General features: G+C 40.0%; 52 protein-coding genes and 1 pseudogene (1 of these 53 cut by a window edge). 41 read left to right on the plus strand and 12 right to left on the minus strand.

The window, feature by feature from the left end:
- Window positions 1–92: 92 nt before the first annotated feature.
- Both ACZ9AO_RS01120 and ACZ9AO_RS01125 read left to right on the plus strand, forming a co-directional pair.
- Window positions 93–677, plus strand: a complete 585-nt coding sequence (locus ACZ9AO_RS01120) for a hypothetical protein (protein WP_476108243.1) — start codon at window positions 93–95, stop codon at window positions 675–677.
- A gap of 24 nt (window positions 678–701) precedes the next feature.
- Complete coding sequence (locus ACZ9AO_RS01125; protein WP_476108244.1) at window positions 702–1,058, plus strand: hypothetical protein; 357 nt, start codon at window positions 702–704, stop codon at window positions 1,056–1,058.
- Here ACZ9AO_RS01125 and ACZ9AO_RS01130 read toward each other — a convergent pair.
- The 3 genes and pseudogenes from ACZ9AO_RS01130 to ACZ9AO_RS01140 all read right to left on the minus strand — a co-directional run bounded on the left by ACZ9AO_RS01130 (window position 1,055) and on the right by ACZ9AO_RS01140 (window position 2,070).
- Window positions 1,055–1,204 (minus strand): Spo0E family sporulation regulatory protein-aspartic acid phosphatase, encoded by a 150-nt coding sequence (locus ACZ9AO_RS01130; protein ID WP_476108245.1) that lies wholly within the window; start codon window positions 1,202–1,204, stop codon window positions 1,055–1,057. The genes ACZ9AO_RS01125 and ACZ9AO_RS01130 overlap by 4 nt on opposite strands.
- 58 nt (window positions 1,205–1,262) lie before the next feature.
- Window positions 1,263–1,424: pseudogene (locus ACZ9AO_RS01135) on the minus strand (transposase); the annotation flags it as partial.
- A gap of 478 nt (window positions 1,425–1,902) precedes the next feature.
- Entirely contained in the window at window positions 1,903–2,070 is a 168-nt protein-coding gene (locus ACZ9AO_RS01140; RefSeq protein ID WP_082352106.1) for an aspartyl-phosphate phosphatase Spo0E family protein, read from the minus strand.
- Between the two features lie 541 nt (window positions 2,071–2,611).
- Here ACZ9AO_RS01140 and ACZ9AO_RS01145 point away from each other — a divergent pair.
- The 12 genes from ACZ9AO_RS01145 to ACZ9AO_RS01200 all read left to right on the plus strand — a co-directional run bounded on the left by ACZ9AO_RS01145 (window position 2,612) and on the right by ACZ9AO_RS01200 (window position 16,344).
- Window positions 2,612–4,354 (plus strand): alkaline phosphatase D family protein, encoded by a 1,743-nt coding sequence (locus ACZ9AO_RS01145; protein WP_476108246.1) that lies wholly within the window; start codon window positions 2,612–2,614, stop codon window positions 4,352–4,354.
- A 70-nt stretch (window positions 4,355–4,424) separates the two neighbouring features.
- A complete protein-coding gene (locus tag ACZ9AO_RS01150; RefSeq protein ID WP_034312740.1) occupies window positions 4,425–4,637 on the plus strand; it encodes a twin-arginine translocase TatA/TatE family subunit in 213 nt (70 codons plus the stop codon).
- A gap of 149 nt (window positions 4,638–4,786) precedes the next feature.
- On the plus strand, window positions 4,787–5,488 hold the full coding sequence (tatC, locus tag ACZ9AO_RS01155; RefSeq protein WP_476108469.1) for a twin-arginine translocase subunit TatC: 702 nt from the start codon (window positions 4,787–4,789) through the stop codon (window positions 5,486–5,488).
- A gap of 545 nt (window positions 5,489–6,033) precedes the next feature.
- Window positions 6,034–6,666 (plus strand): YitT family protein, encoded by a 633-nt coding sequence (locus ACZ9AO_RS01160; RefSeq protein ID WP_476108249.1) that lies wholly within the window; start codon window positions 6,034–6,036, stop codon window positions 6,664–6,666.
- 367 nt (window positions 6,667–7,033) lie between these two features.
- Window positions 7,034–8,440 carry an amino acid permease gene (locus ACZ9AO_RS01165; RefSeq protein WP_476108250.1) on the plus strand — a complete coding sequence of 469 codons (1,407 nt, stop codon included), beginning with the start codon at window positions 7,034–7,036 and terminating at the stop codon, window positions 8,438–8,440.
- 166 nt (window positions 8,441–8,606) lie between these two features.
- Complete coding sequence (locus ACZ9AO_RS01170) at window positions 8,607–9,062, plus strand: hypothetical protein (RefSeq protein ID WP_476108251.1); 456 nt, start codon at window positions 8,607–8,609, stop codon at window positions 9,060–9,062.
- A 70-nt stretch (window positions 9,063–9,132) separates the two neighbouring features.
- On the plus strand, window positions 9,133–9,963 hold the full coding sequence (gene phnX / locus ACZ9AO_RS01175) for a phosphonoacetaldehyde hydrolase (protein ID WP_476108252.1): 831 nt from the start codon (window positions 9,133–9,135) through the stop codon (window positions 9,961–9,963).
- 174 nt (window positions 9,964–10,137) lie between these two features.
- On the plus strand, window positions 10,138–11,901 hold the full coding sequence (xsc, locus tag ACZ9AO_RS01180; RefSeq protein WP_476108253.1) for a sulfoacetaldehyde acetyltransferase: 1,764 nt from the start codon (window positions 10,138–10,140) through the stop codon (window positions 11,899–11,901).
- 144 nt (window positions 11,902–12,045) lie between these two features.
- Window positions 12,046–13,398, plus strand: coding sequence for an aminotransferase (locus tag ACZ9AO_RS01185; RefSeq protein ID WP_476108470.1), 1,353 nt, complete (start codon window positions 12,046–12,048; stop codon window positions 13,396–13,398).
- A gap of 152 nt (window positions 13,399–13,550) precedes the next feature.
- Window positions 13,551–14,306: a PIG-L family deacetylase gene (locus ACZ9AO_RS01190; RefSeq protein WP_476108254.1), complete on the plus strand. Its 756-nt coding sequence runs from the start codon at window positions 13,551–13,553 to the stop codon at window positions 14,304–14,306.
- A 26-nt stretch (window positions 14,307–14,332) separates the two neighbouring features.
- Window positions 14,333–15,385 (plus strand): YeiH family protein, encoded by a 1,053-nt coding sequence (locus ACZ9AO_RS01195; protein WP_251539137.1) that lies wholly within the window; start codon window positions 14,333–14,335, stop codon window positions 15,383–15,385.
- Window positions 15,386–15,636: 251 nt separating this feature from the next.
- Window positions 15,637–16,344 (plus strand): GntR family transcriptional regulator, encoded by a 708-nt coding sequence (locus ACZ9AO_RS01200; RefSeq protein ID WP_034312712.1) that lies wholly within the window; start codon window positions 15,637–15,639, stop codon window positions 16,342–16,344.
- A gap of 197 nt (window positions 16,345–16,541) precedes the next feature.
- Here the strand turns inward: ACZ9AO_RS01200 and ACZ9AO_RS01205 are convergent, their stop codons facing one another.
- Window positions 16,542–17,030 carry a divergent PAP2 family protein gene (locus tag ACZ9AO_RS01205; protein WP_476108471.1) on the minus strand — a complete coding sequence of 163 codons (489 nt, stop codon included), beginning with the start codon at window positions 17,028–17,030 and terminating at the stop codon, window positions 16,542–16,544.
- A gap of 304 nt (window positions 17,031–17,334) precedes the next feature.
- On the opposite strand from ACZ9AO_RS01205, the gene ACZ9AO_RS01210 reads away from it, so the two are divergent.
- Window positions 17,335–17,688: a hypothetical protein gene (locus tag ACZ9AO_RS01210; RefSeq protein ID WP_251539609.1), complete on the plus strand. Its 354-nt coding sequence runs from the start codon at window positions 17,335–17,337 to the stop codon at window positions 17,686–17,688.
- A 29-nt stretch (window positions 17,689–17,717) separates the two neighbouring features.
- Complete coding sequence (locus tag ACZ9AO_RS01215) at window positions 17,718–18,986, plus strand: erythromycin esterase family protein (RefSeq protein WP_476108255.1); 1,269 nt, start codon at window positions 17,718–17,720, stop codon at window positions 18,984–18,986.
- A 367-nt stretch (window positions 18,987–19,353) separates the two neighbouring features.
- Here ACZ9AO_RS01215 and ACZ9AO_RS01220 read toward each other — a convergent pair whose 3' ends face one another.
- On the minus strand, window positions 19,354–19,794 hold the full coding sequence (locus ACZ9AO_RS01220; RefSeq protein ID WP_476108256.1) for a GNAT family N-acetyltransferase: 441 nt from the start codon (window positions 19,792–19,794) through the stop codon (window positions 19,354–19,356).
- A 122-nt stretch (window positions 19,795–19,916) separates the two neighbouring features.
- Between ACZ9AO_RS01220 and ACZ9AO_RS01225 the strand changes: the two genes are divergently transcribed.
- Window positions 19,917–20,369, plus strand: a complete 453-nt coding sequence (locus tag ACZ9AO_RS01225) for a MarR family winged helix-turn-helix transcriptional regulator (protein WP_048682413.1) — start codon at window positions 19,917–19,919, stop codon at window positions 20,367–20,369.
- Window positions 20,370–20,421: 52 nt separating this feature from the next.
- Here ACZ9AO_RS01225 and ACZ9AO_RS01230 read toward each other — a convergent pair whose 3' ends face one another.
- The 3 genes from ACZ9AO_RS01230 to ACZ9AO_RS01240 are packed head-to-tail and all read right to left on the minus strand — an operon-like array spanning window position 20,422 to window position 24,478.
- A complete protein-coding gene (locus ACZ9AO_RS01230) occupies window positions 20,422–22,281 on the minus strand; it encodes an ABC transporter ATP-binding protein (protein ID WP_476108257.1) in 1,860 nt (619 codons plus the stop codon).
- The gene (locus tag ACZ9AO_RS01235) at window positions 22,278–24,002 is read right to left on the minus strand and encodes an ABC transporter ATP-binding protein (protein WP_476108258.1); all 1,725 of its coding nucleotides are present in this window, start codon (window positions 24,000–24,002) and stop codon (window positions 22,278–22,280) included. Before ACZ9AO_RS01235 ends, ACZ9AO_RS01230 begins: the two co-directional genes overlap by 4 nt.
- A complete protein-coding gene (locus ACZ9AO_RS01240; protein ID WP_252297810.1) occupies window positions 23,999–24,478 on the minus strand; it encodes a MarR family winged helix-turn-helix transcriptional regulator in 480 nt (159 codons plus the stop codon). Before ACZ9AO_RS01240 ends, ACZ9AO_RS01235 begins: the two co-directional genes overlap by 4 nt.
- 542 nt (window positions 24,479–25,020) lie before the next feature.
- Between ACZ9AO_RS01240 and ACZ9AO_RS01245 the strand changes: the two genes are divergently transcribed.
- The 5 genes from ACZ9AO_RS01245 to ACZ9AO_RS01265 all read left to right on the plus strand — a co-directional run bounded on the left by ACZ9AO_RS01245 (window position 25,021) and on the right by ACZ9AO_RS01265 (window position 30,456).
- A complete protein-coding gene (locus tag ACZ9AO_RS01245; protein WP_476108259.1) occupies window positions 25,021–26,016 on the plus strand; it encodes a thiamine pyrophosphate-dependent dehydrogenase E1 component subunit alpha in 996 nt (331 codons plus the stop codon).
- Between the two features lie 12 nt (window positions 26,017–26,028).
- Entirely contained in the window at window positions 26,029–27,012 is a 984-nt protein-coding gene (locus tag ACZ9AO_RS01250; RefSeq protein ID WP_048682397.1) for an alpha-ketoacid dehydrogenase subunit beta, read from the plus strand.
- A 426-nt stretch (window positions 27,013–27,438) separates the two neighbouring features.
- Window positions 27,439–28,362 carry a DMT family transporter gene (locus ACZ9AO_RS01255; RefSeq protein ID WP_251539148.1) on the plus strand — a complete coding sequence of 308 codons (924 nt, stop codon included), beginning with the start codon at window positions 27,439–27,441 and terminating at the stop codon, window positions 28,360–28,362.
- Window positions 28,363–28,779: 417 nt separating this feature from the next.
- Window positions 28,780–29,757 carry a ring-cleaving dioxygenase gene (locus ACZ9AO_RS01260; protein ID WP_251539150.1) on the plus strand — a complete coding sequence of 326 codons (978 nt, stop codon included), beginning with the start codon at window positions 28,780–28,782 and terminating at the stop codon, window positions 29,755–29,757.
- Between the two features lie 99 nt (window positions 29,758–29,856).
- Window positions 29,857–30,456 (plus strand): nitroreductase family protein, encoded by a 600-nt coding sequence (locus tag ACZ9AO_RS01265; RefSeq protein WP_057275982.1) that lies wholly within the window; start codon window positions 29,857–29,859, stop codon window positions 30,454–30,456.
- Window positions 30,457–30,594: 138 nt separating this feature from the next.
- On the opposite strand, the gene ACZ9AO_RS01270 is transcribed toward ACZ9AO_RS01265, so the two are convergent.
- Window positions 30,595–31,938 (minus strand): aminotransferase-like domain-containing protein, encoded by a 1,344-nt coding sequence (locus tag ACZ9AO_RS01270; protein ID WP_476108260.1) that lies wholly within the window; start codon window positions 31,936–31,938, stop codon window positions 30,595–30,597.
- Between the two features lie 115 nt (window positions 31,939–32,053).
- On the opposite strand from ACZ9AO_RS01270, the gene ACZ9AO_RS01275 reads away from it, so the two are divergent.
- Window positions 32,054–33,010, plus strand: coding sequence for a DMT family transporter (locus ACZ9AO_RS01275; RefSeq protein WP_476108261.1), 957 nt, complete (start codon window positions 32,054–32,056; stop codon window positions 33,008–33,010).
- On the plus strand, window positions 33,010–33,894 hold the full coding sequence (locus tag ACZ9AO_RS01280; RefSeq protein WP_476108262.1) for a DMT family transporter: 885 nt from the start codon (window positions 33,010–33,012) through the stop codon (window positions 33,892–33,894). Before ACZ9AO_RS01275 ends, ACZ9AO_RS01280 begins: the two co-directional genes overlap by 1 nt.
- Window positions 33,895–34,124: 230 nt before the next feature.
- Here the strand turns inward: ACZ9AO_RS01280 and ACZ9AO_RS01285 are convergent, their stop codons facing one another.
- The 3 genes from ACZ9AO_RS01285 to ACZ9AO_RS01295 form a co-directional block, all read right to left on the minus strand.
- The gene (locus ACZ9AO_RS01285; RefSeq protein WP_476108263.1) at window positions 34,125–34,694 is read right to left on the minus strand and encodes an MFS transporter; all 570 of its coding nucleotides are present in this window, start codon (window positions 34,692–34,694) and stop codon (window positions 34,125–34,127) included.
- Window positions 34,691–36,133 carry an FAD-binding protein gene (locus ACZ9AO_RS01290; RefSeq protein WP_476108264.1) on the minus strand — a complete coding sequence of 481 codons (1,443 nt, stop codon included), beginning with the start codon at window positions 36,131–36,133 and terminating at the stop codon, window positions 34,691–34,693. Before ACZ9AO_RS01290 ends, ACZ9AO_RS01285 begins: the two co-directional genes overlap by 4 nt.
- A gap of 153 nt (window positions 36,134–36,286) precedes the next feature.
- Window positions 36,287–36,892, minus strand: a complete 606-nt coding sequence (locus tag ACZ9AO_RS01295) for a TetR/AcrR family transcriptional regulator (RefSeq protein WP_476108265.1) — start codon at window positions 36,890–36,892, stop codon at window positions 36,287–36,289.
- Window positions 36,893–37,332: 440 nt separating this feature from the next.
- Between ACZ9AO_RS01295 and ACZ9AO_RS01300 the strand changes: the two genes are divergently transcribed.
- The 17 genes from ACZ9AO_RS01300 to ACZ9AO_RS01380 all read left to right on the plus strand — a co-directional run.
- Window positions 37,333–38,652, plus strand: a complete 1,320-nt coding sequence (locus ACZ9AO_RS01300) for an MFS transporter (RefSeq protein WP_476108266.1) — start codon at window positions 37,333–37,335, stop codon at window positions 38,650–38,652.
- Between the two features lie 294 nt (window positions 38,653–38,946).
- Window positions 38,947–40,416: a helix-turn-helix transcriptional regulator gene (locus ACZ9AO_RS01305; protein WP_251539156.1), complete on the plus strand. Its 1,470-nt coding sequence runs from the start codon at window positions 38,947–38,949 to the stop codon at window positions 40,414–40,416.
- A 196-nt stretch (window positions 40,417–40,612) separates the two neighbouring features.
- On the plus strand, window positions 40,613–42,289 hold the full coding sequence (gene hutU, locus ACZ9AO_RS01310) for a urocanate hydratase (protein ID WP_048677985.1): 1,677 nt from the start codon (window positions 40,613–40,615) through the stop codon (window positions 42,287–42,289).
- Window positions 42,286–43,584, plus strand: coding sequence for an imidazolonepropionase (gene hutI / locus ACZ9AO_RS01315; protein WP_251539157.1), 1,299 nt, complete (start codon window positions 42,286–42,288; stop codon window positions 43,582–43,584). Before hutU ends, hutI begins: the two co-directional genes overlap by 4 nt.
- A gap of 225 nt (window positions 43,585–43,809) precedes the next feature.
- A complete protein-coding gene (locus ACZ9AO_RS01320; protein WP_174878728.1) occupies window positions 43,810–43,962 on the plus strand; it encodes a hypothetical protein in 153 nt (50 codons plus the stop codon).
- Between the two features lie 214 nt (window positions 43,963–44,176).
- Window positions 44,177–45,562 (plus strand): MFS transporter, encoded by a 1,386-nt coding sequence (locus tag ACZ9AO_RS01325; protein WP_251539159.1) that lies wholly within the window; start codon window positions 44,177–44,179, stop codon window positions 45,560–45,562.
- Between the two features lie 82 nt (window positions 45,563–45,644).
- On the plus strand, window positions 45,645–47,204 hold the full coding sequence (gene hutH, locus ACZ9AO_RS01330; RefSeq protein ID WP_476108267.1) for a histidine ammonia-lyase: 1,560 nt from the start codon (window positions 45,645–45,647) through the stop codon (window positions 47,202–47,204).
- Between the two features lie 94 nt (window positions 47,205–47,298).
- Window positions 47,299–48,423: an N-methyl-L-tryptophan oxidase gene (gene solA / locus ACZ9AO_RS01335; RefSeq protein WP_251539163.1), complete on the plus strand. Its 1,125-nt coding sequence runs from the start codon at window positions 47,299–47,301 to the stop codon at window positions 48,421–48,423.
- 260 nt (window positions 48,424–48,683) lie between these two features.
- Complete coding sequence (gene pxpA, locus ACZ9AO_RS01340; RefSeq protein WP_063593195.1) at window positions 48,684–49,442, plus strand: 5-oxoprolinase subunit PxpA; 759 nt, start codon at window positions 48,684–48,686, stop codon at window positions 49,440–49,442.
- A 121-nt stretch (window positions 49,443–49,563) separates the two neighbouring features.
- On the plus strand, window positions 49,564–50,703 hold the full coding sequence (locus ACZ9AO_RS01345; RefSeq protein WP_476108472.1) for an NRAMP family divalent metal transporter: 1,140 nt from the start codon (window positions 49,564–49,566) through the stop codon (window positions 50,701–50,703).
- A 90-nt stretch (window positions 50,704–50,793) separates the two neighbouring features.
- Window positions 50,794–51,585: a putative hydro-lyase gene (locus ACZ9AO_RS01350; protein WP_251539165.1), complete on the plus strand. Its 792-nt coding sequence runs from the start codon at window positions 50,794–50,796 to the stop codon at window positions 51,583–51,585.
- Between the two features lie 22 nt (window positions 51,586–51,607).
- Complete coding sequence (gene pxpB, locus ACZ9AO_RS01355) at window positions 51,608–52,366, plus strand: 5-oxoprolinase subunit PxpB (protein ID WP_251539167.1); 759 nt, start codon at window positions 51,608–51,610, stop codon at window positions 52,364–52,366.
- Window positions 52,363–53,358, plus strand: coding sequence for a 5-oxoprolinase subunit C family protein (locus tag ACZ9AO_RS01360; protein WP_476108268.1), 996 nt, complete (start codon window positions 52,363–52,365; stop codon window positions 53,356–53,358). Before pxpB ends, ACZ9AO_RS01360 begins: the two co-directional genes overlap by 4 nt.
- A gap of 426 nt (window positions 53,359–53,784) precedes the next feature.
- Window positions 53,785–54,867, plus strand: coding sequence for a hypothetical protein (locus ACZ9AO_RS01365; protein ID WP_251539169.1), 1,083 nt, complete (start codon window positions 53,785–53,787; stop codon window positions 54,865–54,867).
- Window positions 54,854–57,022, plus strand: coding sequence for a molybdopterin oxidoreductase family protein (locus ACZ9AO_RS01370; RefSeq protein ID WP_476108269.1), 2,169 nt, complete (start codon window positions 54,854–54,856; stop codon window positions 57,020–57,022). Before ACZ9AO_RS01365 ends, ACZ9AO_RS01370 begins: the two co-directional genes overlap by 14 nt.
- Window positions 57,023–57,583 carry a 4Fe-4S dicluster domain-containing protein gene (locus ACZ9AO_RS01375; RefSeq protein ID WP_249593813.1) on the plus strand — a complete coding sequence of 187 codons (561 nt, stop codon included), beginning with the start codon at window positions 57,023–57,025 and terminating at the stop codon, window positions 57,581–57,583.
- 11 nt (window positions 57,584–57,594) lie between these two features.
- Window positions 57,595–57,671 carry the beginning of a Rieske (2Fe-2S) protein gene (locus tag ACZ9AO_RS01380; protein WP_251539171.1) on the plus strand. 451 nt of this gene lie beyond the right edge of the window, so 77 of the gene's 528 nt are visible here — the first part of the coding sequence; it begins with the start codon at window positions 57,595–57,597; its stop codon lies off the right edge, out of view.

Genomic DNA, 57,671 nt, shown 5'->3' on the forward strand with positions numbered 1-57,671 from the left:
ACTCCATAAACAGCATCTTCTATGAGAGAATTTATTTCTTAAATGTAGGAAAAATGTTAAGAAAAAATCTACTAGAAGGGGAATAGAATATTATGAAAAATATATTTGCCTTTTCATTATCGTTGATTATTTTATTTAGTTTTATAGCTCCTTCCTTTGCAAGTATAGAAGTTAGCAACGAGACATCGACACAACAAGAAGTAAACGAACATGCCTATTCTTTTAATGAACTAGAAATAATAAGTAATACAATTTTAACGGAGCAAGAGATTGAAAATCTATATAATGAAGTTATGAGTATTAATACACTTAACTCTGGTGGTATAACTGCATATGGACCTATTTCAGGTGGATCAACAAAAACTGAAATAGCTCCTATTTATAGAACCTACAAAAATACCGGTGTAAATGAAGCCAAAAATCTAATTTTTGCATATATGATGAAAAAGATTCCTAAAAAACTGACAGACAGTGTATTCGCTAATTGGCTTTTTGTAAAGTTAAATAGCTGGTCCAAAATTAGTCCAACTTACGTTGGTTCTTGGGTATCAAGTTCATATAGCACTGCAGAAAAGAAAAGAAATTATCATGCGACAGTGGTTTATTATGGCAAAAGTAATTACACATCACCTAAATCAGTTCAATATTTCCAATGCAATTACTGGTTTGGGAAATAATAAATCGAGGAAATGGGGAATAAGATGAATTTGAAAATATTATTGAGAATAGGTATCTTTTTATTATTTTCTTTTCTTATGATTTTTGATTATTTCCCTCATCTCGTTCTCAAAGACATTCCTAAAACTGCACTGACAATTGGAATGGTCTCATTAGCGGTTGTCTATATTGTCATTAATCGAAAGACTGAAAAAGATTGTGAAAATGCATTAATTGGAGAAGCAGTATTTATTTTTTTTATGTTAGTGCTAATAGGTGTATTAACGGTAATGGGCGGAAAATCTACTGTAGGAATCTCTTTGAATAATCCAATGTTGTGGTTTGTTTTATTATTGACAATCGTTGATATGACCGTAAGATATAGGAAAATGAATGCTTAGAAAACGCTAGACTTATGAAATTGGGGAATTTCCCGACGAAAAAACAGCCAGTTTTCCAACAGTTTTTCTAGTTCCTGGCTTATATGTATAGTTTTTGGTGAAGTGATCCAATGTTTCAATGCCGTATTTATTAATTCTTTCCTCATTGTCTCTATTTTTTATGTGGCAGTCCAATATTATTCAATGAAAATCCCCTCAAAACCTTACTGGATCAATACTTGGGCGTCTTTTCTCTGAGTACATATCTTTCACTAAATCATAAATGAAAGAGAATTCAATGGCAGTCTCCATTTTACGAACTCAATGGTTCGCTGGCACCAGTGGGTCTAAAGTAATCATTCCAGTTGATCTCGCTGAATGAATCATGTTTAGAAAGCAAACTCATCATCTCAAGTTTTAATAAATCTATTTTAAAACAAAAAAGACTGTAGGCAAAAGGAGTATTATACAAATTTTTAAACATAGTTGATTGGAGCGGGTGTGCGAGACTCCTGCGGGAAAAACGAGTCCAAGGGAAGCCCCACAGGCGCAAGTGCGCCGAGGGCGGACCGCCCACGGAAAGCGAGTGCCCTACGTTCCAATCAACGTCCAAATTTGTACAAGCAAAAAAAAAATTGTAGACAAATTCTCGAGTTTGTCTACAGTCTGAGGCATCCATTCATTTTGGATGCTTTTTAATTAGGAAGAGTGATGATGTTAACAATTATCTAATGATTTAGCGGATATTGCATCAAAATTAGACCACGAGTCCAAGAAAAATATAAGAGGTAAGAGAAGCATGAACTACACAGTGATGATTCCATGAAGTATTAGTAGAAAAATCAATCAGGCTTCATTCCGCTTTTTAGACATATTCTAAATCATTTGGTTCTTTTTCATTTGTAAGTAAATTCAACAGTTCATCTAGTTCCTGGCTTTTATGTAATGTTTTTGGGGCAGTAAATCCATAAATCAATCCGGTGGTTATTAGTTCTTTCCTCAATATCTCAATTTTTTCAAATAATGCTTCCATACTCTCCAATGCAGAATCCTCAAGTGCTTTCTTTTTTTTGTTATGAAACTATTATTACATAAATTAGGATGGTTTTAAACCAAAAGTAAGTATTCACTTATAAAAGTATTGCTGAAGCATTATTAGTCCGATTTTAGAAAACTATGATGATTTCTAAAGCTTTCTTTGAATCAAGGTTTCCTTACTGCGGTGGATCCAACCAAGTGATGGCGATCTTCCTTTTATTCCATTATTTCTCTGGCTTCTTTAGGATTTTATAGTTTTAAAGGTTTATTGTAAAAATAGCCCATGGAAGTTATTTGTAACGATTAAATAAATGATTCATTAAGAGAACTAGGCTGAAAGACTGTCGTTATATGTAAAAGTTTGTAGGGCTATGTAAATGTATAAGTGAATCAAAACTCTTTTTGTATTCAGTGGGTGCCATTAGTCATGCCTAAAAATTCCTAATTGGAAATTTATTGATTTACACATCTTCATACACCTTTAAAAATGGCCTTCTATACTTGAACCAGATTCAAATAATAGGAGGGAAAGATTAATGAATAATGAAAGAGCAATGGATGATTTAATTAAGAATTGGAGCGAATTAGGTAAGAATATGGACCGCCGAAATTTTATCCAGGGAGCGAGTAAGCTTGCCGGACTTTCATTAGGTCTTGCTCTTGCCCAATCAATGGGCGGTATTGAAGTGAATGCTGCCCCGAAATTCAGTGATTATCCATTTACTCTCGGTGTTGCTTCAGGAGATCCGCTCTCGGACAGTGTCGTTTTATGGACAAGGTTGGCACCGGATCCGTTGAATGGAGGGGGAATGCCAAAAGAAGCCATTTCGGTTAAATGGGAAGTGGCAAAGGATGAGAATTTCAGAAAGGTTGTCCAGCAAGGCAAGGAAATAGCCAGGCCGGAACTTGGCCATTCCGTACATGTGGAAGTAAGCGGGTTAAAACCTGATAAAGTCTATTTTTACCGTTTTAAAAGCGGCGGGGAAGTAAGTCAGACTGGGAAAACGAAAACACTTCCGCCAATAGGTTCAAGTGTTTCGAGCTTGTCATTCGCGTTTGTTTCATGCCAGCAATTTGAGCATGGTTATTATACGGCGTATAAACATTTGGCAAAGGAAGATCTGGATATTGTCTTCCACCTTGGCGATTATATATATGAATATGGACCAAATGAATATGTTTCTTCTACAGGTAATGTCCGTGTACATAGTGGACCAGAGATCATTACACTTGAAGATTATCGGAATAGATACGCACAATATCGCTCTGATACCCATTTAAAAGCGGCACACGCAGCTTTCCCATGGGTCGTGACTTGGGATGATCATGAAGTTGAAAACAATTATGCAAATGTCATCCCGGAAAAAGGACAATCGGTAGAAGCTTTCATCAAGAGAAGGGCCGCCGCTTATCAGGCTTACTATGAGCATATGCCCCTTCGTAAATCATCTTTGCCTAAGGGAGCGGATATGAGGTTATACCGAAATTTCACATATGGCGACCTGGCCTCTTTCTATGTATTGGATTCACGTCAATACCGGGATGATCAGGCAAACGGTGATGGAAGTTCACCGCAAACGCCTGAGTCACTTGATCCGAAACGGACATTACTAGGTCCAGAGCAGGAACAGTGGCTAACTGACAATCTATCAAATTCAAAAACGAATTGGAATGTTCTGCCTCAGCAGATTTTCTTTGCACAACGGAATTATGGTACACCAACCGCTCCCAAATTCAGCATGGATTCCTGGGATGGTTACCCGGCTGCACGCGATCGCTTAATTGATGTAATCAAAAGCAACAACCTGGAAAATCTGGTCGTGTTGACCGGTGATGTACATGCAAGCTGGGCCGCCAATTTAAAGGCGGATTTCGATGATCCAAATTCAAAGATTTTCGGTGTGGAGTTTGTCGGCACTTCGATCACATCTGGTGGAAATGGTGCGGATAAGCGTGCGGACACGGATAAAATACTAAGTCAGAATCCGCATATAAAGTTCTTTAATGATTACAGGGGATATGTACGGTGCAAAGTAACACCAGAACAATGGAAGGCGGATTACCGTGTAGTCCCATTCGTGACAGAACCAGGTGCGGATATATCGACAAGAGCATCCTTTGTTTTTGATAAGGATCAAACAGGGCTGCGAAAGGTTGCTTCAGCAGCGGTTATGGAAGGTGTACAAAAAACGAACGAAGTTGAGGAAGATCGGACACGTGCCCATAATCGCGCACATGAAAAACAAAGAATGAAAAGTCAGGGGAAAGTGACTAATTGATAGGGAATCCTTATGATGCTTGACAGGAATATAGCGAAGAAAAATGAGAAGATCAAAGGAGTGAGTAAGAATGCTTTCAAATATAGGAATACCCGGTTTGGTGATTGTCCTTGTGATTGCACTGATTATTTTTGGACCGTCCAAACTGCCGGAAATAGGCCGTGCATTTGGCCGGACATTGTCCGAATTCAAAAGTGCAACCAAAGGATTGGTGAATGATACAGAAAAAGAAGAAGAAAACGAGAATAAAGCTGCATTAAGAGCTGTTAAAAAAGAGGGATGAAGTAAATGAGATAGAGCGGGCGGAAAGACTCGCCTGCTTCTTTTCATGAGAAGGGTTAGAGGCGGAGGCGCTATTTGCAAAATGGCAAATAATATGTCTAAAAAGGGGGAGTGAAAGTGGAGAGTAAGGATTTACACGTTATTGAGCATATGGAGGAACTCCGAAGCAGAATCATTAAAACACTGATAGGCTTTGTGGCTTTTTTCATAATAAGCTTCATATTCGTACAGGATATTTATAATTTACTTATTAAAGATTTGGAAGGAAAGCTTGCCGTGCTCGGCCCAAGTGAGATCCTATGGGTATATATGATTATCGCTGGGGTTTGCGCAATTGCTGCAACGATTCCGTTAGCGGCCTATCAGTTATGGCGCTTTGTGGCTCCAGCTTTGAAACCGGAAGAGAGAAGAGTTACATTTCGCTTCATACCCGGACTGTTCATTCTATTCATCACAGGTATCTCATTTGGATATTTTGTGTTGTTTCCAATAGTGCTGGGTTTCCTAACTTCCCTATCGGCCGGGCAGTTCGAGATGATGTTCACTGCGGAAAAGTATTTTCGTTTCATGATTAATTTGATCTTACCTTTCGGAATTTTATTCGAGATGCCGCTTGTGGTCATGTTCCTGACCAGATTAGGCATCATCAATCCAGCAGTGTTGAAAAAGTCTCGCAAGATTTCTTATTTCGTCCTGGTCATCATCTCGATCCTGATTACGCCTCCAGATATAATTTCGGACATTTTGGTTATCGTCCCTTTGCTTGTGCTTTATGAAGTGAGTGTACAGCTGTCCAATATGGTTTATCGCAAAAGGCTTATGAAAGATGAGTCAGCATTATCCGTGACATGAAAAGGATATTCACAGCCTATTGAAAGTAACATTTCTTGGGAAATAATTAATGGAACAATAAAAAGCTGAGGGGGCCCCCTCAGCTTTTTATTGTGGGATAATACTTTTTGGGAATGATTAGGGGGTATGGTTTGCATTTGCCTTCTAACCAATGTGATTATGTAAGGGGACGTAGTTTTACTATCTATGTAAAAGCCTTCTACTTGTCTAACCCTGAGGAATTTTAATCATTTAAATTAAAGGTTTTGGGGTTTCAAGGTAATCACAAGTTACATGTACAGAAACTCTGCAATGTCTAAATGATTATGTAGTAGACATGAACATCTTCAAGTTTTAAGGGGGATGTTTTATTTTTTTATTTTGAAGGAGAGAGGATTCTGGTTAGCGAATAATTGTAATCACTTGAACAGAAAAATGGATTCTTCGTATTAGCATTCCAAAATATCGAAAGGTGAAAGGTTCGAATCTTATTATCGTTCAAGTATAAATATATATTTAGGGGGGAAAGAGCATCATAAAAATATCGAACAGGATGGTGAGAATGTATGAAGGATTTATTGAAAATTATCGCAGGAAACATTTCCATGACCTTTGCCTATGCTTATTTAATCGTTCCCAATGAAATCATCAATGGAGGGGTAACTAGCTCGGCATTATTATTGAATGCGTTATTGGGTTATAACATTGCCATGCTCGCCAATTTGGTTACAGGATTACTGTTAATCTTTTGTTTAGTTTTTCTAGGGAAAGAGTACTTCTTTAAGTCGATCGTAAGTTCCCTTAGCTATATGGTTTTTTTTAATTTTTTTTATTCATTGAACATTCAGTTTGATATGAATATCGTTTTAGTGATTTTCATTTCGTCGATTTTGATAGCGATAGGATATTATTTATGTATAACTGCAAATGCCTCCACTGTTGGCTTTGACGTGATTGCCTTAATTTTACATCACAAAAATGAAAAAATAGATATTGCTGCGACAATAAGGATTATTAATCTTATCGTACTGATATTGGGCCTTCTGGTTTATGGTTATGCATCGATTGTTAAGGGAATTGCTTTTACATTGCTTTTTTCATATCTTTTAAAGAAAATGCTGGATAGGAAGCAGAATGCAGTAAAGTCAGCAACGGAAAGTGTATTGGATGAAACACCAAAGGTAAATGAAATAAAATAACTAAAATTGCAGACTTAATGGACACCGTTTTTTATTTGAAAATTTTTAATTTGTTATCTAAATATTCTGATTTTTAAATTGACTTTAAAAAAATCAGAGTGTATTATACACATAGAAAGTGGTACTAACATCATGACGTAGTGATGTTAGATTCGCTTCGCATTTCAAAATAGCCTTAAGGAAGGAGGACTAGTGATATAGAATCTTAAGTTCATAGCGTCATACCCTGTGTTGTTTGAAAATGCATGTTTCCAGTTCCCACTATCTTTGTGAAAGTGTAAAGGACAGGCAGCTGAAAAGCCTGCTTTACATTCAAGTAGCGATTATCTTAGTTGATTCCCCAAATTATTGAAAGTTGGTGGAGGGTATGAAACATCAACAGGAAGAACTGAAACCAGGTCTGAAACAAAGACATTTAACGATGATATCTTTGAGTGGTGTCATAGGCGCTGGTTTATTCGTAGGAAGCGGTATCATTATTGGTCAAACAGGCCCCGGGGCGATATTATCATATGTTTTGGCAGGCTTGATCGTTGTGTTAGTCATGAGGATGCTTGGGGAAATGGCCACAGTGAATCCCAATACTGGATCTTTTGCGGTTTATGCAAGAGAGGGGATAGGTGAATGGGCCGGTTTTACAACAGGTTGGTTATATTGGTTCTTTTGGGTTATCGTAATTGCTTTGGAAGCAACGGCTGGAGCAGCAATCATTCACAGCTGGCTTTCTTCCGTTCCCGTCTGGGTCATAAGTCTATCATTGATCATCCTATTGAAAATGACGAATATTTTTTCCGTAAAATCGTTTGGTGAGTTCGAATACTGGTTTTCAATCATTAAAATAATCAGTATAATACTATTCTTATGCCTGGGGGTGGCCGTGATATTAGGGTTTATCCCAACGATAAAACCACCTGGCACTTCCAATCTTTTAAACTTTGGCGGGTTTATTCCAAATGGTCTAAGTTCTGTGCTTGTTGGTGTCGCAATCGTTTTTCATGCATTTGTTGGAGTGGAGATTCCAGCGATTGCCGCGGGTGAAACCAGTGATCCAGTTAAATCAGTTAGAAGTGCATTGAATAGTGTGGTTTGGCGAATCCTGATTTTCTATATTGGGTCCATCGCCATTCTAGTGACGCTATTACCATGGAATTCGGCTTCTTTGCTGAAAAGTCCATTTGTTGCCGTACTTGAAATGCTGGGAATCCCTTCTGCTGCCCTGATCATGAATATAGTGATTCTCATTGCATTGCTATCTTGTTTGAATTCGGGATTATATACGAGTTCACGCATGTTATTTTCACTTGCACAAAAGGGTGACGCCCCAAAGCTATTTTCTAAAGTGAGCAAGAACGGTGTCCCTATATTTGCTGTAGTCGGCTCTACTATATTCGCCTTTATCAGCACCATTTTCAGTTATGTTTCACCTGATAAAATCTTTTTCTTTTTAGTGAATTCCTCGGGCGGGGTCGGAATTCTTGTTTATCTGGCCATTGCGGTTTCCCATCTCCGATTAAGGAAGAGAATGGAGAAAGAGAATCCCGGAATATTCAAGATCAAGATGTGGTTATTCCCGTATTTGACTTATGCAACCATCATTTCCATGATTTCAGTGTTAATATTAATGGCTTTTATCGATTCGCAGCGTCCACAGTTCATCTTTACCATGCTATTTAGCTTGATCGTTATTTGTTCATTCTTTTTCATTCGGCGAAAAAAAGCGAAGTATTTGGAGAATGAATTTGCTTCTGGTTCCCCTAATTCTGAAAAGTTATAGCTTTGGCTCTACACCATTGGTTTAATTTAAGGTACTTCTATGGAATTCCTCAGAAAAAATTCTTCAATTCACTAATCAGCTAGAATATGATCCCCATAGAAAAAGAGAATTGTGCCTATAAGTGCTTGGTGCCAACTGTCTTTTAAATCATGAAGGAGGGGTTATGTTGAATGGTTTCCGTCTAATAACCGGTGGAGTTGTCCTTGGAGCCATATTGCTGTCAGGCTGCGGCAATTCAGCTGAACCTGACGATGCTCAACAAGAAAAAAGTCCAGTCATGAATGAAAATCCGGATTCAAATACGGGTGAAACCCAAAATGCGGAGGTCATTAAAAAAGGTGTCGGCGATGTGATTCAATCCATAAAAGGATTGGAATCAGAATTAAGTGCGGAAGCGGATCCAGAGAGAATTCAAAAAATGGGAAAAGAAATGAGTTCTGTTTGGGATTCGATAGAAAAGCAAGTGGAAGATGAATACCCGGATTGGTATGAAAGGATTGAGAAAAACCTTTACCCATTAATTGGGGAGTCAGGGAATCCGGAAAAGGACCTTGAAAAGATTAAACGACTCTCTGAAGCTACAAAGAAAGATTTACAGTTATTTTTGGAAGAAGTTAGTTGAATTCTCTTTATACCCTGGCTTAGCAAGTTTTGTGATTTTAGAGGAGGTAAGATGAGGAGGGGAGCATAGATTGGAAAGGGCAAAAGAATGCAAAGAGGTTCAAGCGGTGATATTCGATTGGGCAGGAACGACGGTGGATTATGGTTGTTTTGCACCAGTCCAAGCATTTGTCGAGATATTCAGGATAAGGGGGATTGATATTACCATTAAGGAAGCAAGGGAACCTATGGGTTTATTGAAAATGGATCATATTATGGAACTCCTGAAAATGAAACGAATCTCTAATTTGTGGAGTGCTAAATTCGGGAAAGAACCGGACGAAAGAGATCTAAATTCATTATATAAGGACTTTGAGGCTTTGCTTTTTAAAGTTATAAAGGATAACGCCAAGCCAATACCCGGCGTAATTGAATTAGTCAGCCGTTTAAGGGAGCAAGGAATAAAAATCGGTTCGACAACGGGGTATACTCGTGAAATGATTCATATTGTTAAAGAAGAGGCGGAAAAATGGGGCTATCAACCCGATTCCATCGTTGCGTCAACTGAAGTGCCCACAGGTAGGCCTGCTCCTTGGATGTGCTTTAAGACGGCGATGAATCTTCAAGTGTATCCACTCAGCAAAATTGTTAAAGTGGGTGATACGATCAGTGATATCAAAGAAGGCATTTCTGCGGGAATGTGGACTGTTGGCGTATTGAAAGGCGGCAGTGAAATCGGACTTTCAGAAGCAGAAATCAGTGAAATGGACCCTTATGATCTTCAAAAACGGATGAAAAATGCAGAAAACCGTTTTTTGAATGCAGGTGCCGATTTCGTAATTGATGAAATAGGTGATTTATTGGAGATCATCGATAGAATCAACTACAGATTGACTGAAAAAAAGGATATATTTATTGGTTAATAAAGAGTCAAATACATGTGTTAGTGCCTATGATGGACAGGGATTTTAAATTAATTCAAAATATTCTAATTATTTATTGACTGTTACGTCTAATGGTAGTATTATACATCTTATAACTGGTACGGACGTTGCAACGTCATTATCAGAAATAAATATAATTAAGGAGAATGTGCTATGGTCGAAACAAAAATGTTAAGAGGTACGAAAGTTAAAATGACACCAAGTGAAGCCATCGTTGAGACATTAGTGGCTGAGGGAGTTAAACATATTTCGGGAATTTTGGGATCTGCATTCATGGATATGCTTGATTTATTGCCAACTGCAGGCATTCGTTTCATTGGTGTCCGCCATGAACAAAGTGCAGCACATATGGAAGATGCCTATTGTCGTGTCTCTGGTGTTGCAGGAGTTGTCATCGGGCAAAACGGACCTGGAATGACGAATATGGTCACCTCTGTCGCAGCGGCCAATCAAGCTCATACTCCAATGGTGGTCATATCACCTTCAGCCGGTACACCAACAGTTGGATGGGATGGTTTTCAGGAATGCGATCAGGTTTCCATCTTCAAGGCAATCACGAAAGAGACGGTTAGAGTGACACACCCAGGCCGGGTCGCTGATTGCCTTAGGACAGCATTTCGGATTGCCTATGCCGAGAGGGGACCGGTTTTATTCGATATCCCTCGTGATTACTTCTATGGTGAAGTGGAAGATCAAATACTTCAACCACATCAATATCGCGTGGATGAAAGGGGCTGCGGGTCTTCTGAATCCTTGGATAGAGCGGCAGAAATTTTAGCCGAGGCACAGTATCCGGTGATCATTTCCGGTAGGGGAACGGTTGATTCAGATGGCATTGAGGAAATTAAGAATATGGCAGAATATTTAACGGCTCCGGTAGCTGTCTCATATATGCATAATGATGCTTTTCCTGCTGATCATCCATTGTCAGTCGGCCCAATCGGTTACATGGGTTCAAAGGCTGCCATGAATACACTTAAGAAAGCGGACGTCATATTGGCGGTAGGCACAAGATTATCGGTATTTGGAACGCTACCATGCTATGACATTGATTATTTCCCTAAAGATGCGCAAATCATCCAAATTGATATTAACCCAAGGCAAATAGCTAGGACGCACCCTGTGGAAGTGGGGATCATCGGAGATGCCCGCGAAGCGAGTCGTGAAATCTTGAAACGGTTGAAGGCTAATAAACCAAACCTAAAACAAGAAAAAGAGCGGATAGTAGAAGTTACGAATGAAAAACAAAAATGGGAAGAAGAATTGGTGAATCTTGCGATGATCGATGGAACCCCGATCAATCCGCGTCGGGCCCTATTGGAATTGACAAAAGTGTTGCCAGAAAATGCCATCGTTACTACAGATATCGGTAATGTATCTTCAACTGCAAACGCTTACTTGAAATTCAATCAGGGACGCAGGCATATCGCTGCGCTTACATTCGGGAATACTGGATTTGCTTACCCATCCGCACTAGGTGCCAAATTAGCTGAGCCGAATACGCCTGTTATAGCCATTGTTGGAGATGGCGCGTGGGGCATGAGCTTACATGAAGTGAGTACGGCTGTTGAAGAAAACATACCGGTCATAGCATGTGTCTTCAATAATAATGCTTGGTGCGCAGAGAAAAAGAATCAGGTCGATTTTTATAATAACCGTTTTGTAGGGGCCGATATCCAAAATCCTGATTTTGCAGAAGTTGCCCGATCAATGGGTGCTGTAGGTATTAGGGTGGAAAAAGCAGACGAGTTAGGCGCTGTCATTGAAAAAGCAATAAAATCAAACAGACCGACTGTCATTGATATACAAGTGGATGGAACACAATTGGCTCCGCCATTTAGAAAAGATGCATTAAAAATGCCTACTAGATTATTAGAAAAATATTCTCATTTAGATCATAAAAACTGGGATAAATAAGAAAAGGTGATAGGACAGCTGCGATGACTTGATGAACGATTTGGGTCATCGCACCATCACCAATTCGCTTTAAAAGGTCTGTAACAGCATGGGAACTTAACTTAGTTGCATTCAATGAAAAATAAGGGGGTTTCAAAAGTGAAGATGGAAACTGAAACGAAAGACCTTGTTCAAATGGATAAAGACCATTTATGGCATGCGATGCATCGCTATAATGAGAAGGATGCTCCCATGATGGCTACAGAAGGATCCGGCTCATGGTTCACAGATAATAAAGGGGATAAATATTTAGATGGTGTCTCAGGATTATGGTGCTTGAACCTTGGTCACGGACGAAAAGAGATTGCCCAGGCAGCCTATGAACAAATGATTAACTTATCTTACTTCCCTTTAACATTAAGTCATAGGCCGGCAATCGAATTATCTGCAAAAATAAGTGAACATTTAAAGGGCCCTTATACAACTTTTTTTACGAACAGCGGCTCTGAGGCGAATGAGACAGCTTTTAAAATAGCCAGGCAATATCATTCCCAAAATGGAAATCAGGGTAAATACAAGTTCATCTCAAGGTATAGAGCTTATCATGGCAATACTTTTGGCGCTCTCAGTGCAACTGCACAGGCTAATCGGAGAGTGAAATATGATCCGGCGGTTCCAGGTTTCCTGCATGTTCCACCCCCGTACAGTTATCGAAGCCCGTTTGGGGAAAACGTTGAAAACTCCGATTTGCTTGCAGCTGAATATATCGATCAGGTCATTAACTTTGAAGGAGCTGAAACGGTAGCGGGTGTTATCCTTGAACCATTCATCTCTGGTGGCGGGGTCCTTATTCCTTCAAAAGAATACTTAACAAGGGTTTCGGAAATCTGTAAGAAGCATGATGTTCTATTAATTGTGGATGAAGTGGTTTCAGGTTTTGGAAGAACCGGAAAAATGTTTGGGTTCATGCACTCAGATGGGGTTCAACCGGATATTGTTACGATGGCAAAGGGTTTGACCAGCGGTTATCTTCCACTTGGAGCAACGGCAGTGAATTCCAGGATTTATGAGAAGTTCAAAGACAACGGAAATTTAAATCATTTCAGGCATGTGTCAACATATGGAGGCCACCCTGCATCTTGCGCAGTTGCGCTAAAGAACATTGAAATCTTGGAAAATGAAAACATCGTTCAACGAGTATCTGAACTTAGTGAATCGACACTTAGCGCGCTCTTTGAATTGACAGCCCTGGATAAAGTAGGGGAAGTTCGGGGAGTTGGGTTTTTATATGGCATTGAATTAGTGGAAGATAAAAAGACAAAAACGCCTGTTTCCGAAGAGCTCATGGGTAAAATAATCGGGGCTTGCAAGGCAAAGGGTCTTATCATCGGACGTAATGGTGATACGGTTCCTGGATATGGTAATGTACTCATCATTGCACCGCCTTTATCTTCGACCGTTGAAGATTTACGCTTTGTCATAGAAACGGTTAAATCCGTTTTATGTGAATTATGCTAATCAAAAAGAGGATAAGGTATAGGGTGCTATCTATATAGAAGAAAAAAATGAAGATGGGCATGATATGTCTAGCTGATTTGACATCCATGTCCATTTTTTCATAATGAGTCTAACAGTGTGGTAAAACTGGGGAATCCAAAACAGGAGGAAATATGCAATCACAACAAAGGTTATTGGTGGTTCTGGCACATCCCGATGATGAGTCATTCCTGTGTGGGGGAACCATTGCTAAAATGTCTGAGCGAGGTGTTCAGATAACTTTACTATGTGCGACAAAAGGCGAAATGGGCAGACGAATGGGAAATCCCATTGTAACAACAAGGGAGGCATTGCCAGAACTAAGGGTGGAGGAGTTAAAAAGAGCTTGTGAAGAATTGGGGATCAGTGACCTGCGATTTTTAAACGTAAGGGATAAAACGATTGAATTTGAAAGCTTCGATTTATTGGCGGAGAGAATCGTAAAGGTGATTCGTGAAGTTCAACCGGATGCACTAATTACATTCCATGAGAAATACGGGGGGCATCCAGACCATTGTGCGATTGGCCGTGCTGCCGCATTTGCTTTCTTAAACTCCGGTGATCCCGATTTTTATCCAGATCCATTATTTCCAGCTATTAAGGTTCATAGTTTGTACTTTGTCCTTTGGCATGCTTTTTATGATGAATGGTTAAAGGAAAACGGGCCGGGCAGTGTCACAGAAGTCAATATAGCAGGGACTTTAAAGAAAAAAATCCGTGCCTTAAGGTCACATCGTTCCCAGACTTTAGCGGTTCCTGAATTGTGGACAAATCAAAATCCAGGCTTGCCTTTTTTAAAGGAATACGAGTATTTTATCAAAGGGAATTCACTTCCTAATCTAGAAGAAACCGATTTTTTCAAACGATTGAAAGGATGGGATGATATTTAGTTTATCTGGAAAGGGGGAAGGAATGTATGGAATTAGAAAAATATGAGCCATTGGAAGAAACACCTCTGGTGCAGCAAAACCCACTTCAAAATAAGGTGCTTTTGTGGCTGAGCGGTATCGCTTTCACTTTTTTCATTGCCCTCTTAGGCTTGGGGCTGTCGAAGATTTCAGGATTCGATCGAATCGGTCCACTTGCATGCTCGATCATCATTGCCGTGATTTATCGTCAAATTGCGGGATATCCAGAAAAGTTCCGGACGGGAATCGAATTTTCCGCAAAAAAACTTTTGCGTTTTGCCATTATTTTATACGGATTGAAATTAAATATCGATGTGATTTTCAATCAGGGACTGCCATTATTGGTACGTGACATAGGGACAGTAACATTCGCCATAGTCGTGATGGTCCTGATTGCAAAGTGGATTAAGGCAGATTCTTCCATTTCCCTTCTTCTTGCTGTAGGAACCGGGATATGCGGTGCAGCAGCCATCGCGGCAATATCTCCAATCGTGAAAGCGAAGGAAGAGGATACAGCCATAGGCGTCGGGATAATCGCTTTAATGGGAACCCTTTTCTCCATTGTTTATACACTTTTACGTCCGATCCTTCCGCTATCTGCTTTGGATTATGGAATCTGGTCTGGGATCAGTCTTCATGAAATCGCCCATGTTGCTTTGGCAGGAGCACCGGCTGGTGAAGATGCGCTAGCGATTGCACTCCTCGCCAAATTGGGCCGTGTCTTTTTACTCATCCCTTTATGTTTCATTTTTATGTATTGGATGAAAAAGCGAACATCCGGGAAAATGGGCCATGATGCCAAAATTGATTTTCCATGGTTCCTCGTTGGTTTTATAATCATGAGCCTAATAGGAAGTTATGTGTTTGGAAGTTACATTACGGTTTCACCTCTCGTAATGGATGGCATTTCCAAAGCTACTACATTTATATTGACTATGGCCATGATCGGTCTTGGACTGAATGTTAGCCTGCAGGCACTGCGAACAAAAGCCATGCGTCCTCTTTTGGCCATGACCATTACCTCTTTGCTGCTTTCCATAATTTCGTACTTTATCATTTAATATATAAGCTTTCATATATGCCTGAAAATGTGATGAAGGTTGCATATAGGATAAGCCCTGAATACAAAGAGCTATTCAGGTTTTTTTTATTCACTCGAAGAAAAACGGTATATGAACGCTGGGAACTCAACATAATCCTAATTTAAGGGAAAAATTGAACGCTGGCATGTTTGAATATTATAACTATTTGGTTTACAATATAAGAACTGATACGAACATTACGATGTCTTTTTCTGTTTGGAGGAAATTTTATGGAGCTAGACTTTAAAAATCCAATCCCTTTACATGCTCAATTGAAAACCATATTGGAAAATCAAATTTTGGAAGGTTATTATAAAGACAAAATCCCGAGTGAAAGGGAACTGATGGATATGTATTCTGTCAGCAGGAGCACTGTACGGGAAGCCGTTTCCATCCTGGTTCGTGAGGGAATATTGGAAAAGAGGCATGGGAAGGGAACGTTCGTCTCCCTTAAACCTGTGCAAGAATGGCTTAAGATGATAAGTTTTACGGAAACCACTAAAAGCATGGGGATTAAACTGCTAGATCATGGCCGTGTAATGACACCTGAAAATATAGCTGATGCAAATGGGTTTGAGGATGAATCTTACCATATTAAAAGGCTGCGGTTACAGGGGGATGTCCCAATAGCCATTGAATTGCATTATTATTCTTTGGACCTAGGAAAAAAATTGACGAAATTCGATTTAAGTACAACCGTATTGTATGATGCACTCGAAGGTGAATTAAACATTGACTTTTGTGAAGCGGAACAAATCATAACCTGCGGCTTTCCAACAAAAGAAGATGCAGAACATTTGGGTATAGCCGAAACGATGTGCTTACTGATTACAGAACGAATGATTTTTGATTCTGATGGTAACTTAGTAGAATATTATAAAGGGTTATTCCGATCGGATATGTATTCATTCGCAATGAAAATGTCCCGGAAGAATTGAATTACGCATAAAATGACCTAAGCCTTTCTAAGAAGCAGAGAGGCTTAGGTCATTTTCAAATCTACCGGATCCAATAATACGATTTTTGGAGAGTATGCCGATGTTAATGATATAGGCATGTTTTAAAATAACCTATTGTTATATTCAAATTATGTACTTACCTCAAGAGCTAAAGGATTAAGGCTTGCCCACCGTTTTCAGCCGTTCGGTTTTGAGGGCTTGCCATCCTCGAATTTAGCCGAAATAAGACCAAGGGCAACTCCCAGCAACGCACCTGCTCCCACTTCCACAGGCTGATGTCCGAGTAGTTCATTCAGTTCCTTTTCACGCTCAACATACTCAAAGCTCGGAAACTCTCCGGAAAATTTGGCCATATTATCTTCAAGATCATTCACGAGCTTAGCGATTTCGCCTGTATGGCGGCGAATCCCCTGAGCATCGTACATCACAATCACGCCAAAAACTGTCGCAAGCGATGTTTCCGTATGCAGCCATCCTTTATTCGCTGCCACATACGATGCCAGGGCGGCCACTCCCGCAGAGTGCGAACTAGGCATGCCACCTGTTGTGAAAGCCTGTTTTGAGTCCCACTTTCCCGTCAGCTTATAATGCGTTAAAATTTTCAGCCCTTGCGCAATGCCAATCGCCGACAACGCCGTTAAAATTCCCCGATTCATCTTTTCCATGAGCAACTCCTCCACTCCAGACCAGTCCAACCCAACCCAATCCGGGAATTTATCTTCCCTCTTTTGATACCCCAAAAATATTTTTTATATGCACAGTTCCATGATGAATGAATCATGATATCACTTTTTGCTGTGTTCGAGTTCAGTTGAATCATCATATCCGAGGTGGATTCAGGCTTGTTTTTTACGGAAAAGGTCACTATTTCATATTAATATTTATAGGATGGGAACCTTAAGGAAAATATATAACGGAAGATAGTTAACATGGTTTTAAGGTGGCAATGGAATGAACAAGATCAAGGATATGAATCCGAAAGAGACAAAAAAGATCATGACGGTAACCGAGAGAATGTCTTTCACAAAAAACTTCAGGTCCGCTACTGCAGAAGAATGGTTCGTTTTCATACCTGGCTTCAATGATCCAGGTACAGGGGGAGCTGCTGGAAAGGCTATAGTTCACTACAATCTATATGGAAACAAAGATATGTTCATTAACACCACGGTCATACTGGATGACCCTGTTCTATTTGAGGAAGAAAATTTTCAGCTGGTTTACTCTATTTGTGATGAACTTATAAATCGTCTAGTGGGATACGCTGATACTTTACTGTCCGTACACGCAGGTTCCAATTCTTATAATGCCGAGTACAAACGATAATGTTCGTAAGATAACAAGGAGGATAAACGGTGAAACATAATCTTGTTCAGTCAATAGTCGAACAATCAGTCATGCTTACAAGTGAAGCAGATTGGGATAAGCTCATTCAACAAGTTCATAATGCAAAATTTGTTTTGCTGGGTGAGGCATCACATGGGACATCCGAGTTTTACACGGCCCGAGTTGAAATAACAAAAAAGCTGATTCAAGAAAAAAGGTTCACCTTTGTAGCCGTTGAAGGCGATTGGCCCGCTTGCCAGGCAATAAATAGGTATGTTAAAGGCTATGACCTAGTGACTAAATCCGCAAAGGATGTGCTAAAAAGTTTTGACCGCTGGCCGATCTGGATGTGGGCAAACGAGGAAATGATGGACCTGATTGAATGGATGAAAGAATACAATGAGTCTGGACAAAATCAAATGAAAGTTGGATTTTATGGAATAGATATCTACAGTCTTTGGGAATCCATGGATGAAGTTATCCGTTACTTAAAACAAATTGATTCAACTGACCTTGAAGCTGCCAGACAGGCGTTCACTTGTTTTGAGCCATTCAATCGGAATAATGAGGAGTACGCAGTTTCTGCAGGAATTTTTTCGGAAGACTGTATAGAGGAAGTAGCCAAATTACTGACGACTATTCAACGAAAAAAAGAAAAATACCCCCATCACGAAGAATTGAATTTGAATCTTCAAGTAAATGCATTGGTAGCATACAATGCCGAAAATTATTACAGGACCATGGTCGTCCATGATGATAGATCATGGAATATTCGGGATATGCATATGGTTGATGCACTTAATGAAATTATGGATTTTTACGGCTCTGAAGGCAAGGCTATTGTATGGGAACATAATACCCATGTTGGTGACGCCAGCGCTACTGATATGAAGGATTCCGGGATGATTAATGTCGGCCAGGTCATTCGAGAGCAAAATCCGACTGAAGATGTATTTATCACAGGTTTCGGAACCTATAGAGGAACTGTTATAGCAACAGAGGAGTGGGGCATGGATTTTGAAATAAAAACAGTACCCCCGGCAATGAAGGGAAGTTGGGAGGAGGCGATGCACCTTTCGGGGGCTTATGATAAGTTGCTCATTTTCACCGATGAAAATCGTCAGCTATTCCAAGGCAGGATTGGACACCGGGCGATTGGTGTTGTATACAGACCAGAATATGAACAATATGGTAACTATGTACCTTCTGTAATGTCAGATAGATACGATGCTTTTATTTATATTGATGAAACCCAGGCCCTTCACCCGCTCGTTCAAGAAAAAGCACCCGTTCTGTAATAAAAAGACGAAGCCGTTTATGTTATAAACGGCTTCGTCTTTATGTTCGTGTATATCTCTCATAAAATGCAAAATATACTGACCAAAGACTGTGATGGTCGCGTGGATTTTGGGGTTACATGTAAATCTGAAACTTGTAAACCAAACTTTCCTTTTATTTAGAAGAGTTGGAAAGGGTGGGATAAGGGACACTTTTTATGTGTGTCCCTTATCCGGGGTATAATTCACAATACAAAGTTAATAGATTAATCATTCTATTCTTTGCCCTTTTAAAAGAGAATTGTCTGTTGGATGGTTAAAGAACAACCTAGTGTTAATAGTATGATCCCCATCAAAGGTTGCTTTTTGTTCTACTCACATTTAACACTTATTCGTTAACCAATTCCTTTATCATTAATAGATGTGGACCGCCATCTTCCATAAAGACATCGGATGAAGTCCGATAGCCGAGTTTTTTATAAAAGCCCTCTGCCTGTGTTTGCCCATGTAATTTAACCTGAGTAATACCTTGTTCCTTTGCAATTTCTTCCAACGTTTTAAGTATTATTTTCCCGAGACCAAATTTGCGGTAAGGCTCCAAGATACAAATTCTCTCCAATTTACCTAACCCATCAACAACTCTTAATCTTCCAGTTCCGACTGGCTTTTCATTATAATAGACTAATATGTGTTCAGATAAAGCATTAAGTGTATCGTATTCATCAAATTCAGTTTCTAATAGGAAACCTTGTTCCTCGACAAATACTTCTTTTCTGATATGAAAGGCAATTTTTAAATCATTTTCAGTAGTTATTCTTTTTGAATCCAATGTTCTTCATCCCTTTTCTAGATTTATTTAAAAAGACAAGTCATAATAAATGTATATCCTATTTTAGTATAAATGAAATTATTTTTGTTGTAAATACAACAAAAAGGTCAGGGGCTTTTTGTATGAAGGAAATACTCCGTGAAATTGGAATGATAGCAAGGGCATTGGACTCTATAAGTAATATCGAATTTAAAGAATTTGACCTAACAAAAGGGCAGTATTTGTATCTTGTTCGAATATGTGAAAACCCAGGTATCATTCAGGAAAAGTTAGCAGAAATGATAAAGGTAGACCGAACGACAGCAGCTCGTGCCATTAAAAAACTTGAAATACAAGGGTTAATCGAGAAGAAAAATGATGAGGAAAACAAAAAAATTAAAAAGCTATATGCAACCGATAAAGGTGAAAAGGTCTATCCTTATTTGAAAAAAGAAGGGGAGTATACTGACAAGGTAGCGTTATCTGGATTTTCTTTGGAAGAAACGGAAACGATGCTTCATCTTCTTCAAAGGGTTAGAAAAAATATTGAGGTAGATTGGGAATTTGTGAAAAAGGGAAATAAAAGGGGGTATTGATACATTATAAAAAAGAGGCTCGACTCCGTTTCGGAATTGAGCCTCTTTCTTATTATCCAGCTACATTTTCAGTGAACTGACTATTGTATAGCTCTGCATAGAAACCATTCTCCTTTAAAAGGTCTGAATGCGTTCCTTTCTCTATCACTTTTCCTTGATCCATAACAAGAATCAAATCTGCATCCTTAATCGTTGAGAGACGATGGGCAATGACAAAGCTGGTTCTTCCTTCCATCAGTCGGTTCATGGCCTTTTGGATAAAGACTTCTGTCCGAGTGTCCACACTAGATGTCGCTTCATCCAATATCATGATTGGCGGATCTGCTAGAACAGCCCGGGCGATTGTCAAAAGCTGCTTTTGGCCTTGTGAAATGTTCGAAGCTTCTTCGTTTAAGATTGTTTCATAACCATCTGGCAGTGTCCGAATGAAATGGTCGGCATGTGCCGTGCGAGCAGCTGCAAAAATTTCTTCATCAGTTGCTCCATTTTTGCCATAAGCGATATTTTCTTTAATCGTACCATTAAAGAGCCAGGTATCTTGAAGTACCATACCAAAATTCTTTCGAAGATCATTACGTGACATATTCCGTGTATCAAGACCATCAATCGTAATCTTTCCGCCATTGAGTTCATAAAATCTCATCAAGAGATTTATCATGGTCGTTTTTCCAGCACCAGTCGGTCCAACGATTGCAACCGTCTGTCCAGGCAGGACATCAATGTTCATATCTTCAATTAACATTTCTTCCCCATATCCAAAGTCCACATGTTCAAAAGAGACAGCACCATTTGCCCTTTTTATATTAACTGTGGTTTGTTCTTTCATTTCCTCTTCTTCATCAAGTAGTTCAAAAACACGCTCAGCGGCTGCAACCGTCGACTGAATAATGTTAGCGATGTTAGCCGTTTGTGTGATTGGCTGGGTGAACTGCTTTGAATATGTGATGAATGCTTGAATGTCACCAATTGAAATCGAACGCTGCGTTACCAATATTCCGCCGACAACGCTGATGATGACATAGCTCAAATTTCCGATAAAGAACATTACGGGCATGATGATACCCGATATAAATTGGGCTTTGCTTCCCGCTTTATACAATTCTTCATTAACTTCAGTAAACTGGGCACTCGCCTTTTTTTCATATCCAAATGCTTTAACGACTTGATGGCCGGTATATATCTCTTCAATGTGGCCATTTAATTGTCCGAGTTTACGCTGTTGATCGGCAAAATGTTTTTGGGATCTTTTTAAAATAGGCCGGATTGCAAATATTGACAAAGGTAAGCTGATTATCGAGATTAAAGTCAATAACGGGCTTATCGAAAGCATCATGATGATAATCCCCACAATCGTTACGATTGATGTTATGAATTGCGTTAAGCTTTGCTGAAGTGTGCTCCCGATTGTATCAATATCATTTGTCATTCGGCTAAGTGTTTCACCGTTTGGACGTCCTTCAAAGTATTTGAGTGGAAGTTTCTCGAGCTTTTTGTTCACATCTTCCCGAAGGTCATATACCGTGTCTTGTGCAACACTTGACATAATGTATTGTTGTACATAGTTGAAAAGGCTGCTTAAAGCATAAAGTCCGGCAAGGAGTAGAAGGATCTGGCCAATTTTATCAAAGTTAATTGCTGCTCCTGGTATTCCCTGGAACTTTCCATATGCTCCTTCGAATAATTCTGTAATTGCATTTCCCATGATCTTCGGTCCTACAATCATAAAAATCGTACTCATGATTGCAGCGAAGAACACGGAAATCAATTTGTTGCGCCTCGGTTTTAAATAGGTCAATAGGCGTTTTAGTGTTCCTTTAAAATCTTTTGCTTTTTGACCCATCATCATCATGTTACCGCCACCAGGACCATGCCCGACCTGACCGCCGCCTTGAGGTTTCTTTTGATTACTCATGCAATTTCCTCCTCTGTAAGCTGTGATAAGGCAATTTCACGGTAAATGTCGTTTGTACTAAGCAACTCTTGGTGTGTTCCCATGCCTACAATGTGGCCTTCGTCTAACACAATGATTCGGTCAGCGTCCACGACAGTACTGACACGCTGGGCAACGAGTAGGACCGTCGAATTTTTCGTTTCATCTTTCAGGGCTGCGCGAAGGTTGGCATCCGTCTTGTAGTCCAGTGCAGAAAAACTATCATCGAATATATAAATATCCGGTTTTCGAATGAGTGCCCTTGCAATCGAAAGCCGTTGTTTTTGCCCTCCTGATAGGTTTGAACCGCCTTGATCGATTTCTGCCTCATAGCCGCCTTTCATGTTGCTGATAAAATCCTCCGCTTGCGCGATCCGAGCGGCATGCTCAACTTCATCTTGTGTGGCTGTTTGTTTTCCAAAGCGAATGTTTTCAGAGATAGTTCCTGTAAAGAGGGAGGCCTTTTGTGGTACAAAGCCAATTTTTGAACGAACTTCATCTTGTGATGACTTACGAATATCAACACCATTGACGCGAATCGTTCCGCTTGAAATATCATAGAAGCGAGGGATCAAATTGACAAGCGTCGTTTTCCCGGAACCAGTTCCACCGATTATTGCGGTGATTTCACCAGGACTTGCAGAAAAACTAATATCCGATAATGCAGGTTCTTCTGCTCCTGGGTAACTGAACGTAACATGTTCAAATTCAAGGGTACCGTGTACACGATCTGCCTTTTCTGTCCCCTCATCCAGGAATGAAGGTTTCATTTCAAGGACTTCGTTTATCCTTGTTGCCGACACGGCAGCGCGTGGAACCATAACGAACATCATGGAAGCCATAACGAGAGCGAACATAATTTGCATAACGTATTGGATAAATGCCATTAAGTCCCCGATTTGCATACCGCCGTTATCAATACGGACTCCACCAAACCAAATGATACCAACAACCGTCAAGTTCATGACAAGCATCATAACAGGCATCATGAAGGCCATGATTTTATTGACTTTGATTGAGATATCCGTTAATTCTTTATTCGCTTTCTTTAGACGTTCTTTCTCTTGTGTTTCACGATTGAAGGCACGAATGACGCGAATACCAGTTAAATTTTCCCGTAATACAAGGTTCAACCGGTCTAATCGTTTTTGCACCGTTTGAAAGAGCGGCACACCTTTATATAGAATAAGCAAGATTGACCCAATCAAAAAAGGCATTGTGACAACAATGACAAGTGATAATTTTGCATCCATGGATACGGCCATGATTACTCCGCCGATTAACATGATAGGTGCACTGATAACCATACGAAGCATCATGATAACCACTTGCTGGACTTGTGTTATATCATTGGTCGTTCGTGTAATCAATGAAGCCGTACCGACTTCATCAAATTCTTGTAACGAAAACTTTTCAACGTGATTAAAGACCTTCAGGCGGAGATCGCGTCCCATTCCCATTGCCGCTTTGGACGAATAGTAACTTGCGATTATGGATGCACAAGCGCCAAGTGCGGAAACCAACAGCATAAAACCACCGATTTTCCAAATATAAGAAGTGTCTCCTCGAACTACGCCTTTGTCAATAATATCAGCCATTAGTGTAGGCAAAAAGAGGTCCGACATGGACTGAATAAAGACCAGACCGATAACTGCTAAAATAATCCACTTATATACGGATAAATTTTTCAGTATTTTTATCATTTTGTACACTCTCCCTGTTCGGTTGCTTGTGCTTCTAAAATGTTTGTAATTTGCAGATGCGTTTTTAGCAACTCTTCAAACTGTTCTTCGGAAAGCATTTCAATGGCCGTTTGAAAGACTTGGTGAATGCTTCCTTCGTGAAAATGAATCGTTTTTAATAAATTTTTCCCCTTATCGGTGATTGACAATTGAATCTCACGCCGGTTGCCCTCCACATGCTCACGATGGAGCATGCCTCCGCGGACTAGACCATCGACCGCTTGGCTCAAGGTGCTTTTTGGAAGAAATGTTTTCTCCCCGACATTTTTTTGGGAGGTCTCTTTGTAAAGGGTAATGGTCATCAAAATGGAATATTGAGGAACTGTTAATCCATTTTCTGCGGCTGTCTTTTGAACGAACCGCATGATATTTTTCTGTACGTTCCAAAATGAACGCAATAGTTGTACGGAACGCATTAATTGTTTTTCATTCTCCACTCAACATCACCATTCTTTCTGTATTGAACTGTTCCATTTCGAACATTTAATTTTATGAATCATTTTAATTTACAGCTATTCTTCCGCTTAGTCAACAAATTAAATAACTTCAACCCACCGGCTTTTATCTAGTCTTGGTGCGTATATGGAAATGAGTTAAAGTCAGGTCAGGCCAAAACTGTTAAACCCATTGTATTTTTGTTAAAGAAAGGTTTTCTCGTGAAAACAACGATACAAAGTGAAATTAACTTGAAAATGTGAGATGAAAAGTGGTAGGATAATATTGCATTGAGTTAGTACCAGGTAATAATAGTAGATGATAACGCATTTGAGGGTGTTAAATGGCAAGCATGCATACATAAAAGAGCTTTCCCTTCCTTAGATACATAACAGGATTTAAGTTTGCGAGATAAACAAACAGCTAATAAGAAAGGTTAGTAATTTGTGATATATAGACGCATTTTTATATTGGGTGACAGCGTGAGGAGAACATTCCGGTTTTAACAGAAAACCGTTTTAATTATTAGGAGGGATGATGACATATGGTTGAAAACCGCCATCTACAGGCAGGTCTTAGTGATGAGCAGGTGCTTGAGATGTATAGAATTATGTTGTTGGCAAGAAGAGTGGATGAACGGATGTGGCTGTTGAACAGATCTGGAAAAATTCCATTTGTCGTTTCTTGTCAAGGGCAAGAGGCAGCTCAAGTGGGTGCAGCATTTGCGTTGAATCGTGAAAATGATTATGTCCTTCCTTATTATAGGGATCTAGGAGTGGTGCTCGCGTTTGGGATGACCGCCAGGGATTTAATGTTATCCAGTTTTGCCAAGGCAGAAGATCCAAATTCAGGCGGGCGTCAAATGCCTGGGCATTTTGGGCAAAAAAAGAATCGAATCGTGACGGGATCTTCGCCAGTTACGACTCAAGTGCCACATGCAGTGGGGATTGCACTCGCTGCAAAAATGGAAGGAAAAGATATTGTTTCATTCGTTACATTCGGTGAGGGTTCATCAAACCAAGGTGATTTTCATGAAGGAGCGAATTTCGCAGGTGTACATAAACTTCCGGTCATCTTGATGTGCGAGAATAATCAGTATGCCATTTCCGTCCCTATTGAAAAGCAATTGGCTTGCGGGAAAGTGTCCGACCGGGCCATTGGTTACGGCATGCCAGGGGTGACGGTTGATGGAAATGATCCGATCGAAGTATACCGGGTGGTGAAAGAAGCTGCTGAGAGAGGAAGGCGTGGTGAGGGCCCAAGCTTAATCGAAACGATTTCATACAGGCTTACACCACATTCAAGCGATGATGATGATAGTCAATACAGGTCGCCTGATGAAGTATCGGAGGCAAAAAAAATAGATTCAATCATTACTTTTGGTGCCTATTTAAAAGCAGTGGGAATCATGGATGATCAAATGGAGAAACAATTGAACGAGGAAATAATGGAAGTTGTGAACGAAGCGACGGATTATGCGGAAAATGCTCCATTTGCAAATGAAGACACGCTCTCAAAATACGTTTACGCAGAAAGGTAAGGAGGAAAGAAGATGGCAGTGATATCTTATATAGATGCCGTGATAATGGCGATGCGGGAAGAAATGGAACGTGATTCCCGTGTATTTGTATTAGGTGAGGACGTAGGGGTAAAGGGCGGCGTGTTTAAAGCGACTTCAGGTTTATACGAACAATTCGGTGAACAGCGTGTCATTGATACACCGCTTGCTGAATCCGCAATCGCAGGAGTCGGCATCGGCGCGGCCATGTATGGAATGAGGCCGATTGCGGAAATGCAATTCGCTGATTTTATCATGCCAGCAATCAACCAAATCATTTCGGAAGCTGCAAAAATCCGTTATCGCTCCAATAATGACTGGCATTGTCCTATCGTCATCAGAGCTCCATACGGCGGTGGTGTACATGGGGCGTTATACCATTCACAATCCGTTGAAGCCATTTTTGCCAATCAACCGGGACTTAAAATTGTCATGCCCTCTACACCCTATGACGTGAAAGGGTTATTGAAAGCCGCCATTCGCGATGATGATCCGGTCCTTTTCTTTGAACATAAAAGAGCCTATCGCCTAATTAAAGAAGAAGTGCCGAATGATGATTATGTTTTACCGATTGGTAAAGCGGATGTAAAACGTGAAGGCGAGGACGTTACAGTGATTACTTATGGCCTTTGTGTTCATTTTGCGCTTCAGGCAGCTGAAAGGCTGGCCAGTGATGGCATATCCGTTCATATACTTGATTTACGAACCGTTTATCCATTAGATCAAGAAGCCATAATGGAAGCTGCATCTAAAACAGGAAAAGTCCTATTGATTACTGAAGATAATAAGGAAGGCAGCATCATTAGTGAAGTATCGGCGATCATTGCAGAAAACTGCCTCTTCGATCTTGATGCCCCAATCATGAGACTCGCGGGCCCGGATGTTCCTGCAATGCCATATTCACCATCATTAGAGAAATCATTCATGGTGAATCCTGAAAAAGTGGAAAAGGCACTGCGGGACCTGGCTGCCTATTAAATGGTCTGCATGGAGGAACGAACCTGTCGCATCCGTTAAAATTCCTGTTCATATTGGGATTGGTTTTAGAAATGAACGTAAGTCTAGCAACTATAAAAAGGTTGCCAGACTTTTTTTTTCGCTAAATAAATCATCTTTAGTGAATAATATTCCGTTGGATTACTCTGGATAGAGCATATAAAACTTAGTGATTTGTAAATATATATTATATTTAGAATGCGTGGTATCATATGGTAGGATGATGAATAATGGACAATTATCCAATAATAACCTATTAGATATGGTGTTTGAAAGTACATATTATGGATTTGTAATTGTCAAAGTCACGCAAAAATTCAATATATTAGCAATAGATATGGTGAATTTTTAGATGTTGAATGCAGGACAGTGATTGGCGAACATTGAAAGTGGCAAGGGGGGGAGATCATGCTTCGATTATACGGGGCTTTAATCGGCCTTAGTTTGATATGGGGTTTATCGTTTGTTTTTATGAAGTGGCTGCTACCGCCTGCGGGCATTTGGGGGATTGTATTTCTCCGCTGTTTGGCGGGTGCTGTTGTTCTGCTTCCCATCTTATGGTGGAAGCGCAGGGAAATCAATTGGAAATTGCCATGGAAAGCACTGGTCGTTGTCGGGATCTTCAATTGCGGATTAGCATGGGGATTAATACCTTTAAGTGAAACGGAGATTAACAGCAGCACGGCATCGATTCTAAATGCAACCACTCCGATCTGGACGGGGATCATCGGATTTATCATTTTTTCATACGTTCTAACCCCCCGACAATGGATGGGCATTCTAATTGGTTTCTTCGGAATTCTAGTATTGATGGATTTTCAAATCGGTCAGCTTTTCGGAAGGGAATTCATCGGGATTGGGACAATGCTGCTAGCGTCCATCTGTTATGGTTTTGCCGGTCATTTTACGAAAAGATTTCTTTCCAGTACCAGCATATTGATCATTACGACGTTTACGCTGCTCACGGGTGCCGTTATCGGTTTGATCGGGATGCTACTAACAGAGCCGTTTAAGCCAGTGATGCTGATGGAACCGCTGACGATTTTCGCCATAGTCGGACTTGGTTGCTTTGGCTCTGGGGTTGGCCAGCTGACCTATTTCTACATCAATAAAAATGGCAGCCCTGAGTTAGCCGCATCTGTTACATACCTTATTCCTGCTACCGCTATGGTTTGGGGGTATATCCTGCTTGGAGAAGCGATTAATCCTAATGTAATCATTGGCCTCCTGATTATTTTCGCAGGAGTTTATCTTTCCTCTAAGAGGTCAAAAGAAAATGATGGCACAAACTCTTCATCTGGAAAACAAGCTGATTTGCATCATGTAAAATAAGTAATTAAAACGAAATAGCCCTCACGTAAAGAGTTTGCTTTATGTTGGGGGCTTTCGTATGGGAACACATTAATAGTTTTATTTCATTATTGCCAAAGAATTGATTGTCTTTACCGCTATTTATAGCTATGACATTAACCCAATACAGAATGGTCTTTACTTTAAGGAAAAATGAAAGTTTTTTTGTCTGTAATTATTTTTATTTTGAGATATATTAATTTGAGACAATGTTATTGACAGTGAAGGGTATTCATGATAAATTATCTTTAAATAAAGATATATTAATTCGAGATAATGAGAAACACCTTATCAAACCCCTTTAATGAATAGCCACTCTTTTTTGAAGGAAAAATATAGGGGATTAAGGAAAACGCTGAATATCCAAAAATTGAATCGTTTTAATGGGAGGAATAATGTATGAATGGTTTAAAAGGTATACACCACGTAACGGCCATAACAAGTAGTGCTGAAAAAAATTATGAATTTTTCACAAATATATTAGGCATGCGTTTAGTCAAGAAAACTGTTAACCAAGATGATATCCAAACCTATCATCTGTTTTTTGCCGACGATGTTGGCGGTGCGGGTACTGACATGACATTCTTCGATTTTCCTGGTATTCCTAAAGGAGAGCATGGGACTAATGAGATTTCCAAAACATCCTTCCGTGTACCGACTGATGCGGCATTGGAGTATTGGGTTAAACGCTTTGACCGATTAGAGGTAAAGAATACAGGAATCCAAGAACAGTTTGGCAAAAAGATCATTTCATTTGTGGATTTTGATGATCAGCAATATCAATTGATCTCAGATGAAAATAATGAAGGGGTTGCAGCTGGAATCCCTTGGCAAAAAGGGCCGATTCCTCTGGAATACGCTATTACAGGATTAGGACCAATTTTCATTCGGATCGCCAATTTCGATTACTTTAAAGAAATGATGGAAAAAGTCCTATTATTCAAAGAAATAGACAAGGAAGGATCATTTCACCTATTTGAGGTAGGGGAAGGCGGGAATGGTGCACAAGTGATCGTCGAGCATAATTCGATCCTTCCTCAGGCACGGCAGGGTTTTGGGACTGTTCACCATACAGCCTTCCGTGTTGAAGACCGTTCCGTTCTGGAAGAATGGATCAAACGAATGGAAAGCTTCCACTTTCATACGTCCGGTTATGTCGATCGTCACTTCTTTGAGTCGCTTTACGTAAGAGTGGCGCCGCAAATTTTATTCGAGTTTGCCACGGATGGTCCTGGATTCATGGGGGATGAGCCGTATGAAACGCTTGGGGAAAAGTTATCTTTACCACCGTTCTTGGAACCGAAAAGGGATCAAATCGAAAAGTTGGTCCGTCCCATTGATACAGTAAGAAGCACCAAGGAATACATTAAAGAATAATTGCGAATGATATATTGGTTTATGCCCATACTAAAATAGGTAGAAATAAAAAATGGAATAATCATTTGAAATAGAAAAAATGTTCTGGAGGAATGAATCATGACAAAAGATTTTTACACAGCCATTAAAGAGAGACGTTCATATTATGGAATCAATAAAGAAGTCCAAGTATCGGATGAGAAAATTAAAGAAATAGTTGAATTTGCAGTAAAACACACGCCATCGGCTTTTAATTCCCAATCCTCCCGCCTTGTTGTTTTAACAGGATCGGCACATGATAAATTATGGGATATTACGACGCAGGCTTTAAGGAAAGCGGTTGGTGAGGGAGATTTCTCTGGCACTCAACAAAAAATGGATTCCTTCAAAGCGGGATATGGGTCAATATTATTCTTTGAAGATGAATCTGTAGTGAAATCACTTCAAGAACAATTTGCAACGTATGCCGATAACTTCCCAATCTGGTCACAACAAACATCAGGCATGCATCAATTAGTTGTTTGGACGGCACTTGAAGCAGAAGGATTGGGAGCAACTTTACAGCATTATAATCCTCTAATTGATGATGAAGTGAAAAAAGAATGGAATGTTCCAAGCAATTGGAAATTGATTGCGCAAATGCCATTTGGAAATCCAACAGCTCAACCGGGTGATAAAGAATTCAAACCACTTGAGGATCGTATCAAATTTTATAAATAAAACTTTGTTGAGAGTCAATTCTAATTGGCTCTTTTTTGTTTGTGCTCATTTTTCCATATTTTATCAGTTTTACAATAAGAAAAAATATTTTCACTATTTTTTGTTGTGTGGAAAGTGACTATACCTTATGTAATAGTTTTATAAGTAATAATTCTCCTTTTTATTCAATTCATTGAAAATAAGAGCTATTCCTTGCTCAAGTTTTTTTATATTTGTATTGGACACGTTTAGTTTTAATATTTTTTCCTGGTGAAAGCCATCTATATAATTTTGACCCATCGTCTCTACCAGTACTTGTTGATTCTGTAAGTTATTGATGAGGTGAGTACTATTTAAACGATGAGGCAGTACGATATGAGCGTTCATACATATGGATGCTGGGCGATAAAAGCCTGGAGCAGAGTACTTTTCTAGAGCATCATATAGCAAGTTTGCACGCAATGAATAGGAAAGACGCACTTTGTTTCTATGGTGTTTAAACATACCGCTTTTTATGTAGATTTCCAAGGCTGCTTGTGAAATCATTGAACTATCAATATCAGCTGTTCTTTTATATAGTTGGAAGCTGCCCGTTAATGGTTTAGGCAATACGGCAACACCTATGCGTAATCCTGGAAACATTATTTTAGAGAAGCTTTTTAAATAAATGACCATGTTATGGGTGTCCTCGGAAAAAATAGGGTCTACCTTCATATTTTCTTCGAAATCTGCTAAATAATCATCTTCTACAATATAGACACCATACTTTACCGCAAGTTTTAGTATCTCCACTCTTTCCATTTTAGAGTAAGAAGTCCCTAACGGATTATGAAAACGTGGCATCGTATAAAAGAATTTAATTTCCTGATCACTAAAAATCCGTTCTAACTCCCCTAAATCAATACCTTCTGCTGTTCGTTCGATTCCTAGCACGGAAATCTTGTACGCTTTCAATTGCTCCACAAATAGATGATAACTAGGCTGCTCAACAAGTATATGAGTACGTTCATTTGGAAAGGGGATTAACGTTAATAAGGAAAGTGCTTGCTGCACGCCAGAAGTAATGAAAACCTGTTCTTCTTTTGCGAAAACCTGATACTGCTCTAATTGTTTTTGTATCACTTTAATTAAAGAGGGCAGTCCTTTTGGAGTACCATAGATAAACAATTCTTGCTGATAGGTATCGATGGCTTTGTTAATGCAATGTTGAAAGTCATGATACGGAAATTGATGCCAAGCGGGAGCGGAGGTAACAAAGTCGATGTCCGTTGTGGGTTCGCGTTTACCATCAAATTCTTTTTGTACGACATAATATCCGCTTTTAGGAACCGCGTAGATTAAATGCCTCTTTTCCAATTCTTGCAGGGCTTTCAAGACTGTACTTTTACTACATTGATGTTGATCGCTTAATTGACGAATAGATGGGAGTTTAAAGCCCGCTTTGAGCCGTCCATTCTGGATGAGAGATTCAAATTCATTAAACAAAGCTACGTATTTTAGCATGAATACCTCCTAAAACTGTACCGTTACAGATGCTTCATATTTGTATTGTATCGTAGTGGAACATTTAATACGATACTAACAACCGGCCGGGTGTTGAAAAGGAGGATTACTCAATATGCAAGAAAATAAAAAAGCCTATCTTGCGGCGATACTATATGCCATTATTATTGGATTTTCATTTTTCTTTACAAAAATATCATTAATGGAAGCTAGTCCGCTAGATACATTGGCACATCGATTTACGATAGCTTTGTTGATCGCCATAATTATTAAGCTATTTAGGAGGACATCAGTGAAAATGAGTGCAAAGGATTCTGTGAAAATTCTTCCGTTGGTGTTCCTTTATCCAATTTTATTCTTTACATTTCAAATGTTTGGTCTCATTTATACCTCATCTTCAGAAGCGGGTATTATCCAAGCGACCATACCAATTTTTACATTATTATCAGCTTCTTTATTTTTGAAAGAATACGCAGGTAGAGGCCAGAAATTTTTTCTTGGTTTATCTGTGCTGGGAGTTATCTTTATCTTTGTCATGAATGACTTGCAACATGCGGCTCACAGTTTGAAAGGAACGATCCTGATCTTATTATCCTCGATTGCTGCCGCTTTCTATAATGTGGTAGCGAGGAAGGTAACAAAGCAATATTCACTATTTACGTTAACGTATGTGATGACATTCTATGGTTTTGTGACTTTTAATAGTATGGCCGTCATCAACCATATAATTAACCAATCTATCAGCAGCTTTTTATTACCCTTCACAAGTGGTGCATTCCTCATTTCAATCGTATATCTTGGGGTATTATCGTCACTGCTTACTGCTTTTTTATCAAACTATTCATTATCTATATTACCAGCATCTAAAATGAGCGTTTTTAGTAATTTAGCGACATTGATTACGATTATGGCAGGCGTGATTTTCTTACATGAATCGATTCATTATTATCATGTAATAGGTGCAATGATTATTCTTGCTGGGGTAATCGGCACGAATTATTTTGGTGGAATTCAATCCAAGCATAATGGTAAGACTTTTGCCGACCCATTGTTGAAAAGGGAGGGAAAGTAATGAATAAATATTTGTTGTTACTCTTGATTAGTGGTATATGGGGATCTCAATTCTTCTTTATTGCATTAGTCATAGAAAATGTTGGTGTTATTACATTGTCTGCCATCAAAGCATGCATCGGCGGTATCTGTTTACTCTTCTTTGGTTTGTTTTTATCAAAAGAAGAGCGAAAAGTACCCAGGAGTTATTATAAATGGTATATAATCATTGCTTTTTTCGAGGTTGTACTGCCATTCGTCTTTATTGCACAAGGCCAGAAATCGGTGCCTAGCAGTATCGCAGCAGTGCTGATTGGAATGGTTCCCATCTTTACCATCCTTTTTTTACTAGCATTTTTCAAAAGAAAAAGCACAAGGCCGGAGATTACAAGTATCCTATTCGGATTTGCAGGTATTGTCTTCCTTTCCTGGCCGACACAAGGAATCCAAGACCTTTCTAACAGTATTCAGGGTAACATCCTCATGATATTGGCTGCTATGAGTTTTGGATTATCATTGATTTTCATGGAGAAATTAAACGTGGGATCTTCCGTCATTCATATGAGAAATGTATTACTGATTGCCAGTGCATTGCTCATACCCATGTCCCTTTTGTTAGAGCAATCTTTCAAATTGGATATAGCACGATCTCAATCTATCTACTTAGCGATTTTAGGCATTTTCCATGCAGGTTTTGTTTATGCATTATTTAACAGGCTGATTCGGCAAGAAGGCGCATTATTTACTTCATATAGTAATTATATAGTGCCTGTCATCGGAATGATTTTAGGCTTTTTCTTTTTACATGAAGCGTTGTCTATTCATCAATTGATTGGAATGGGTATAATAATGCTGTCATTAGTTTTTTTAGACCAAAAAATAATTATCAAATTGAATAGAAAGTAGTATTTTATTATATGTGCTAATGTCCGTTATCTTTAATTGTACTAATATTCGTATATATAACGAAACCAAATTGGAAAATGGGCAGCAGGTTTAATATTTTTTGTAAGATCATTTATAGTTTTTTGATCAGCAAATGAATATATGGTAAAAGAAGCATCTGCTGAGGTTAATGCAGATGCTTTTCTTTTAAAAGGGGTAACTGATTTATTGGCGCTACCAGTAATAAATGCTTATATTTTTAGTTTTTCTGCATTAGATAGTGATGTATTTTTCTCCATCTTCATTATAATAAATCCACTCCAGGCAAACATAAGGGAGGCTATGTAAAAGATGCTGCCGATCGTTAAAAAGTCGACTAAATATCCGGTTGCAATCACCGCAGCTGCAGCACCGACAGAGGTCCAAACATGGTAGTTCCCGATTTCCGCACCCGCGGTTTTCTTCGTTACATATCTTGCCAGTACCGTTTTTTCAGTGTTTCTTTGTACTGCCCCAAGTACTCCCATAATGATTTGCAGGAGATAGACAAGCCAAATTTCATATGCGAGAGGAAAGGCAAGCAGGATAAGTGCCATCCCCCATGAATAGATAAGGAGAAATGCTTTGTCACCTGTTTTGTCAGTGAATTTTCCGATTAAAGGATAGCTAAGCGCTGCAGTCAATGAGAATATTCCATATGCCCACCCGAATTGCGAATAACTGGTGCCCACATTTTTGATTAGCAAAATATAAAAGGGGAAAATCATGCTGGCAGCCATTCCAACAGTGCCTTGGTAAAAAACAAAACGTTTATAATTCATGGATGATACTCCTCATAGAAAAGATTCATGAAGCGATTATCAGGATCATATTTCTTCTTTAATCGAAAGAATTCCTCAGTACGCGGATACGCTTCAAATAATTGTGTCTTGGTTGGATACCCATAATAGGGCAGATAGTAGCTGCCGTTATGGTCAAGCGTCACATCGATCATGTTACGGATGACCCTTCCTGTATTATCCTTGCTTTCGTCATCTGTCCCTTGATTGATGAGCATCACTAAAGCGAACATATCATCCTTGGCATAGGACATGAGTGATTCATCATTATGTTCCACATAACGAATTGTGATATTTAATAAATTAAAATCTTTCTCATCAGATAAGGTTCTTCTTAAGTCATCGATATAATCAGCAAATTGTTCAATCGGAACGAAGTATTCTTGCAGCACTTCAGTTTTGGTGGGGTTGCTGTAATCCATGAATGCTGAATCCGACCGCATCACATTATTCCTCGAAACCAAGTTGCCATCAATATTGGCCGTGTAGGCTTTTTGAGTTTCCCAAAACCTGTTTTTACCCCAGTCATTATAACGTGAGAGGCCAAGAAAGAATTTAGGAACGGCAATGATCGTTTCCCGTTTGAGAGTATCGTAGTCAGATAGCCTTGTTTGGTCATTTGCCCTATAATAATCCGTTACATACATTTCATCCAAATAGGAGTCAGGAGCAACAGATATTCTTGCAAGATGCATTTTAACATCATCGTTTTGAAGAACTTCTCTTTTAAAGTACGACGTATATTCATCATAATGAAGTGATTTAGTTTTAATGTTATAAAGTTCGTCATCGGTAAGGTGGAGTGTTACATCGAGTATGACTCCAAACAATCCATACCCGCCAATAACCGTATGGAAGAGCTCCGAATTTTCTTCGCGGCTCACTGATAGGATTTGTCCTTTTGCGTCAAGCAATCTAAAAGATTCCACGGTTTCTATCAAGGCATGATGACGGATATCCCGGCCATGGACATTAACGCTCAAAGAACCGCCAATGGTAAAAATGTTTTGAGATTGACTGACCTGCAGTGCAAGTCCATATGGGTTGATGTATTCCTGAAGAGCAGCCCAGGTTGCTCCGCTTTGGACCGTGATGAGTTTTTCTTTTACATCCAAATCAAGTATTTTATCATAGTTCTTCATATCGAGCAGGATCCCGTTTGGATATAATGTCTGCCCTCCTTGGCTATGCTGCATTCCGGCAATGGAAATGGGATCATCGTTTTTTTCGGCATCCAAAACGACTTTTTTGATTTCTTCTTCACTACCTTCTGCCTTTATCACTTTCATTTTAACTGACATCAGACGGCTTATATCTTTGGCAATAGGGTGGTCAAGCTTGAAATTAAAAGCCTGCAGCGATAATCCAAATAATAGTGCATATAGGGTGATAAATAAAAATCGTTTCATGATATCTGGCATTCTACTCCTCGTTTACTTTGTTTCCACTTAATTGAAATAAAGAAAATGTATGAACCTTATATATTAATGGAGTTTCCCTGACTATTCAGTAAGGTTGGGGTTAATATTGAATTAAATGTCAGATTTTTAGAAATGAATCTTTTGATTTATGTATTAGTTCTTGGTTTTCAGCCCATTAATGATTGTTTTGGTTAGCGGTATGGATAGTGATTCCAAGCTTTGTTCTGAGTTGTTTAATCCCCAATGATAGATGATTCCCATCAGGCTTTGGATGATAAGTTGTGAAATTTCGTTAACTGATTGGTCAGTGCCAATGTCGTTTTGTTTTTTCGCCTCTTCAATTAATGAACGAATGATTTTGAAGAGTGAGCGGTTTGAATTTAAAAAGTAAGTATGTTCTTTCGAATCTAAAGCGGAACTGTAAATCACTTTCATTAAATCTTTGCCCATTTCTACTTCCAGAAAACGCATCAATTTGCGAATGAAAATAAACAATTTCTCGGTAGCGTCCATATCGACTGGGAACGAACGGAAGACTTCGCGATAGTAATCATCGACTTCTATGAATCTCACTAAAAAAATGTCCGATTTCGCTGAAAAGTGTTGGTAAAATGACCCTTTTGATGTGCCGCTTTTTTTCACGATTTCGTCAACGGTAACTTTATCGTAACCTTTTTCGCTAAATAGCTTTAGAGATATTTGTAAAATTTTTTCACGAGTCTTTTCTCCCCTAAGTTGTTTCTTTCTGGGTTCAATCATAAAAAACCTCCAAATGATAATTGACAGAATATTCCTATATAGTTTAATATCAGACTACAGTCTAGTTAAATGATTGCTGGTCTATTTAATCTAACGTAGATCATGAATAATCACAACGCTATCTTAAATGGTTTTCGTGCATATAGAAAGCGCTTACAAGGATTAGGGTCAAGTATGGGGAAGGTTAATTCAGTTTAAATAGGAGGTTTTTCAAGGATTTCTATACAATCGGTTACTGTCTTGCAGAAAGGCTTATTCCTCTTTAGCCCTGAGTATATGGATTGTATTTATAATATTGTTGGATTCAGTATATGTAAATGAAGGGTGGTGGTTTTCAGGATAAATTGAGAGCTAGGAATGAACCAGAGTGTCGGGAAGCTGGAAAAGAGTTGTAGTAACCTTTTTTGGGAAATAGTAGCATGAAAAGGGAGGAAATAATCTTGAATCATTCCAGTGGTGAAATAGAGAAACGAACGATCAGTAAGACGATGAAACGCATTCTTCCATTTATCCTGCTTTTGTATATCATCGCTTACTTGGACAGGGTCAATTTAGGCTATGCTGCTTTACAAATGAATGCAGAATTAGCCCTATCCGCTGAAGTTTTTGGATTGCTTTCTGGTATTTTCTTCATCGGCTATTTCTTTTTTGAAGTTCCTAGCAACATGATCATGCATAAAGTGGGAGCTCGGATATGGATTGCCCGTATAATGATTTCGTGGGGGCTTGTGGTAATATTAACAGGTTTTGCACAAACAACGATGCATTTATATATTCTCCGTTTTTTATTAGGTGTTGCCGAAGCTGGTTTTTTCCCTGGTATAATTTTGTATTTAACTTATTGGTTCAGGGCCCGCGAAAGAGGACGAGCAACAGCGGTTTTGCTTTTAGCCCTACCGATTGGCGGATTGATTGGTGCGCCTGTGTCCACCTGGATTCTTGACAATATTTCCTGGTTCGGTATGGCTGGGTGGAGATGGATGTACATTCTTGAAGGCATTCCGGCCATTATTATAGGAATTGTTGTTGTTTTCTATTTAACTAATAGGCCGTCTAACGCTAAATGGTTATCAAAGGAAGAAAGTGATTGGTTAGAGTGCGAATTGAATGCGGAAAGAAAAGTTAGCTCGAAAATAAATAAAGTCACGAAGCTTGATATGCTGAAAGATTCGAAAATCTGGAAGTTGGCCCTTTTTTATTTTGCAGGATACACATCCATCTATGGATTGTCATTTTGGATGCCAACCATCATAAAATCTTTATCGGAAAACGCAACAACTAATTTAGAAATAGGCTGGTTAGCGATGATTCCATCTTTAGTCGGTATACCTGCCGTTATGTTTGTAGGCTGGAATTCAGATCGGACTAATGAACATAAAACACATTTGCTCGTTTGCCTCATGATAGCGGTTGTCGGATTTATCGGATGCGGCTTTTCAAATAGTGTTTTTATGATGGTACTTATGTTAACGATTACATCTTTCGGGTTATACGGGTTCAGTGGATGTTTCTTTGCCTATATGACATTTTTCTTCACTGAGTCCACTGCCCCAGTTGGAATAGCCATAGTCAATTCATTTGCGGCTTTAGGCGGTTTTGTAGGACCGATGATTCTCGGAACTGTTGCATTTACTCAAGGGATGTTTATTTTATCTGGATTACTTATAATAGGTGTCATCACCCTATTATCATTAAAATTGACGGATGCTTCGGAAGAAAACATAGGTAAAGAAGTTGATGTCAATATTAATCGATTATAAAGGTTCTAAATGTATTGAAGATTAAAATGATAAAAAAAGAAACATCATTGGAAATCACAGCGTTTCCACGATGTTTCTTTTTTTATATAAGCACATATATATGAAAATATCAGTTGAGAATGTCAAAGTTTAATCTAAATCGCAGGTTCTGCCTATTAAGACTTGTTTGTAGTTTTCGGCGGGATTAGAATGGAGATGAGATGAAAGTGCTTTCGAAAAGATCAGGGATCCCTTTTCTATTCGCTGACTTCATATTATTCATTAGGGGGATAACAGCAGAAATGAGGTGATGATGTGGAAATTCATTTGGTGGCAAAAGATGAGATTGAGGCTCAAGGAATTCGTTGGATCGTGGAGTCCCACCTAACGGGAGTTAGATTGATCTTATGGAAAACGATTGAAGAATTCGAAAAGGGCATACGCAATCAGCAACCTGAATTCGTTATTTTGGATATGGATATTTGGACGGATGAAAGTGAGGCGATGGGTGTTTCGTTAAAGCGGAGGGGAATTCGATGGTTAGGGATTTCATCTGAGCGAATCTTCCAAACCGCTTATCGAGCCTTACGTTTTCGTGCTGAAGATGTTTTATTCCGTCCTTTTTCTTCGGCAGATTTGGTAAAACATATCCAACAATTACGTTTTCAATTGAGAAATGGTCCAGGTCATATCTCGTCAAACACCATGAATGATGAGAATGCTCTGGATATTGGGTATCCAGATTTCTTCTTGACAGACCGGAAGCATGAAAGCCGAATAACCATGGTCGCTTTCTTGACACCTGATAACAAGACCCTTCCATTAGTTTATGATGAACTGCAACGATATTCTTTTACTGGGAAGAATCAAATCTTCGCTTTATCGGATTTTATTTTATGTGTTCAGGAAACAAAGGAAATGGAGATATATAAGGAAGAGTATCAGGCCTTCCTTGCCCATTGGAAAGATAGAATGGATGAGCCCCTTGCCATCATAATAAAGGCGGCAACTTCAGATGAGTCTTTAAAAAGGATGTATCAGCAAACTCGTGAATTTACGAGACAAATCTTTTTCGATGGATATGATATCATCTTAGCCGAAAGTCAACAGACTTCGCATCGAGAGATGGATCCATTCCTCACTCCTCTTGAACAAAGACTATGGATAGAAATGCTCGAACGACGGGATGCGAAGGCTATCAGGAACTGGATTGAACGTGAATTCCTTACCTTCGAACGACCATACCCCGACCCGGAAATCGTTCGTATCCGACTTACAAGCGTACTTGCACAGATTCGCAGGCATATGAAATCATACAACTTGCAAAATGCTTCGCTGGAAGCCATATACTATGATGTATTTCAGCAAATTGTACATAAACCTGTCATACATCAAATAGTGAAAGAGCTGCATGCGTTCACCACCCATATGCTTCTGCAGGATCATGGACAATTACAGGAAGGGGCACGCACAATCAGCGAAAAGGCAAGGGAGCTGATCGAGTCCAACTATTGGGACGCCCAGTGGAATCTAGCGAGTTGTGCAGATACTCTGCGAATCAATAAAAGTACACTCAGTCGTCGATTTGCGGCTGAATCCGGCGAGTCTTTTCGAAATACGCTGCACCAAGTTCGAATTAGGGAAGCTAAACGTTTATTAAAGGAAACGGATTTATCATTGGAGGAAATCTCACAATTGGCCGGCTATTCACATCAAACCTATTTCAATGCCAAATTCAAATTGCTTGAAGCCTGTACACCATCAGCATATCGGTCTGGCTTATAAAAAAGGACGATTCAATAAATGAATCGTCCTTTTTTATTTATTTCATAACAATGTAATTGATGGAATTATTCATAAAAAAATAAAGTTAACTACAAAAGAGTGAAACAAATTATAAAAATATCATTAAATTATAATAAATTATTCTGAATTTTTCTTATAGAATGAAAATATAACAAAAACAAGGGGGAAATGAGAAATGAATACGATTACAAATAAGGTTATACGCTATAGAGGCACTGATTTGAATACGAAAGGTTGGCAACAAGAGGCAGTGCTTAGAATGCTGATGAATAATTTGGATCCTGAAGTCGCCGAACGTCCTGAGGATTTGGTGGTATACGGAGGGATTGGGAAAGCAGCACGTAACTGGGAATGCTTTGATGCAATCGTCAAATCACTAAAAGAGCTTGAAGAAGATGAAACTTTACTTGTCCAATCAGGGAAACCGGTAGCAATTTTTAAAACGCATACGGATGCACCCCGTGTCCTGATTGCCAATTCAAATATCGTCCCGGCGTATGCGAACTGGGAAACATTCCATGAACTTGATAAAAAGGGATTGATGATGTATGGGCAAATGACAGCAGGGAGCTGGATATATATTGGCTCTCAAGGCATCGTACAGGGTACATACGAGACATTTGCCGAGCTAGCAAAACAACATTTCAATAACTCGTTGAAAGGCACTATCACTCTTACGGCTGGTCTAGGCGGCATGGGTGGGGCACAGCCACTGGCAGTTACGATGAACGGCGGGGTCTGTATCGGAATTGATGTTGATGAAACAAGAATTGACCGGAGAATCGAGACTCGTTATACCGATGTGAAAACGGATTCTTTGGATGAAGCCATTCGTTTAGCCAAAGAAGCTAAACTTGCAGGAAAAGCATTATCGATTGGTTTGATTGGGAATGCTTCAGATATTCTTCCTGAAATGATTGCAAGGAACTTCATTCCGGATGTCTTGACGGATCAAACTTCCGCCCATGATCCGCTTAATGGATATACACCTTCAGGTATGTCAATGGTGGAGGCGGCAGAATTAAGGAATGCCAATCCAGAAGAGTATATTAAACTCTCTAAAGCTTCAATGGCCAAACATGTAAGAGCGATGCTTGAAATGATGGAAAAAGGAGCCGTGACGTTTGATTATGGCAATAATATCCGTCAAGTTGCGAAAGATGAAGGCGTAGAAAATGCTTTTGACTTCCCTGGCTTCGTTCCAGCATATATCCGTCCACAATTTTGTGAAGGAAAAGGTCCATTCCGTTGGGTCGCTTTATCTGGTGATCCAGAAGATATTTATAAAACAGACCAAGCCATTTTACGTGAATTCGCTGATAATGAGCATTTATGTAACTGGATTAGAATGGCTCAAGACAAAATCCAGTTCCAAGGTCTTCCTTCCCGTATTTGCTGGCTTGGTTATGGGGAGCGCGCCCGTTTTGGTAAAATCCTTAATGATATGGTTGCAAGCGGTGAATTGAAGGCCCCGATTGTGATTGGACGTGACCATTTGGATTCAGGATCTGTCGCTTCGCCTAATCGTGAAACGGAAGCCATGAAGGATGGTTCGGATGTAGTGGCTGACTGGCCGATCTTAAATGCAATGGTGAACGCAGTGGGCGGTGCAACCTGGGTATCCGTACATCATGGCGGTGGCGTAGGAATGGGATACTCCATGCATGCTGGCGTGGTAATTGTGGCAGACGGAACCGAAGAAGCAGCAGCCAGGATTGAGCGAGTGCTGACAACGGACCCTGGGATGGGCGTTGTGCGCCATGTTGATGCAGGATATGAACTTGCAGAGGAAACAGCCCGTGAAAGAGGTATTAATATCCCGATGCTTGGTAAAGGAATTGATAAAAAATGACAAAGCCAATTTGGATAAAACATGCCACTCAACTTGCTACCCTTACCTCTGAAAGGAAAGGGCCGCGTTCCAAAGAGGGAATGTCGGAGCTTGGTTTGATAGAGGATGGAAGTATATGGATGGAATCAGGGTTGATCCAAGCTGTCGGGACAACCAAGGAATTGGAAAAACTCTATGCTGATAGAATGCATGAAGCTGAAGTTTTCGATGCTACTGGCCATTTGGTGACACCAGGGCTTGTTGATCCCCATACGCATGTTGTATATGGGGGAAGTCGTGAGCGTGAATTCGAAATGCGTCTGGAAGGTGCAACATATATGGACATCATGAACGGGGGAGGGGGCATTCATGCAACCACCCGCATGACAAGGGAAGCAAGTGAAGAAGAGTTGATGGAACAAACCATACGACGCCTTGATTCGTTTCTCGCTCATGGTGTGACTACAGTAGAAGGTAAAAGCGGCTATGGAATGAATTTGGAAACCGAATTGAAGCAGTTGCGGGTGATGAAGAAGTTACAGGAAGAGCATCCGATTGATCTAGTTCCTACCTTCATGGGAGCCCATGCGGTTCCAAAGGATTATAAAGGCCGTGAGGATGAATTTGTCGATCATCTGATTAATGATATGCTTCCAATCGTCGCTGAAGAAAAGCTTGCTGAATTCAATGATGTGTTTTGTGAAAAAGGGGTTTTTACCCCTGAACAATCAGAGCGGATATTAAAGGCGGGGAAAAAGTACGGCTTGATCCCTAAAATTCATGCTGATGAAATTGAGCCTTACGGGGGAGCCGAACTAGCTGCTAAAATCGGGGCTATATCAGCCGAGCATTTATTAAAGGCCTCCGAAGAGGGAATTCAATCCATGGCTAAGTCAGGAACCATTGCCTGCTTGCTTCCAGCCACAGCTTTGTATTTAAGGGAAGATGCGGCCCCAGGACGGCGAATGGTTGATGAAGGTGTAGCTGTTGCCATATCGACCGATTGCAATCCCGGATCCTCGCCGACGACTTCCATGCCGCTTGTCATGAACCTGGCATGCATCTCGATGCGGCTGACCCCTGCTGAAGCGCTTACCGCGGCAACATACAATGCTGCTTGTGCAATCAACAGACAGGAAAAGATAGGTTCACTTGAAGTGGGAAAACAAGCGGATGTCGTTTTATGGAATGTTGAAAACTATCAGGAGTTGCAATATTTATTTGGGGTTAACCATGTTAAGACAGTATGGAAAAACGGTGTTCAAGTTGTGAATGATAAAGTGAAGTCTGATTCCAAAAGCCTTACGGGCCTTTAAAAATCAGTATTCTCAATCAATGTCTACCCATTCCATCCGCTGAAAAATTCAGGGGATGGAATGGGCTTTTGGAAGTATTAACAAATGTAATGGTGCTGAATAGTAGGATGAAATTTATCATCCTACGCATTTTCAGCATTAAACACTTTACCACTTTACAGTGAGATTTAATGAAAGTATTTTAAGGAGTTCGTGGAAATGAATCTTCCATGTGGAGGGAATTTTATGTGGATAATCACTATCCATTCGAAAAAAGGCATAAAAATGTTTGAGTTTAGCACAGAAAAGGAAGCAAGGGAAAGATTTGAGGTAATGGAAGGCTGTAAAATCCTTAGTGAAGTCATTTATTTCAATGATAAACAATTGATTGAAACTTAAACTATATTTTCATATATAAAATAGAAATTAAAAGGTAGAATGATTTGATATAGTTTATAAAAAGAGTATATTTCATAATATTCTTTGCTCAATTTTTTTATGGTATTAAGCTTATTCGTTCCATTCAATTTCAGCGCCACTCACGGAGTGTTACAGTTCTAGTGTTTTTTTTTGAATCAATATATCTGATAAATCAAAATATGGAGGGGATTCTTTGAACGAACAAAAATTCACGATTGACGATGCCCCATTTAATAGGTTTCATTTTCGAATTTCAGGACTTACATTCGGTTCCAGCTTTTGTGATGGCTATTCTCTAGGAATCATTGCGATGGCCCTGACAGTATTCGGGCCTCAGATGAATATGAATTCATTGTGGACAGGGCTGATCGGCAGCTCTGCTTTAATCGGTCTGTTTGCGGGATCTTTAATACTTGGAAGACTTTCTGACCGTGTAGGAAGACAGAAAATCTTTCTCGTAAACTTTTTACTCATCACGGTAGCTACTATTTTACAATTTTTTGTTAGCAGCCCGGAAGAGCTTTTTATTTTACGGTTGCTGATTGGTTTTGGACTTGGAGGGGATTACGCTGTAGGTACGACCTTGCTTGCCGAGTTTTCTCCCAAAAAGTATCGCTCCTCGCTCCTCGCGTCTATAAACGTAGTGTGGACGCTTGGATATGTTGCATCAAACTTTGTTGGTCATTACTTGGGCCAAATTGGTTCAGATTCATGGCGTTGGATGCTTGTCAGCGCTGCCATTCCGGCAATTGTGGTTTTGATCTTAAGAATAGGAACGCCTGAATCACCAAGGTGGCTTGTCAGCATGGGGCGTGTCGAAGAAGCTCGCCAGATTGTAAAAAAACACCTTGGAGCGAACGTTGAAATGGGAGAAACGACGACTGGTACAGAAAACCAAAAGACTCTGGGGTTTCGTGGGCTTTTCAGTAAAAGACTTCGTAAGCGGTTGGCTTTTGGTGGAATATTCAAATTGACTCTTGTTATTCCCTACTTTGCCATTTACACTTTCCTGCCTTCCATACTTAGTACAATGGGTTTTGAACAGAACTTTTTTGCCGATACCATGTTAAATCTATTCTTGCTTGTCGGAGCAATTATTGGTCTTTGGCTGCTAGCAAAATTTTCTCGTAGAGGATTTACCATCGGGGCTTTCACGATCCTTACTGTTTCATTGTTTTCACTCAGCATCTTACACAATGGTTCTCAATTCTTAATGTTGGTAGCCTTCTTGATCTTTACTTTTTTCATGTCAGCAGCATCGAACCTTACATTAGTATACCCAGCAGAGCTTTTTCCAACTGAAATCCGTGGCTCGGGAATAGGTATGGTTACGGCAATTAGTCGGATTGGTTCTGCAATTGGAACATTTCTGCTGCCTGTTTCTTTAAGTTCATTCGGATTAAGTGCCTCAATGGCAGGAATGGCAGCCATTCTGCTGGTGGGCTTGATCGTATCGATCGCCTGGGCACCTGAAACGAAGAATCTTTCATTACATGAAGCAAGTGACCCATTGCTAGAAACGGAGAATTCTCCAAAAGGAACCGCTATTCCCTTTACAAAAAATGAAAAAATAACATAAGATAACTTCCAGTAAATAAATGAGAAGGACCAAAACTTTTTTCTCCTTCTTTGATGAGTCATAAGAGAGGAGATGTATAAGGATGACAACTGCCGATTGTTTACATCCTAAGGATATTAAAGAGGTTATACTAGGGGATGACGCCATCTCAATCCAAGAGGTAATTGCGGTTGCAAGATATGGGGCGATGGTTTCCTTTACACAAACTTATTGTGATAGGGTGAATAAATCACGTAGCTTAATAGACAAGTTTTTAGATGAAAATCGATTGATTTATGGTGTAACTACGGGTTTTGGCAGTAATATGACCGAGGTGATTTCTCCAAAGGACGCAGAAACCCTTCAACGGAATATTGTTCGTTCACATGCCGTTTCTGTTGGGGAAACTCTTGAAAAAGAAGTCGTAAGGGCCATTCAATTGATGATCCTAGTAAATTTAGGCCAAGGGTATTCAGGAGTTCGTTTACATGTATTAAATCTAATTGCTTCACTATTAAATCACGATATCATTCCGTTTGTTCCAGGTGATGGGTCAGTGGGGTATCTTTCTCCCGAAGCTCACATGGCCTTAGTGGTGATGGGTGAGGGGAAGGCATGGTATGAAGATGAGCTCTTACCTGGCATGGAAGCTTTAGGGAAAGCGGGATTAACACCTGTTACGTTGGGTGCTAAAGAAGGATTGGTACTTACAAGCGGGACTACTTCCGTCACCGCGATGGCTGTCCTGGCTTTATACAATAGCATGCAGGCGGCGAAAACCGCTGATATTACGGGAGCCATGTCCTTAGAAGTGCTGAAAGGTACTATAAAAGCATTTGATCCCCGTCCCCACTCATTGAAAAAACATGAGGAACAAGCTAAGACAGCCAGAAATGTATCAAGGATTCTTGAAGGCAGCCAAATCATTGATACATACAAGGAACATAGATTACAAGATGCACTTAGCTTACGATGCATTCCACAAGTCCATGGAGCCATAAAAAGAGTATTGAAAGACGCTGCTGTATCAATCGAGAATGAAATGAACTCTGTAAGTGACAATCCTCTGATTTTTCCTGAAGAGGAAGATGGAATTGGCCTGATGGCTGGGAATTTTGATGGTTCATTTGTTGGGATTTATGCGGATGCGATATCCATAGCGTTAGCAAACTTAGCAAAAATAACAGAACGCAGAATAGATCGCCTTGTAAACCATCACCTTAGTGAATTACCTAATTTCTTAGTGGTTAATCCAGGTTTAAATAGTGGCTACATGATTCCACAATATACAGCTGCCGGGCTATTAAATGAAATCAGGGTGCTCTCGCATCCAGCGACAATAGATAATATCCCTACATGTGCAAATCAAGAAGACGTGATAAGTTTTGCCTATTTTGCTTCGAGGAAAGCATATCGGATTTCGAAGAAACTTGAATATATTTTAGCCATTGAATTGATGACGGCAACACAAGCAATGGATTTTCATCTACCTTTGAAACCGTCACCGGTAACGGAGGAGGTATATCATTTAGTTCGGAGCGAAGTCCCGATGGTTGAAGAAGATCGCTTTTTTCATCCTGACATTGAAGCGATTTATAGGCAAATTCATGAAGGGGAAATAGTGAAGCTCGTTGAAAGGGCGATCGGGGAAATAGAGTTCTAAAACCATGTGGAAGCTGTTTTACTTTATTTTATAAGGTAAAATGGCTTCCTTTTTTTAAAATGAAGGACCATATTTAAAGGAGGAGGGATGAAAGATGCATTATGATGTAATTGTAATTGGAGCTGGGTCCATGGGAATGTCTTCAGGTTATTATCTATCAAAAAAAGGACAAAAAGTATTATTATTGGATTCCTTTGCTCCTCCTCATAATAAGGGGAGCCATCACGGGGAAACAAGAATTATTAGGCATGCTTATGGTGAAGGCAGGGAGTATGTTTCTTTGGCACTTAAATCACAAAAGCTTTGGGGTGAATTGGAAAGAATTTCGGGTCAACAATTATTTCTTCCAACGGGGGTCCTGAATGCTGGAAGCCAAAATTCCACTTTCATTAAACAAGTGAAAGCAGGATCAAAGGAATATGGTTTACCTATGAAAATATTGGATTACCATGAAATTCATGATAGGTGGCCAGGAATAACACTGCCGGAAGACTACATTGGGTGCTATGAATCGACTTCGGGTGTGTTGAAAAGTGAAGAGTGCTTAAGGGCGTATCAACAACTTGCGAAATCCCATGGTGCCGACATCATTGTAAACAGTGAAGTAAGGAATATAGTTGCTCATAGTAACGGGGTCACGGTTATAACGGATGAACAGACATTCCACTCGGAATCTTTAGTGGTTGCAGTTGGGGCGTGGGCACCGAAAATATTGGCGATGTTAGATTTGAATCTCCCGCTGGAACCCATCAGAAAAACATTTGCCTGGTTTCATGCAAATGAAAAATTATATAATCATAATGATTTTCCGGCTTTTACTTTTGATACTTCACTTGGTACATACTATGGCTTTCCTAGTATAAATGGTTCTGGACTGAAAATAGGGAGACATGATGGAGGACAGCGGATCAATCCTGATGGCTGTATCAAGGGTTTTGGTGAATTGGATGAGGATGAGGGAGATTTGATGAGGTTTTTAGGGCAATTTATGCCTGCTGATCAAAAAATGAAATATGGGAAAACTTGCATCTACACCATGACCCCTGATGAGCATTTTATAGTGGATAAACATCCTTATTATCCACATATTGCTATAGCGGCAGGTTTCTCTGGACACGGTTTTAAGTTCAGCAGTGTCATGGGAGAAATTTTGAGTGACTTGATTATCTCCGGTACGACCAAGGAAGATATTTCATTGTTTTCGATTAACCGATTTTGAATTAATAGACTCCAAACTTAAAACTGTAATCATGGCCGTTGCTTCCTTTCAAAGGAAACAACGGCTTTTTTGTATCAAACTGTAATGTTAGGTTTTCTAACAAAACATTGTCGAAATAATTAAAATATGCTAGAATGAGAATATTCCGAAATATGAAACTGAGGTTCCGAATTTCGGAACATGCGCATTTGGATGATTGAAAGAGTACTTACATATTTTTATGGTTTACTAAAATTTCCGTTATTAAAGGAGAGGGTAGTATGAACAAGGTTGATTTGAATTGTGATTTAGGAGAAAGTTTTGGCGCTTACCGGATGGGTAATGATCAAGAGATTTTAGATTATGTAACATCTGTCAATGTAGCTTGTGGATTCCACGCTGGAGATCCAACAGTCATGAGAAAAACGGTTCAGCTTGCTTTAGGGAAAGAAGTCAAAATCGGAGCCCACCCAGGTTTACAGGATTTAATAGGATTTGGCAGACGCAATATGAATATTTCTCCACAGGAAGCTTATGATATTGTCGTCTATCAAATTGGAGCATTAAATGGCTTCCTGCAATCCGAAGGCGGAAGTATGCAGCATGTGAAACCGCATGGGGCTTTGTACAATATGGCCGCAAAGAACAAAGAGTTATCCATGGCCATTGCCGAAGCGGTTTATAAAGTGAATCCCGAGCTTATCTTATTTGGTTTGTCGGGCAGTGAATTAATACGAGCCGGACAGGCTATCGGATTGCAAACAGGGAGTGAAGTATTTGCCGATCGCACCTACCAACATGATGGTTCATTGACTTCCCGATTGGAAAAGGACGCACTGATTGAAAACGATGATGTTGCAGTTGCCCAAGTCATTCGCATGGTGAAGGAAGGGAAGGTACTGTCCCAGCAAGGCTCAGATGTGGCTTTAAAAGCAGATACCATTTGTATTCACGGGGACGGGGCACATGCTTTATCCTTTGCACGGCATGTTAGGGAATCTTTGCAATTATCTGAAATAACAGTCAAGTCCTTTTCTTGAAAAAAACTAAACAATCAGGAGGCAGATTCCATTGGAGCCAATCAAAAATACAACATCACAGAAAAAGAATTTGACTAAGCCAAAAACGAACCGCACTTTATTGTTAGGCGCAGCATTCCTAATGGCAACATCGGCAATAGGACCAGGTTTTTTAATGCAAACGACCGTTTATACCCAAAGCCTTGTGGCAAGTTTCGGTTTCGTTATCCTTATTTCGGTCATTCTTGATATATTTGCCCAAACAAATGTATGGCGGATTATTGCTGTATCCGAAAAACGGGGTCAAGAGATTGCAAACATGGTCCTTCCTGGGCTGGGTTATGTACTGGCAGCACTGATCGTCATGGGCGGGCTGGCATTTAACATTGGAAATATCGCAGGAGCCGGATTAGGTCTGAATGCGATGACGGGAATATCCCCAACTACGGGGGCGGCAATAAGCGCAGTCATTGCCGTACTGATTTTTGTAGTGAAAGAAGCAGGGAAAGCGATGGACCGTTTTACGCAAATCGCTGGATTTTTCATGATTTGTTTGATGATTTACGTTGCATGGACAACCTCTCCTCCTGTAGGGGAAGCGGTAGTGAAGACCTTTGCCCCTGATAAAATCGATATTATCGCCATCGTTACATTAGTGGGTGGATCTGTTGGCGGCTACATTACTTTTGCAGGAGGCCATCGTCTATTGGATGCAGGCGTGAAGGGCGTTGACTCATTACCACAGGTCACGAAGAGCTCGGTAATGGGGATCTTGATAACGACTGTCATGCGCGTTGCGTTATTTTTAGCAGTACTTGGTGTTGTATCGAAAGGTTTACAAATTAATCCGGATAACCCTGCAGCATCCGTTTTTCAGCTCGCTGCCGGTAATATAGGATATAAAATCTTTGGTGTCGTCATGTGGGCGGCAGCGATCACGTCCGTTGTTGGAGCGGCATATACTTCGGTTTCATTTATCAGAACTTTCAGCGAAAAGATAAATAATAAGGCAAACTGGATAATCATTGGCTTTATAGCCGTATCGACCATTTGCTTTCTATTGATTGGTCAACCGGTTAAAGTGCTGCTTGTAGTTGGGGCCATTAATGGACTCATCTTACCAATTGCTCTTGGAACATTGCTAATTGCCGCATATAAGAAAAATATCGTGGGTGATTATAAGCATCCTTTATGGTTAACGATTTCCGGTGTATTCGTTGTTGTCATCATGGCGTTGATGGGCGTATATACATTAATGAAACAACTGCCAGCACTTTTTTAATGATCAATGAATGAAAAACCAATAAATAAAGGAGGATGTGGCGTGCCAGTTTGTCACTTTCTTCCACTTCGTAATAGGAGATGAATACTAATGATCGATCTTTCTCAAGCTACCCCAGCTGAGTTGCGTTCAATGATTCGAAACAACGAATTGATAAAGCCGACCGCTGGCATGGCTAACGGTTATGCACAAGCGAACCTAGCCATCTTAAAAAAAGAGCATGCTTTTGATTTCTTATTATTCTGTCAGCGTAACCCTAAATCCTGTCCATTGCTGGATGTTACGGAAATTGGTTCACCCATTCCCGCATTTGCAGCAAAGTCTGGGGATATACGCACCGATATTCCGAAATATAGGGTATATAAATATGGAGAATTAGTGGAAGAAGTAACGGATATCTCAAACTACTGGGAAGAGGATATGGTTGGATTTTTAATTGGGTGCAGCTTTACATTCGAACACGCCCTTTTAAACAATGATATATCGATTCGTCATATTGAAGAGGGATGCAATGTACCCATGTATAAAACCAATATCCCTTGTATTGAAGCAGGGATTTTTCATGGGAAAATGGTGGCTAGCATGAGGCCGATTCCACAAAAGGATGTGGTGAGGGCAGCTCAAGTGACATCGCGTTTTCCGGCCGTTCATGGCGCTCCCATCCATATTGGCGACCCTGAAGCGATTGGTGTTTCTAGTATTAACCATCCGGATTTTGGTGATCCAGTAACGATTCGTGAAGGGGAAGTCCCGGTATTTTGGGCATGTGGTGTAACACCTCAATCCATTGCTATGGAGACTAAACCGGAGATCATGATCACACATGCACCTGGACATATGTTCATAACGGACATTCGTGATGAAAAATTAGGAGTTTTATAACTGACAGAAAGAGATGATTCCTATGCCGGAAAAGCTTTTGAAAAAAACTGCATGTACACTTTCTCCATTAGGCGATTCCGCAATCGTGATAACATTCGGGAATGGAATGGAATACAGCGTTCACAAAAAAATAAAATTGTTAAAGGATTTGCTGGAAGACGAACCGTTTGCAGGGTTTATAGAATGTGTACCGGGTTATACCAATTTGACGGTTTTTTATGATCCACTCGTTATTTATAAGGAACAAAATAAAAGCAGTGGTAATGAAACCATATCTCCCTTTGGAGTAGTCCGTTCCATCTTGGAAATGAAATTACAGGATTTAAAAGAAGATAAGAAACTGATACATCGAACGGTTACCATTCCCGTGTGCTATGGGTATGAATATGGACCCGATTTGGAATATGTCGCCCGCTATAATGATTTGACTACTGATGAAGTCATTCATATTCATTCAACCGGTGAATATTTGGCTTATATGATCGGGTTCGCACCGGGTTTCCCGTTTCTTGGCGGACTTTCAGAGCACATCGCGACACCTAGGCGTTCCTCTCCCCGAATGACCATTCCGGCAGGGGCAGTAGGGATTGCCGGTATGCAAACGGGAGTATATCCCATATCAACGCCTGGTGGATGGCAATTGATCGGACAAACGCCAACCAAACTATTTTTACCGAATGTAAATCCTCCAAGTCTATTACAAGCAGGGGACATTGTGAAGTTCCATCCGATTACGGATCAAGAATATAAAGAAATGATTCTTAAGGAGGGGGTACAGTGAGCCTGCGCGTAATCAAACCGGGATTATTGACCAGTATACAGGATCTTGGAAGAAAAGGATTCAAGCAACATGGGGTGATTGTAAGCGGGGTGATGGATGCACATTCTTTACGAATTGCCAATATGTTGGTTGGCAATGAAGAAGGAGAAGCGGCCTTGGAAATTACATTAATGGGTCCGACCATTAAAGTAGAGAAAAATTGCCTGATTTCGATAACAGGTGGAAATTTATCACCTACACTTGATAATAAAGTGGTACCGATGTGGAAGCCCATTCTTGTGAAAAATGGATCGATTCTTCGATTTGAAGGGTGTAAATCAGGTTGCAGGGCGTACTTAACTGTAGCGGGAGGCTTTACTATTCCTGAAGTTATGGAGAGTAAAAGCACATATCTAAGGGCTGGGATTGGCGGCTATTTGGGGAGGGCACTAAAGGCTGACGATGTCTTGGAGTTGAATGAACCTTCGAAGAATCTTGATGATCGAACGTTCAAAGGTTCATTTTACTTCCCAAAGTGGTTTGTCAATGAGAAGGAGTTCATGCCAGGAGGAAAACCTCTCATCCGTTTCATCGATGGAAGCCAATATGAATATTTCACAGATTCAAGTAAAGATAGTTTTGTAGAGAGGTTATTTAAAGTTTCCAATCAATCCGACCGCATGGGATATAGAATATCGGGCCCTGCACTGAAATTAAAGAATAATGGGGAGTTATTATCCGAAGCGGTTACAAATGGGTCCGTTCAGGTTCCTCCAGATGGAAATCCGATCATCCTCCTTTCAGATAGCCAAACAACGGGCGGATATCCTAAGATAGCTCAGGTGATTACGGCGGATTTACCAATTATCGCTCAGGTTAAACCAGGGGAATCGATTCAGTTCTCACGGGTGAATTTAAAGGAGGCAGAACGGCTGTTCCTTCAAAAAGAACGGCAATTGAAGGAATTGAAAGTATCAATTTCATTGGCCTTGAAAAAATGGCTGGATATATAATGCTTCTGCAATTATCGCAAAAGATGAGAAAGTACTCTTAAAGAGTGCTTTCTTTTTTGTTTCATTAAACAAAGTTCATGATAAAGAAGCTCCCTTTCTTCCACTATGTCCAATAATGTCTTCCAAAACCGGTTTGCAATTCGAAAGAGAGGAGAAGTTGAAATGCATTTTTTCTCCAAAAAAATCTTGAAACCCAACATCCTCATACGTACTTATTTACATTATTACCCCAATCCCAAATAAGAAGTTATGAAATTAGAGTGATGGAAATTCGGACTAATCACTATTCTCACGTCTGAATTTCTGTTTATTTTCAAAAGTTAAGGGGGTTTTTCCAAAAGGATGGGGAAGTTCCCCGATATCGAACAATCAGGCAAGATCTTACAATAAGGGTATGGAAATTGTTTGTAATGAGGAGGAATAATAATGCAGGCAAAAGTCGCCGTAAATCAAAAAACAGGAAAATCGATTGATGATGCTTTTGCATCACATTTTGCAAAGTCTATGTTTCTAGCAGTTTGCGGACTTGTATTCTTATCGTTTATAGGTACGAGAATGTTTACACACGTGGATTTAAACCTTTATGGCTATATGGTGGGGACGTTTATTTTTATTGGGGGTTTCTTTTACAGATTTATCGCATGGGGAGAAAGGCCGCCAACAAAGGTTTTTATAAAAAAAGGAATCAAAATTCTCTTAAGAAGATCAACGCCCAAAACAACAGTTGAACATTTAGCAACATACAATTTCATCTGGAACAGGGGAATTTACCGATGGACTCAGCACGTTCTAATGGGCTGGGGCTGCATACTTTCCTGCTTCGTGACCTTTCCTCTAGTATTTGGATGGATGTACTTCACAATGGACGAGAACGGTTACTACAACATCATCGCCATGGGGATCCAGGTAATGACAGTACCAGCTGATGGGCTTATAGCGACGTTATCATATAACGCACTGAACATTACAGCAGTGATGGTCATTTCCGGTGTATGCATGGCCCTTTATCGCCGTTTGAAAAATATGCAGGCAAGGGCAGAACAACAATTCATGTATGACTTCCTTCCATTATTTATGCTGTTATTGGTCAGCGTTACAGGACTGGCACTAACCTTCATGAACATTTTTATGCATGGTGCAGGACAGCCAGCCATGTCCCTGATACACCAATGGTCAGTCGTCATTACATTGATTTATCTTCCGTTCGGAAAACTTGCTCACATACCTTTCCGCCCAATGAGTGTATTCGCAAGAAATTACAGAGAGCATTATGCGGAACAATCCATGAAAGGATGCAAAGTATGCGGTAATGAGTTTGTTTCAACAGAACAATCAAAAGATGTCATTGAGGTTCTCGGCAGGAATGATATAGAATTCCAAGCGAAAGAAGGCCACCATCTCGCTGAAATGTGCCTTCCTTGTCGAAGAAAATACAGGATTGCCCAATTTTCCGGGTTCCCCATCCATGAAGTAAAAGTTAAGGAGGCAAACCAGGATGCAAAAGGATAAGTTTTTTAAAACAGAAAGTAATGTGATGCACCCGAATGAAACATTGGTCAAAACCCATTGTGCTTATTGCGGAATGCAATGCGGAATGAATTTAAGGGTAAATGTAGCGACGAATAAAATCATTGGGGTTGAACCCCGTTATGATTGGCCTGTAACCGTTGGGAAAATGTGTCCAAAAGGGGTTACAGCTTACCAGCAGACGAATCATGAAGATCGTATTTTAAAACCGCTTATTCGGGATGATGCTTCACTAAAGGGAACAAAGGAAGGCTTCCGTGAAGCAAGCTGGAATGAGGCGTATGATTTAATCGCAAATAAATTCAGTGAACTTCAAGCTAAATATGGAAAAGATTCATTATCCGTTTTCAGCGGGGTATCAATGACAAATGAAAAATGCTATTTAACAGGGAAATTTGCACGTGTGGCTCTTGGAACTCGCTACATTGATTATAATGGCCGATTTTGCATGTCAAGTGCAGCCGGGGGATTCCTTCGTTCTTTTGGAGTTGATAGAGGTTCAACATTACCTTGGACTGATATTCATGAAACAGATTGCTTATTTATTGCAGGAAGCAACACAGCAGAATGCCATCCAACTTCTATGTTCCGTGTTTGGAACGTACAAGAAAGAGGAGGATACATTATCGTGGCAGATCCCCGTGAAACTCCTATTGCAAGAAGAGCAGATGTTCATCTTGACTTGAAACCGGGAACGGATCTTGCCCTTGCTAATGGAATCTTAAATCTATTAATTCAAAACGGTTATGCTGACGAAGATTTCATTAATAATCATACGAACGGGTTTGAAGAAACAAAAGAACTTGTAAAAGAATTTACACCGGAATATACGAGTGAGCTTACAGGTGTGGCACAGGAAAAAATCATTCGTGCAGCAGAAATTTATGGGAAATCACCAAATGCAGTTGTCATGTTTGCCCGTGGAATCGAACAGCAGCATAAGGGTGTTGACAATGTATCTGGATATACAAACTTGGCGCTTGTGACAGGTAAAATCGGACGGCCAAAGTCTGGTGTAGCGACATTCACTGGTCAAGGAAACGGGCAAGGGGGACGGGAGCATGGCCAGAAAGCCGATTTATTGCCAGGATACCGTAAAATTACAAACCCTGAACATGTAGCAGAAGTTTGTAAAGTATGGAAAATCACTCCGGAAGAAATGCCCCAGCCGGGTGTTTCTGCATATGAAATGTTTGAATTGATGGAACAAAAAACGATTCGCGGATTGTATCTGCTATGTTCTAATCCTGCAGTGTCTGCGCCAAATCTGAATTTCGTCAGAAGTGCGATGAAAAATCTTGATTTTATGTTGTGTTCGGATTTCTATCTTTCTGAATCAGCAGAGTTTGCGGATGTGATCTTGCCATCTGTAACGTGGTCAGAAGATGAAGGAACAGTTACAAACCTTGAAGGAAGAATTATTAAGATAAATAAGGCACAAGAACCAATCGGTGAATCTAAGCCCGATTGGCAAATACAAGTAGAACTTGCAGAACGTCTTGGAAGAGGAAAATACTTTTCCCATTTGAAAACAGCAAAAGATATAGCTGATGAATTCAGACTGGCTAGTAAAGGCGGAAATGCCGATTATTATGGTGCAACATGGGATAAAATCGACAAACAGGACGGAGTATTTTGGCCTTGTAAGGATGAAAATGATATGGGAACTCCGCATATGTTCCTGGATAAGAAATTCTATCACGCAGACTGCAAAGCGAAAATTTGTGCGCTTCCCTACCGACCCCCTGCTGAGGAGCCAGATGAAAAATATCCACTTCGTTTAACAACCGGGCGTGTCGTTTACCACTACTTATCTGGAAACCAGACGAGAAGAATCCAGTTCCTGCGTGATATGTGTCCGGAGCCATACGTCGAAGTACATCCGGAAACAGCAAAAAAATACAATATGGACCATGAGGATAAGGTCCGCCTGTACACCCGGAGAGGCGAGGCAATCTATAAAGTGAAAATTACAGAAGCAATTCGTGAGGACACTGTATTTGTTCCATACCATTTTGGGCACGAGCAATCTATCAACCTATTAACGATTGCAGCGCTTGACCCAATATCCCGTATGCCGGAGTTTAAGGTCTGTGCGGCTCAATTGGAAAAAGTCGAAATAAAGAAGGTGCAATAAATGAAAAAGAGGCTCTATTTAGAACTTGAAAACTGCATAGGATGCCGGTCATGCCTTGCTGCTTGTACACAATGCGGAGGGCATGAAGAGCGGAACAGGAACTATGTATATGATGTAAACCCTCTGGTCAATCGGCAGACGATGCCTCTTATGTGCCTCCATTGTGTGAATCCGGCCTGTGCAAGAAGTTGTCCTGCCCAGGCAATCCAAATACATGAGACAGGGGCCGTCTTATCAGCTCTAGTTGAAAAATGTATTGGCTGCCAAAACTGTACGATTGCTTGTCCATATGGAATACCAAAATTTGACACAGAGCAAAACTTAATGTACAAATGCGATTTATGTATTGACCGGACAAAAAAAGGTATCCCGCCAATGTGTGCAAGTGTTTGTCCATCCAATACACTTCAGTGGCTCACCGATGAGGAAATTGGAAATAGAAAAAAACAATTTAATCTAGATAATGGAAAATGGGTGAGTAGTCTGCCTTATCTTGAAAGTGAAACGAACGTTAAGGTAAATTTGCCGGGTATTTTACAAGGAATTGAAAAGCTATTTTAGGAGGGATTTATATGCCGTCGGATAAAAATAATAAAATCCCCTTTAATGAAGATAATTACACCCATAATATTGAACGGGATAATGAAAG

Source organism: Peribacillus sp. TE19612 (assembly GCF_056279465.1).

Excerpts from the sequence above, each read along its gene's own strand:
- ACZ9AO_RS01120 (WP_476108243.1), top strand. The coding sequence starts at position 93 with ATGAAAAATATATTTGCCTTTTCATTATCGTTGATTATTTTATTTAGT.
- ACZ9AO_RS01125 (WP_476108244.1), top strand. The coding sequence starts at position 702 with ATGAATTTGAAAATATTATTGAGAATAGGTATCTTTTTATTATTTTCT.
- ACZ9AO_RS01130 (WP_476108245.1), bottom strand. The coding sequence starts at position 1,204 with ATGAGGAAAGAATTAATAAATACGGCATTGAAACATTGGATCACTTCA.
- ACZ9AO_RS01140 (WP_082352106.1), bottom strand. The coding sequence starts at position 2,070 with ATGGAAGCATTATTTGAAAAAATTGAGATATTGAGGAAAGAACTAATA.
- ACZ9AO_RS01145 (WP_476108246.1), top strand. The coding sequence starts at position 2,612 with ATGAATAATGAAAGAGCAATGGATGATTTAATTAAGAATTGGAGCGAA.
- ACZ9AO_RS01150 (WP_034312740.1), top strand. The coding sequence starts at position 4,425 with ATGCTTTCAAATATAGGAATACCCGGTTTGGTGATTGTCCTTGTGATT.
- tatC (WP_476108469.1), top strand. The coding sequence starts at position 4,787 with ATGGAGGAACTCCGAAGCAGAATCATTAAAACACTGATAGGCTTTGTG.
- ACZ9AO_RS01160 (WP_476108249.1), top strand. The coding sequence starts at position 6,034 with ATGAAGGATTTATTGAAAATTATCGCAGGAAACATTTCCATGACCTTT.
- ACZ9AO_RS01165 (WP_476108250.1), top strand. The coding sequence starts at position 7,034 with ATGAAACATCAACAGGAAGAACTGAAACCAGGTCTGAAACAAAGACAT.
- xsc (WP_476108253.1), top strand. The coding sequence starts at position 10,138 with ATGGTCGAAACAAAAATGTTAAGAGGTACGAAAGTTAAAATGACACCA.
- ACZ9AO_RS01185 (WP_476108470.1), top strand. The coding sequence starts at position 12,046 with ATGGAAACTGAAACGAAAGACCTTGTTCAAATGGATAAAGACCATTTA.
- ACZ9AO_RS01190 (WP_476108254.1), top strand. The coding sequence starts at position 13,551 with ATGCAATCACAACAAAGGTTATTGGTGGTTCTGGCACATCCCGATGAT.
- ACZ9AO_RS01195 (WP_251539137.1), top strand. The coding sequence starts at position 14,333 with ATGGAATTAGAAAAATATGAGCCATTGGAAGAAACACCTCTGGTGCAG.
- ACZ9AO_RS01200 (WP_034312712.1), top strand. The coding sequence starts at position 15,637 with ATGGAGCTAGACTTTAAAAATCCAATCCCTTTACATGCTCAATTGAAA.
- ACZ9AO_RS01205 (WP_476108471.1), bottom strand. The coding sequence starts at position 17,030 with ATGGAAAAGATGAATCGGGGAATTTTAACGGCGTTGTCGGCGATTGGC.
- ACZ9AO_RS01210 (WP_251539609.1), top strand. The coding sequence starts at position 17,335 with ATGAATCCGAAAGAGACAAAAAAGATCATGACGGTAACCGAGAGAATG.
- ACZ9AO_RS01225 (WP_048682413.1), top strand. The coding sequence starts at position 19,917 with ATGAAGGAAATACTCCGTGAAATTGGAATGATAGCAAGGGCATTGGAC.
- ACZ9AO_RS01230 (WP_476108257.1), bottom strand. The coding sequence starts at position 22,281 with ATGAGTAATCAAAAGAAACCTCAAGGCGGCGGTCAGGTCGGGCATGGT.
- ACZ9AO_RS01235 (WP_476108258.1), bottom strand. The coding sequence starts at position 24,002 with ATGATAAAAATACTGAAAAATTTATCCGTATATAAGTGGATTATTTTA.
- ACZ9AO_RS01245 (WP_476108259.1), top strand. The coding sequence starts at position 25,021 with ATGGTTGAAAACCGCCATCTACAGGCAGGTCTTAGTGATGAGCAGGTG.
- ACZ9AO_RS01250 (WP_048682397.1), top strand. The coding sequence starts at position 26,029 with ATGGCAGTGATATCTTATATAGATGCCGTGATAATGGCGATGCGGGAA.
- ACZ9AO_RS01255 (WP_251539148.1), top strand. The coding sequence starts at position 27,439 with ATGCTTCGATTATACGGGGCTTTAATCGGCCTTAGTTTGATATGGGGT.
- ACZ9AO_RS01260 (WP_251539150.1), top strand. The coding sequence starts at position 28,780 with ATGAATGGTTTAAAAGGTATACACCACGTAACGGCCATAACAAGTAGT.
- ACZ9AO_RS01265 (WP_057275982.1), top strand. The coding sequence starts at position 29,857 with ATGACAAAAGATTTTTACACAGCCATTAAAGAGAGACGTTCATATTAT.
- ACZ9AO_RS01270 (WP_476108260.1), bottom strand. The coding sequence starts at position 31,938 with ATGCTAAAATACGTAGCTTTGTTTAATGAATTTGAATCTCTCATCCAG.
- ACZ9AO_RS01275 (WP_476108261.1), top strand. The coding sequence starts at position 32,054 with ATGCAAGAAAATAAAAAAGCCTATCTTGCGGCGATACTATATGCCATT.
- ACZ9AO_RS01280 (WP_476108262.1), top strand. The coding sequence starts at position 33,010 with ATGAATAAATATTTGTTGTTACTCTTGATTAGTGGTATATGGGGATCT.
- ACZ9AO_RS01285 (WP_476108263.1), bottom strand. The coding sequence starts at position 34,694 with ATGAATTATAAACGTTTTGTTTTTTACCAAGGCACTGTTGGAATGGCT.
- ACZ9AO_RS01290 (WP_476108264.1), bottom strand. The coding sequence starts at position 36,133 with ATGCCAGATATCATGAAACGATTTTTATTTATCACCCTATATGCACTA.
- ACZ9AO_RS01295 (WP_476108265.1), bottom strand. The coding sequence starts at position 36,892 with ATGATTGAACCCAGAAAGAAACAACTTAGGGGAGAAAAGACTCGTGAA.
- hutU (WP_048677985.1), top strand. The coding sequence starts at position 40,613 with ATGAATACGATTACAAATAAGGTTATACGCTATAGAGGCACTGATTTG.
- hutI (WP_251539157.1), top strand. The coding sequence starts at position 42,286 with ATGACAAAGCCAATTTGGATAAAACATGCCACTCAACTTGCTACCCTT.
- ACZ9AO_RS01320 (WP_174878728.1), top strand. The coding sequence starts at position 43,810 with ATGTGGATAATCACTATCCATTCGAAAAAAGGCATAAAAATGTTTGAG.
- hutH (WP_476108267.1), top strand. The coding sequence starts at position 45,645 with ATGACAACTGCCGATTGTTTACATCCTAAGGATATTAAAGAGGTTATA.
- solA (WP_251539163.1), top strand. The coding sequence starts at position 47,299 with ATGCATTATGATGTAATTGTAATTGGAGCTGGGTCCATGGGAATGTCT.
- pxpA (WP_063593195.1), top strand. The coding sequence starts at position 48,684 with ATGAACAAGGTTGATTTGAATTGTGATTTAGGAGAAAGTTTTGGCGCT.
- ACZ9AO_RS01345 (WP_476108472.1), top strand. The coding sequence starts at position 49,564 with ATGGCAACATCGGCAATAGGACCAGGTTTTTTAATGCAAACGACCGTT.
- ACZ9AO_RS01350 (WP_251539165.1), top strand. The coding sequence starts at position 50,794 with ATGATCGATCTTTCTCAAGCTACCCCAGCTGAGTTGCGTTCAATGATT.
- pxpB (WP_251539167.1), top strand. The coding sequence starts at position 51,608 with ATGCCGGAAAAGCTTTTGAAAAAAACTGCATGTACACTTTCTCCATTA.
- ACZ9AO_RS01365 (WP_251539169.1), top strand. The coding sequence starts at position 53,785 with ATGCAGGCAAAAGTCGCCGTAAATCAAAAAACAGGAAAATCGATTGAT.
- ACZ9AO_RS01370 (WP_476108269.1), top strand. The coding sequence starts at position 54,854 with ATGCAAAAGGATAAGTTTTTTAAAACAGAAAGTAATGTGATGCACCCG.
- ACZ9AO_RS01375 (WP_249593813.1), top strand. The coding sequence starts at position 57,023 with ATGAAAAAGAGGCTCTATTTAGAACTTGAAAACTGCATAGGATGCCGG.